This is a genomic window from Arsenicicoccus cauae, from assembly GCF_043162025.1.
In the GTDB taxonomy this organism is placed as follows: Bacteria; Actinomycetota; Actinomycetes; order Actinomycetales; family Dermatophilaceae; genus Arsenicicoccus; species Arsenicicoccus cauae.
The window spans coordinates 1,236,125-1,292,156 of record NZ_CP171001.1; the positions used below are offsets into that span (position 1 = coordinate 1,236,125).

52 protein-coding genes (2 of these 52 cut by a window edge) are annotated in these 56,032 nt (G+C 72.2%); 25 read left to right on the top strand and 27 right to left on the bottom strand.

Annotation, left to right across the window (positions count from 1 at the left end; translation table 11 throughout):
• Nucleotides 1-561: the 3' portion of a glycerophosphodiester phosphodiesterase family protein gene (locus ACF3NS_RS05730; protein ID WP_392468436.1), read on the top strand. 261 nt of this gene lie to the left of the window's left edge; 561 of the gene's 822 nt are visible here — the last part of the coding sequence; its start codon lies beyond the left edge, outside the window; it ends in the stop codon at nucleotides 559-561.
• Nucleotides 562-831: 270 nt separating this feature from the next.
• Here the strand turns inward: ACF3NS_RS05730 and acs are convergent, their stop codons facing one another.
• On the bottom strand, nucleotides 832-2,763 hold the full coding sequence (gene acs / locus ACF3NS_RS05735) for an acetate--CoA ligase (protein WP_311966631.1): 1,932 nt from the start codon (nucleotides 2,761-2,763) through the stop codon (nucleotides 832-834).
• A gap of 227 nt (nucleotides 2,764-2,990) precedes the next feature.
• Between acs and ACF3NS_RS05740 the strand changes: the two genes are divergently transcribed.
• Nucleotides 2,991-4,082, top strand: a complete 1,092-nt coding sequence (locus tag ACF3NS_RS05740; RefSeq protein WP_288797374.1) for a toxic anion resistance protein — start codon at nucleotides 2,991-2,993, stop codon at nucleotides 4,080-4,082.
• A gap of 13 nt (nucleotides 4,083-4,095) precedes the next feature.
• Nucleotides 4,096-4,758 carry a hypothetical protein gene (locus tag ACF3NS_RS05745; RefSeq protein WP_154593832.1) on the top strand — a complete coding sequence of 221 codons (663 nt, stop codon included), beginning with the start codon at nucleotides 4,096-4,098 and terminating at the stop codon, nucleotides 4,756-4,758.
• A 32-nt stretch (nucleotides 4,759-4,790) separates the two neighbouring features.
• On the opposite strand, the gene ACF3NS_RS05750 is transcribed toward ACF3NS_RS05745, so the two are convergent.
• The 3 genes from ACF3NS_RS05750 to ACF3NS_RS05760 are packed head-to-tail and all read right to left on the bottom strand — an operon-like array spanning nucleotide 4,791 to nucleotide 7,028.
• Entirely contained in the window at nucleotides 4,791-6,080 is a 1,290-nt protein-coding gene (locus ACF3NS_RS05750) for an MFS transporter (RefSeq protein WP_392468438.1), read from the bottom strand.
• A complete protein-coding gene (locus ACF3NS_RS05755; RefSeq protein ID WP_392468442.1) occupies nucleotides 6,022-6,333 on the bottom strand; it encodes an AzlD domain-containing protein in 312 nt (103 codons plus the stop codon). Before ACF3NS_RS05755 ends, ACF3NS_RS05750 begins: the two co-directional genes overlap by 59 nt.
• The gene (locus ACF3NS_RS05760; protein ID WP_392468444.1) at nucleotides 6,330-7,028 is read right to left on the bottom strand and encodes an AzlC family ABC transporter permease; all 699 of its coding nucleotides are present in this window, start codon (nucleotides 7,026-7,028) and stop codon (nucleotides 6,330-6,332) included. Before ACF3NS_RS05760 ends, ACF3NS_RS05755 begins: the two co-directional genes overlap by 4 nt.
• Nucleotides 7,029-7,169: 141 nt before the next feature.
• Between ACF3NS_RS05760 and ACF3NS_RS05765 the strand changes: the two genes are divergently transcribed.
• The 3 genes from ACF3NS_RS05765 to ACF3NS_RS05775 are packed head-to-tail and all read left to right on the top strand — an operon-like array spanning nucleotide 7,170 to nucleotide 9,579.
• Entirely contained in the window at nucleotides 7,170-8,411 is a 1,242-nt protein-coding gene (locus ACF3NS_RS05765; protein WP_195849218.1) for a helix-turn-helix domain-containing protein, read from the top strand.
• 17 nt (nucleotides 8,412-8,428) lie between these two features.
• Nucleotides 8,429-9,076: a histidine phosphatase family protein gene (locus ACF3NS_RS05770; RefSeq protein WP_288797379.1), complete on the top strand. Its 648-nt coding sequence runs from the start codon at nucleotides 8,429-8,431 to the stop codon at nucleotides 9,074-9,076.
• 56 nt (nucleotides 9,077-9,132) lie between these two features.
• Complete coding sequence (locus ACF3NS_RS05775) at nucleotides 9,133-9,579, top strand: hypothetical protein (RefSeq protein ID WP_288797380.1); 447 nt, start codon at nucleotides 9,133-9,135, stop codon at nucleotides 9,577-9,579.
• 31 nt (nucleotides 9,580-9,610) lie between these two features.
• Here the strand turns inward: ACF3NS_RS05775 and ACF3NS_RS05780 are convergent, their stop codons facing one another.
• Together ACF3NS_RS05780 and ACF3NS_RS05785 are read right to left on the bottom strand one after the other, a co-directional pair.
• Entirely contained in the window at nucleotides 9,611-10,078 is a 468-nt protein-coding gene (locus ACF3NS_RS05780; protein WP_288797381.1) for an SRPBCC family protein, read from the bottom strand.
• Between the two features lie 9 nt (nucleotides 10,079-10,087).
• Nucleotides 10,088-11,041, bottom strand: coding sequence for a biopolymer transporter Tol (locus ACF3NS_RS05785; RefSeq protein WP_392468449.1), 954 nt, complete (start codon nucleotides 11,039-11,041; stop codon nucleotides 10,088-10,090).
• Between the two features lie 187 nt (nucleotides 11,042-11,228).
• On the opposite strand from ACF3NS_RS05785, the gene ACF3NS_RS05790 reads away from it, so the two are divergent.
• Entirely contained in the window at nucleotides 11,229-12,080 is an 852-nt protein-coding gene (locus tag ACF3NS_RS05790) for a LytR C-terminal domain-containing protein (RefSeq protein WP_288797383.1), read from the top strand.
• Here ACF3NS_RS05790 and ACF3NS_RS05795 read toward each other — a convergent pair.
• A complete protein-coding gene (locus ACF3NS_RS05795) occupies nucleotides 12,046-12,894 on the bottom strand; it encodes a cytochrome c biogenesis CcdA family protein (RefSeq protein WP_392468452.1) in 849 nt (282 codons plus the stop codon). The genes ACF3NS_RS05790 and ACF3NS_RS05795 overlap by 35 nt on opposite strands.
• 9 nt (nucleotides 12,895-12,903) lie before the next feature.
• On the bottom strand, nucleotides 12,904-13,623 hold the full coding sequence (locus ACF3NS_RS05800) for a DsbA family protein (protein ID WP_392468454.1): 720 nt from the start codon (nucleotides 13,621-13,623) through the stop codon (nucleotides 12,904-12,906).
• Between the two features lie 163 nt (nucleotides 13,624-13,786).
• Here ACF3NS_RS05800 and ACF3NS_RS05805 point away from each other — a divergent pair, with 163 nt between their 5' ends.
• The 3 genes from ACF3NS_RS05805 to ACF3NS_RS05815 are packed head-to-tail and all read left to right on the top strand — an operon-like array spanning nucleotide 13,787 to nucleotide 16,575.
• Nucleotides 13,787-14,899 carry a CoA ester lyase gene (locus ACF3NS_RS05805; RefSeq protein WP_154593822.1) on the top strand — a complete coding sequence of 371 codons (1,113 nt, stop codon included), beginning with the start codon at nucleotides 13,787-13,789 and terminating at the stop codon, nucleotides 14,897-14,899.
• A complete protein-coding gene (locus tag ACF3NS_RS05810; protein ID WP_392469086.1) occupies nucleotides 14,900-15,787 on the top strand; it encodes an HpcH/HpaI aldolase/citrate lyase family protein in 888 nt (295 codons plus the stop codon).
• Between the two features lie 44 nt (nucleotides 15,788-15,831).
• A complete protein-coding gene (locus ACF3NS_RS05815; protein ID WP_392468457.1) occupies nucleotides 15,832-16,575 on the top strand; it encodes a dienelactone hydrolase family protein in 744 nt (247 codons plus the stop codon).
• A 44-nt stretch (nucleotides 16,576-16,619) separates the two neighbouring features.
• Here ACF3NS_RS05815 and ACF3NS_RS05820 read toward each other — a convergent pair whose 3' ends face one another.
• The 6 genes from ACF3NS_RS05820 to ACF3NS_RS05845 form a co-directional block, all read right to left on the bottom strand.
• A complete protein-coding gene (locus ACF3NS_RS05820; RefSeq protein WP_392468460.1) occupies nucleotides 16,620-17,996 on the bottom strand; it encodes an FAD-binding oxidoreductase in 1,377 nt (458 codons plus the stop codon).
• Nucleotides 17,997-18,184: 188 nt separating this feature from the next.
• A complete protein-coding gene (locus ACF3NS_RS05825; RefSeq protein WP_154593819.1) occupies nucleotides 18,185-18,550 on the bottom strand; it encodes a biotin/lipoyl-containing protein in 366 nt (121 codons plus the stop codon).
• 25 nt (nucleotides 18,551-18,575) lie between these two features.
• Nucleotides 18,576-18,836: a hypothetical protein gene (locus tag ACF3NS_RS05830; protein WP_154593818.1), complete on the bottom strand. Its 261-nt coding sequence runs from the start codon at nucleotides 18,834-18,836 to the stop codon at nucleotides 18,576-18,578.
• Between the two features lie 28 nt (nucleotides 18,837-18,864).
• Nucleotides 18,865-20,433: an acyl-CoA carboxylase subunit beta gene (locus ACF3NS_RS05835; protein WP_392468463.1), complete on the bottom strand. Its 1,569-nt coding sequence runs from the start codon at nucleotides 20,431-20,433 to the stop codon at nucleotides 18,865-18,867.
• Between the two features lie 22 nt (nucleotides 20,434-20,455).
• Nucleotides 20,456-21,964 carry a methylmalonyl-CoA carboxytransferase subunit 5S gene (locus tag ACF3NS_RS05840; protein WP_392468465.1) on the bottom strand — a complete coding sequence of 503 codons (1,509 nt, stop codon included), beginning with the start codon at nucleotides 21,962-21,964 and terminating at the stop codon, nucleotides 20,456-20,458.
• 62 nt (nucleotides 21,965-22,026) lie between these two features.
• Complete coding sequence (locus tag ACF3NS_RS05845; RefSeq protein WP_392468468.1) at nucleotides 22,027-23,649, bottom strand: diguanylate cyclase; 1,623 nt, start codon at nucleotides 23,647-23,649, stop codon at nucleotides 22,027-22,029.
• A 175-nt stretch (nucleotides 23,650-23,824) separates the two neighbouring features.
• On the opposite strand from ACF3NS_RS05845, the gene ACF3NS_RS05850 reads away from it, so the two are divergent.
• A complete protein-coding gene (locus tag ACF3NS_RS05850; RefSeq protein WP_392468471.1) occupies nucleotides 23,825-24,967 on the top strand; it encodes a glycerate kinase in 1,143 nt (380 codons plus the stop codon).
• Nucleotides 24,968-25,041: 74 nt separating this feature from the next.
• On the opposite strand, the gene ACF3NS_RS05855 is transcribed toward ACF3NS_RS05850, so the two are convergent.
• The 3 genes from ACF3NS_RS05855 to ACF3NS_RS05865 all read right to left on the bottom strand — a co-directional run bounded on the left by ACF3NS_RS05855 (nucleotide 25,042) and on the right by ACF3NS_RS05865 (nucleotide 27,832).
• Nucleotides 25,042-25,662, bottom strand: coding sequence for an NAD(P)-dependent oxidoreductase (locus ACF3NS_RS05855; RefSeq protein WP_392468474.1), 621 nt, complete (start codon nucleotides 25,660-25,662; stop codon nucleotides 25,042-25,044).
• Complete coding sequence (locus tag ACF3NS_RS05860) at nucleotides 25,659-26,864, bottom strand: pyridoxal phosphate-dependent aminotransferase (RefSeq protein WP_392468477.1); 1,206 nt, start codon at nucleotides 26,862-26,864, stop codon at nucleotides 25,659-25,661. The genes ACF3NS_RS05855 and ACF3NS_RS05860 overlap by 4 nt, the downstream gene beginning before the upstream one ends.
• A gap of 122 nt (nucleotides 26,865-26,986) precedes the next feature.
• Nucleotides 26,987-27,832, bottom strand: a complete 846-nt coding sequence (locus ACF3NS_RS05865) for a thioesterase family protein (protein ID WP_392468480.1) — start codon at nucleotides 27,830-27,832, stop codon at nucleotides 26,987-26,989.
• Nucleotides 27,833-27,877: 45 nt separating this feature from the next.
• Here ACF3NS_RS05865 and ACF3NS_RS05870 point away from each other — a divergent pair, with 45 nt between their 5' ends.
• Genes ACF3NS_RS05870 through ACF3NS_RS05890 form a run of 5 tightly spaced genes read left to right on the top strand, consistent with a single transcriptional unit; the run spans nucleotide 27,878 to nucleotide 36,263 of the window.
• The gene (locus tag ACF3NS_RS05870) at nucleotides 27,878-28,552 is read left to right on the top strand and encodes a GNAT family N-acetyltransferase (protein ID WP_392468483.1); all 675 of its coding nucleotides are present in this window, start codon (nucleotides 27,878-27,880) and stop codon (nucleotides 28,550-28,552) included.
• Between the two features lie 9 nt (nucleotides 28,553-28,561).
• Entirely contained in the window at nucleotides 28,562-31,186 is a 2,625-nt protein-coding gene (pepN, locus tag ACF3NS_RS05875; protein ID WP_392468485.1) for an aminopeptidase N, read from the top strand.
• 9 nt (nucleotides 31,187-31,195) lie between these two features.
• Nucleotides 31,196-33,541, top strand: coding sequence for a TIM-barrel domain-containing protein (locus tag ACF3NS_RS05880; RefSeq protein WP_392468488.1), 2,346 nt, complete (start codon nucleotides 31,196-31,198; stop codon nucleotides 33,539-33,541).
• 46 nt (nucleotides 33,542-33,587) lie between these two features.
• Nucleotides 33,588-35,474 carry a penicillin-binding transpeptidase domain-containing protein gene (locus ACF3NS_RS05885; RefSeq protein WP_392468491.1) on the top strand — a complete coding sequence of 629 codons (1,887 nt, stop codon included), beginning with the start codon at nucleotides 33,588-33,590 and terminating at the stop codon, nucleotides 35,472-35,474.
• A 6-nt stretch (nucleotides 35,475-35,480) separates the two neighbouring features.
• Nucleotides 35,481-36,263 carry a Rossmann-like domain-containing protein gene (locus ACF3NS_RS05890; protein ID WP_154593807.1) on the top strand — a complete coding sequence of 261 codons (783 nt, stop codon included), beginning with the start codon at nucleotides 35,481-35,483 and terminating at the stop codon, nucleotides 36,261-36,263.
• Nucleotides 36,264-36,286: 23 nt separating this feature from the next.
• Here the strand turns inward: ACF3NS_RS05890 and ACF3NS_RS05895 are convergent, their stop codons facing one another.
• Nucleotides 36,287-37,228, bottom strand: coding sequence for a beta-ketoacyl-ACP synthase III (locus tag ACF3NS_RS05895; RefSeq protein ID WP_288797476.1), 942 nt, complete (start codon nucleotides 37,226-37,228; stop codon nucleotides 36,287-36,289).
• Nucleotides 37,229-37,444: 216 nt separating this feature from the next.
• On the opposite strand from ACF3NS_RS05895, the gene ACF3NS_RS05900 reads away from it, so the two are divergent.
• Nucleotides 37,445-40,444 carry a S8 family peptidase gene (locus ACF3NS_RS05900; RefSeq protein ID WP_289032452.1) on the top strand — a complete coding sequence of 1,000 codons (3,000 nt, stop codon included), beginning with the start codon at nucleotides 37,445-37,447 and terminating at the stop codon, nucleotides 40,442-40,444.
• Between the two features lie 79 nt (nucleotides 40,445-40,523).
• Here the strand turns inward: ACF3NS_RS05900 and ACF3NS_RS05905 are convergent, their stop codons facing one another.
• Genes ACF3NS_RS05905 through ACF3NS_RS05920 form a run of 4 tightly spaced genes read right to left on the bottom strand, consistent with a single transcriptional unit; the run spans nucleotide 40,524 to nucleotide 42,958 of the window.
• Nucleotides 40,524-41,171, bottom strand: a complete 648-nt coding sequence (locus ACF3NS_RS05905; RefSeq protein ID WP_392468495.1) for an HAD family hydrolase — start codon at nucleotides 41,169-41,171, stop codon at nucleotides 40,524-40,526.
• On the bottom strand, nucleotides 41,159-41,617 hold the full coding sequence (locus ACF3NS_RS05910; RefSeq protein ID WP_392468498.1) for a PTS glucose transporter subunit IIA: 459 nt from the start codon (nucleotides 41,615-41,617) through the stop codon (nucleotides 41,159-41,161). Before ACF3NS_RS05910 ends, ACF3NS_RS05905 begins: the two co-directional genes overlap by 13 nt.
• Nucleotides 41,614-41,844: a glucose PTS transporter subunit EIIB gene (locus tag ACF3NS_RS05915; RefSeq protein WP_154593804.1), complete on the bottom strand. Its 231-nt coding sequence runs from the start codon at nucleotides 41,842-41,844 to the stop codon at nucleotides 41,614-41,616. The genes ACF3NS_RS05910 and ACF3NS_RS05915 overlap by 4 nt, the downstream gene beginning before the upstream one ends.
• A 34-nt stretch (nucleotides 41,845-41,878) precedes the next feature.
• Nucleotides 41,879-42,958, bottom strand: a complete 1,080-nt coding sequence (locus tag ACF3NS_RS05920) for an SIS domain-containing protein (RefSeq protein WP_392468500.1) — start codon at nucleotides 42,956-42,958, stop codon at nucleotides 41,879-41,881.
• 154 nt (nucleotides 42,959-43,112) lie between these two features.
• Here ACF3NS_RS05920 and ACF3NS_RS05925 point away from each other — a divergent pair, with 154 nt between their 5' ends.
• The 3 genes from ACF3NS_RS05925 to nagA are packed head-to-tail and all read left to right on the top strand — an operon-like array spanning nucleotide 43,113 to nucleotide 46,287.
• Nucleotides 43,113-43,844, top strand: coding sequence for a GntR family transcriptional regulator (locus tag ACF3NS_RS05925; RefSeq protein WP_392468503.1), 732 nt, complete (start codon nucleotides 43,113-43,115; stop codon nucleotides 43,842-43,844).
• Between the two features lie 44 nt (nucleotides 43,845-43,888).
• Nucleotides 43,889-45,148 carry a PTS transporter subunit EIIC gene (locus ACF3NS_RS05930; RefSeq protein ID WP_392468506.1) on the top strand — a complete coding sequence of 420 codons (1,260 nt, stop codon included), beginning with the start codon at nucleotides 43,889-43,891 and terminating at the stop codon, nucleotides 45,146-45,148.
• Nucleotides 45,145-46,287, top strand: coding sequence for an N-acetylglucosamine-6-phosphate deacetylase (gene nagA, locus ACF3NS_RS05935; protein WP_392468508.1), 1,143 nt, complete (start codon nucleotides 45,145-45,147; stop codon nucleotides 46,285-46,287). Before ACF3NS_RS05930 ends, nagA begins: the two co-directional genes overlap by 4 nt.
• 91 nt (nucleotides 46,288-46,378) lie before the next feature.
• Here nagA and ACF3NS_RS05940 read toward each other — a convergent pair whose 3' ends face one another.
• Together ACF3NS_RS05940 and ACF3NS_RS05945 are read right to left on the bottom strand one after the other, a co-directional pair.
• Nucleotides 46,379-46,687: a hypothetical protein gene (locus ACF3NS_RS05940; protein WP_154593799.1), complete on the bottom strand. Its 309-nt coding sequence runs from the start codon at nucleotides 46,685-46,687 to the stop codon at nucleotides 46,379-46,381.
• 10 nt (nucleotides 46,688-46,697) lie between these two features.
• Nucleotides 46,698-48,398, bottom strand: coding sequence for a sodium:solute symporter family protein (locus ACF3NS_RS05945; protein ID WP_392468511.1), 1,701 nt, complete (start codon nucleotides 48,396-48,398; stop codon nucleotides 46,698-46,700).
• 119 nt (nucleotides 48,399-48,517) lie between these two features.
• Between ACF3NS_RS05945 and ACF3NS_RS05950 the strand changes: the two genes are divergently transcribed.
• Nucleotides 48,518-49,720, top strand: coding sequence for an MFS transporter (locus ACF3NS_RS05950; RefSeq protein WP_392468513.1), 1,203 nt, complete (start codon nucleotides 48,518-48,520; stop codon nucleotides 49,718-49,720).
• An 89-nt stretch (nucleotides 49,721-49,809) separates the two neighbouring features.
• Here ACF3NS_RS05950 and ACF3NS_RS05955 read toward each other — a convergent pair.
• Together ACF3NS_RS05955 and ACF3NS_RS05960 are read right to left on the bottom strand one after the other, a co-directional pair.
• Nucleotides 49,810-51,014, bottom strand: a protein-coding gene (locus tag ACF3NS_RS05955) for an IS3 family transposase (protein ID WP_392467658.1) whose coding sequence is annotated in 2 segments (ribosomal slippage) — nucleotides 49,810-50,762 and nucleotides 50,762-51,014 — 1,206 coding nt in all. Because the reading frame shifts where the segments join, the coding sequence is not laid out codon by codon here.
• 211 nt (nucleotides 51,015-51,225) lie between these two features.
• Nucleotides 51,226-51,348 carry a hypothetical protein gene (locus ACF3NS_RS05960; protein WP_283809796.1) on the bottom strand — a complete coding sequence of 41 codons (123 nt, stop codon included), beginning with the start codon at nucleotides 51,346-51,348 and terminating at the stop codon, nucleotides 51,226-51,228.
• A gap of 53 nt (nucleotides 51,349-51,401) precedes the next feature.
• Here ACF3NS_RS05960 and gdhA point away from each other — a divergent pair, with 53 nt between their 5' ends.
• The 4 genes from gdhA (at nucleotide 51,402) to ACF3NS_RS05980 (ending at nucleotide 55,731) form a co-directional block, all read left to right on the top strand.
• Nucleotides 51,402-52,754: an NADP-specific glutamate dehydrogenase gene (gene gdhA / locus ACF3NS_RS05965; RefSeq protein ID WP_154593796.1), complete on the top strand. Its 1,353-nt coding sequence runs from the start codon at nucleotides 51,402-51,404 to the stop codon at nucleotides 52,752-52,754.
• A gap of 94 nt (nucleotides 52,755-52,848) precedes the next feature.
• Complete coding sequence (locus tag ACF3NS_RS05970; RefSeq protein WP_195849215.1) at nucleotides 52,849-53,004, top strand: hypothetical protein; 156 nt, start codon at nucleotides 52,849-52,851, stop codon at nucleotides 53,002-53,004.
• A 5-nt stretch (nucleotides 53,005-53,009) separates the two neighbouring features.
• Complete coding sequence (locus tag ACF3NS_RS05975; RefSeq protein WP_195849214.1) at nucleotides 53,010-54,881, top strand: long-chain fatty acid--CoA ligase; 1,872 nt, start codon at nucleotides 53,010-53,012, stop codon at nucleotides 54,879-54,881.
• A gap of 181 nt (nucleotides 54,882-55,062) precedes the next feature.
• Nucleotides 55,063-55,731: a serine O-acetyltransferase gene (locus ACF3NS_RS05980; protein ID WP_288797489.1), complete on the top strand. Its 669-nt coding sequence runs from the start codon at nucleotides 55,063-55,065 to the stop codon at nucleotides 55,729-55,731.
• A gap of 24 nt (nucleotides 55,732-55,755) precedes the next feature.
• Here ACF3NS_RS05980 and ACF3NS_RS05985 read toward each other — a convergent pair whose 3' ends face one another.
• Nucleotides 55,756-56,032, bottom strand: partial view of a MerR family transcriptional regulator gene (locus ACF3NS_RS05985; RefSeq protein ID WP_154593793.1) — the 3' portion only. It continues 137 nt past the right edge of the window; 277 of the gene's 414 nt are visible here — the last part of the coding sequence; its start codon lies beyond the right edge, outside the window; the stop codon is at nucleotides 55,756-55,758.

The following is a 56,032-nucleotide window of genomic DNA, read 5'->3' on the forward strand; positions in this document are numbered from 1 at the left end:
TCGGTGCCCACCCTGGTGGAGGCGCTCGAGGCCTTCCCCGACGCGTGCTTCTCGGTCGACCTCAAGGTCGAGTCCGCGCTCGAGCCGCTGGTGCAGGTCCTGCGGATCCGCCGCTACCGCGAGCGGGTGTGCGTCGCCGGAGCGTGGGACGGCTGGTTGCGCCGGGTCCGCGAGGGCGCCCCGGGCGTCGCGACCTCCCTCGGCTGGCGCTCCCTGACGACGCTGATCGCCTGCTCGCGCGCGGGGGTGCCGGTGCCGCGGTGGATCGGTTCTGCCCCGTTCGCGCACGTGCCGATCCAGCTGGGCCGGGTCCCGATCTTCGTCGAGGAGGTCGTGCACCTCGCCCACTCCGTAGGGGTGCGGGTCATCACGTGGACCTGCAACGACCCGGTCGCCATGGACCGGTTGCTGTCCCTCGGTGTCGACGGCGTCATCTCGGACCGGCCGGACCTGCTGCGCGAGGTGCTGGTCGCGCGGGGCGACTGGGTGCCCATGCCGGGCGCGACCGGCACGGTGCGCGCCTCGGACGAGCGCCGATCGGGGCTGTCGGGCAACCTGTGACAGGCTCGCTGCGTCCCCCGAGGAGCAGTCCTCCCGAGGAGCGCTCCTCGGGAGGCGGGACGCGTGCCGGCAAGCCAGGGGGTGCCCGCATGGTCGACGACCTCGACGCACGACCGCCCACGTCGTCGCCGCGCGACCGCCCCGGCGGTGGCCGGGGCGGTCGCGCGTCGTCGGTCATGCTGGGCTAAGACGTCGAGACGGAGGCCGTGGAGCGGGTGCCCGGTCCACCCACGGTCCTCGTCCCCGCACTCCGCGCCGGCTCAGGGCAGGTCAGCGCTGGGACATGCCCTGCTTGATGAAGTCCATCACCGAGGCGTCCGTCAGGGTCGTCGCGTCACCGATCTCTCGGCCCTCGGCGACGTCCTTGAGCAGGCGCCGCATGATCTTGCCGGAGCGGGTCTTGGGCAGCTCGGACACGATCATCACCGACTTGGGCTTGGCGATCGGGCTGATCTCCTTGGCAACGTGCGAGCGCAGCTCCTCGACCGTGGAGTCGCTCTGCTCCGCGCCCTCGCGCAGGATGACGAAGGCGCACACGGCCTGCCCCGTCGTGTCGTCCGCCGCGCCGACCACGGCGGCCTCGGCGACCGACGGGTGCGACACCAGGGCCGACTCGATCTCGGCGGTCGACAGCCGGTGCCCGGACACGTTCATGACGTCGTCGACCCGCCCGAGCAGCCAGATGTTGCCCTTGTCGTCGTACTTCGCGCCGTCCCCGGCGAAGTAGTACTTGTCGCCGAACCGGCTCCAGTAGGTGTCCTTGTAGCGCTCCGGGTCGCCCCAGAGGCCGCGCAGCATCGACGGCCAGGGCTTGGTGAGCACGAGGTAGCCGACCTTCTCGGCCTCGGTGAACGGCTCGCCGGCGTCATCGAGGATCTCGGCGCTGATGCCGGGGATCGGCCGCTGCGCGGAGCCCGGCTCGAGCGACGTGACGCCCGGCAGCGGGCTGATCATGATCGCGCCGGTCTCGGTCTGCCACCAGGTGTCGACGATCGGGCAGCGGTCGCCGCCGATGTTCTTGCGGTACCAGAGCCACGCCTCGGGGTTGATGGGCTCACCCACCGAGCCGAGGACCCGCAGCGAGGATAGGTCGTACTTCGCCGGGATCTCGGCGCCCCACTTCATGCAGGTGCGGATCGCCGTGGGGGCGGTGTAGAGGATCGTGACGCCGTACTTCTGGATGATCTCCCACCAGCGACCCTGGTGCGGGTGGTCGGGGGTGCCCTCGTAGACGACCTGGGTCGCGCCGTTGGCGAGCGGGCCGTAGACGAGGTAGGAGTGACCGGTGACCCAACCGATGTCGGCAGTGCACCAGTAGACGTCGGACTCCGGGTGGACGTCGTGGACGACGGCGTTGGTGTAGGCCGCCTGGGTCAGGTAGCCGCCCGAGGTGTGCAGGATGCCCTTGGGCTTCCCGGTCGTGCCGGAGGTGTAGAGGATGTAGAGCGGGTGCTCGGCAGGCATGGGCTGCGCCTCGTGCCGGTCGCTCTGCCGGTCGACGAGGTCGTGCCACCACACGTCCTTGTCGGACCAGTCGACGTCGCCTCCGGTGCGGCGCACGACGAGCACGTGCTCGACGGGGGAGTCCTCGCCCGAGACGGCCTGGTCGACGGCGGCCTTGAGCGGGGCCACCTTGCCCTTGCGGTGCTGGCCGTCGGCGGTGATGACCACGCGGGCCTCGGCGTCGGCGACGCGGGAGCGGATCGCGTCGGCCGAGAACCCCCCGAACACCACCGAGTGCGGCGCCCCGAGGCGGGCGCAGGCCAGCATCGACACGATCGCCTCGGGGATCATCGGCAGGTAGATCGCCACCCGGTCGCCGGTCGCGACGCCCAGCTCGGTGAGCGCGTTGGCCGCCTGGCACACGCGGCGCTGCAGCTCGGCATACGTGATCGTCTGGGTGTCACCCTCGGCACCCTCGAAGTGGATGGCGACCCGCTCGCCGTGGCCGGCCTCGACGTGCCGGTCCACGCAGTTGTGGGCGACGTTGAGCTCGCCGTCGGCGAACCACCGCGCGAACGGCGCGTTGCTCCAGTCGAGCACCTCGGTGAAGTCCTTGCTCCACGTGACGTACCGGCGCGCCTGGTCGGCCCAGAAGCCCTCGGGGTCGGCGTCCGCCTGGGCGAACAGCTCGGCCTGCCCGACCGCCTGCTCCGTGAAGGCGGGGTCCGGCGGGAACTCCTGCGTGGTGTGGTCGGACACGGTCGGCTCCTCCTCGAGTCGGGACGGTTGCTCCCAGCCAACCTCATATCGCCCGCCGGTGCCAGGTCACCGGCCGGCGATGCGACGGTCGTCGTCGGGTGGTCGGTGGCCGTCGCCGGGCGGTCGACCGGCCGTATGCCGCAGCAGCGCCGCACGAGGGGCCGCCGTCATACGGGCATGATGGGGCAGAGTGCCGGCAGAGCGCGCGTCGACGACAGGAGCAGCCCATGACCGAGCCGACCCCGCTGGCGGCGCCCGAGCCCGTCGCCGAGGTGACGCCGCAGCAGGCCGCCGCGGCCGTGGCCGTCGAACCCGCCGTGGCGGAGGCGCTGCGCCGCAACGCCGCGGGCTTCGTGCAGCAGCTGCTCACCCTGGACGTGCACTCGCCCGCGATCGACCAGCGGGTGCGGGACATCACGACGATGGGCGACGCCGAGGTCAAGGCGTCCTCGCAGCTGTCCTCGCGCATGCTCGACCGGCGCGCCCGCTCGGGCTCGGTGGGGGTGCGTCAGGGTGGTCCGGAGCAGGTGGCGGGGGAGCAGCTCGTGCGCCTCCGCCAGGAGGTCGAGGCGCTGGACCCCGCCGACCTGGACAAGCCGGCGCGCAAGCTCCTCGGGCTGGTGCCGATGGGGGACCGGGTCGCGGACTACGTCGAGCGCTACTACGCGAGCCAGGACCGCATCAACATGCTCATCCTGTCGCTGCGCACCCAGCAGGACGAGCTGCGCAAGGACAACGCGGCGGTGGCGGGCGAGCGGGCCAACCTGTGGCGGCTGATGGGTCAGCTCCAGGAGTACTCCGTGCTCGCCGGTGCCATCGACGAGGAGCTCGGGCGCGTGCTGCCGGGGCTCGAGGCGTCCGACCCCGCCCGCGCCCGGGTCCTGCGGGACCAGGTGCAGCATGCCGCGCGCCAGAAGCACCAGGACCTGCTGACCCACCTCGCGGTGTGCACGCAGGGCTACCTCGCGCTGGACCTGGTCCGGTCCAACAACGAGCTGCTCGTGCAGGGCATCGACCGGGCGGCGACCACGACCCTGGCGGCCCTGCGGACCGCCGTGGTCGTCTCGGGGGCGGTCTCGGGGCAGCGGCGCACCGTCGAGGGGGTGCAGGACATGGACCGTCGGTCTGCGGAGATGCTCGACGACTCGGCCCGGACCATGCGCTCGACGGCTGGTTCCGGCTCGCCGGACGCCATCGCCCGCCTCAAGAGCGCCTTCGGCGAGGTCTACGCCGCCCTCGACGAGGCCGACGCGGCCCGCACCCGGGGCGAGGCCGCGGAGGACGAGACGCGCAGCGCCCTGGACCAGCGGCGACCGTGACTAGGCTGGGGTCGTGGCTGGCAACGCTCTGACGCGCTACCTCGCGTCCACCAAGAACATCGTCGGATCCGTGCTCGGGCTCGGCGCAGCCGCCGTCACGGTGCCGACGCACCTGGCCGGTGACTGGTGGCCCGCCGCCGTCGTCGGGCTGTATGCCGTCGGCGCGGCCGTCGCCCCCGGCGCTCGGGGACGGGGAGGTCTCGCCACCGGCACCCAGGCCACGCAGGCGCTGATCGTCGACCTGCGCACCGACCTGCAGCGGCTCGTCGACCAGACCGACCGGTCCGCCAACCGGCTCCCCGAGGAGGGCTACCTCGCGTTCCACCGCGTCGTGGCCGTGCTGCGCGACATCCTGCAGCGTGCAGAGCAGCTCGCCACCTCGCCGGACGACCTGCACGTGGTGCAGCGGACGGTGCGCGACTACCTGCCGACCTCGTTGCAGGCCTATCTCAACCTGCCGGCCAGCTATGCCCGCGAGGCGGACGGCGGCGAGGGGCGCACGCCGGCGGAGGAGCTGACCCACCAGATGCAGGTGCTGGAGCAGCGGCTGGGCTCGGTGCAGAGCGCCATCTATGCGGGCGACGCGCAGACCCTGACCGACCAGGGCCGCTTCCTGGAGGAGAAGTTCCACCACGACGGACCTACCGGGGGTAGGGGCATCAGCCTGGGGGACTAAGGCCGGTCGATGTGACTACCGGGGGTAGGGGATCAGCCTGGCGATCCCCACAACGACAGCGCGCGGCGCTCGGCCCGCGACACCCGGCCACCGCCGACCAGGGCCAGCACGAACGCCACCAGCGCCGCCCCGCACGGCACCAGGAAGGCCCGTGAGGCGTCGAGCGTCTCGACCGCCGACCCTCCGGCGAAGGAGCCCGCGGACACCCCGAGGAGCAGGCCGGTCATCACGATGGTCATCCCCTCGTTGATCTGCGACGGCGGCACGAGCCGCTGGGCGAGCATCGTCGAGGTGATCAGCGTGGGGGCGATCGCGCCACCCGCGACGAGCGCGACCAGCGCGAAGGTCCACACGTGGTCGACCAGCAGCACCGGCAGCAGCAGCACGAACATCGCCGCCGTGCCCCAGCGCAGGCGCCTGGCGATGGCCCCGGTGATGGGCAGGGCGCCATACACGAGCGACCCGATCAGCGAGCCGCCGGCGAACATCCCGAGCGCGACCCCGCCGAAGGACTTGGCGTCGTGCGCCTCCGCGAACGCCAGCGTCACGATGTCCATCGACCCGAAGATCGCGCCGGTCAGCGCCAGCGTCACGGCGAGCAGCAGCAGGCCGGGCGCCCGCCAGGCGCGGCCCGCGTGGTGCTCGTGCACCTCGTGGATCGGTGGCTCGGTGGAGGTCTGGACGGTGAGGCCGACGACGCCGACGGCATACAGCACGAGCGCGACGAGCAGGCCCGCCTCGGGAAAGACCAGCGTGGCGAGCGCGCCGCCGAGGGCGGGCCCGAGCATGAAGCAGGACTCCTCGGCGACCTGCTCGAAGGAGTTGGCCGTGTGCAGCGAGCGGGGGTCGCCGCCGAGCAGGTGCGCCCACCGGGCCCGGACCAGGGTGCCGACCTGCGGCATCACGGCGTTGCCGAGGTTGGCGAGCACCAGCAGCCAGACGGGTGCGTCGAGGCGGGTGGCGACGAGCAGTATGCCGAGCGCCCCGACCGACACGAGGCCGAGGGGCAGGGCGACCCGCCGCTGGCCGTGGCGGTCGATGAGACGGCCGATGGAGGGGCCGGCGAGGGCCATGCCGACGAGGCCGACCGAGGAGATGGCCCCCGCGAGGCCGTAGGACCCGCGGCGGGTGGAGAGCATGGCGATGATGCTGACGCCCATCATCGCGGCGCCGAAGCGCGCGAGGTACGCGGTCAGCATGAAGCGGCGCGCCCCGGGGATCCGGAAGAGGACCCCGTAGGCGGAGGTGAACGACGACAGAGGGCTACCCGATCCCGAGGTGACGGAGGAGGGCGGCAGCGGCGGCGCCCAGGATGACGACAACGATGAAGGGTAGTCGAAGCGCGAGGGCCACGGCAGCCACGGCGAGGGCGCCCAGGCGGGCGTCGACGACGATCGCGCGGCCGGTCACGAAGGTGTTGGCGGCGACCAGGGCCGCCAGCAGGCCGACGGTCATGGTCGCAGCGATCCGGGCGACGAGGGGGTGCTCGAGGTGGTGGCTGGGCACGAGATAGCCGGACAGCTTGGTGAGGTAGCAGACGAGGGCTGCGAGCAGAACGGCGGCGGTGAGGCTCATGCGGGCTCTCCCTGCGCCCCCGCGCGGCGCCGGGTGGCCAGGGCGATGACCAGCGCGACGGCTGCGGCCAGGATGATCGGCAGCCCGGAGGGCAGCGCGGGGGTCGCGAGGACCGTGGCGAGGGCGCAGACCACCGCCACGGCGCGGCCCTCGCGGTGCCGCAGGCGGGGCCACAGCAGGCCGAGGAAGCCCGCCACCGCGGCCCCGTCCAGTCCGTAGGTCCCGGGGTCGCCGATGGCGTCGCCGAGCAGGGCCCCGACGAGGGTGAAGCAGTTCCACAGGACGTAGATGCCGAGCCCGGCGGCCCAGAAGCCTCGCCGGGTCTCGTCGGCGTCGCCCTCCTGGGCGACGGCCGTGGCGGTGGACTCGTCGATGGTGACGTGCGCCTGCAGGGGGCGCAGCGGCCACGGAGGCTTGAGCAGGGCATTCATCTGTATGCCGTACAGCGCGTTGCGGACACCCAGCAGCGCGGCGGTCGACAGCGCCGTCACGGTCGAGCCGCCCGCACCGACGACGCCGATGAACCCGAACTGCGACCCGCCGGTGAACATCAGCAGCGACAGCGCGCAGGTCTGCCAGACGCTGAGCCCTGCGCCCACCCCCAGCGCGCCGAAGGACAGGCCGTAGAGCCCGGTCGCCGCCGCGATGGACAGACCCATGCGCACGGCGGGCGTCATCGCGGGCATGGCGGGCATGGCGGCACCCTCGCACACAGGCGCCGGCCCGGGTGCACGCGACCGTGTCGTGGGATGACAGCGGCGGCTGTTGACCGTAGTGTCAAGGTGGTTGACAGGTGCGGCCCGGGTGTGCCCCGTCCGCGGACAGGAGGAGGTGCCGTGACGGACGCCGACGAGACCTCCTTCGCGAGCCGGTTGCGGCGTGCCCGGCTCGAGGCCGGCATGTCCCAGGGCGAGCTCGCCGGGCAGGACCTGTCGATCAGCTATGTGTCCCACCTCGAGGCGGGCCGTCGCGAGCCGACGCCCCGGCTCACGTCGTTGTTCGAGCGGCGGCTGGACCTGCCCCGCGGCTACCTGGCGGGTGGGTCCTGGGGGCAGGGACGGCACGACGAGGAGGTGCCCGAGGTGTCCACGGCAGACCTGGCAGCCCTCGCGTCCCGGGTCGGGCGGATGCGCTCGGGATCGCCGGCGGAGGACCTGGCGCCCGAGGCGCGCCGGGCCGCCGAGCTGGCTCTCGGCCACGACCGTCCCGAGATGTGGTGGGCCATGACGATCATCGAGGTCAGGGCACTGATGCGGACGGGCGACTACGCCGCGGCGGCGGAGGCGGCGACGTCGCTCACGGAGCATCCCTGGGTCCAGTCGCAGCCCTCCCTGGCGGCGGAGGCACACACGCTGGCCAGCAAGACGAGCCGCCGGGCGGCCGACCGCACCGCGGCCACGCACCACGCCCACCGGGCGCTCGAGGCGAGCGCCGACGTCGGGGACCCGGCCCTGCGGGCTGAGGCCGTGATCGCGGCGCTGGCCACGCACGTGCTGCCCGGTGACGGCCTGGTCGTCGAGCTCGAGACGCTGCACCACCGGCTCGCGGGCACCCACCTCGGGGGCCTGGTCGCGTGGACCATCGGCACGCACGCCTTCGAGGGCGGCGACGTGCGCGGCGGGTTGCGGTGGCATCAGCTCGCCGCGACCGAGATCAACCCGGACGTCGACCACCGTGACTGGGCTCGCTTCGTCGGGGCGACGTGCTGGATGAGGGTGAGCCGTCGGGTGGACGACGACGTGCCCGAGCTGATCACCCTGGCGCGCCAGCACCTGAGCTGGCTGGGTTGCACGGACGAGCTGGCGGACCTCGCGCGGACCGAGGCGCAGTGGCACGAGCAGCACGGCCGTCTGTCCGAAGCGCGCCGGGTGCTGGACGACGCGCTGCGCCTCCCCGGGCTGGCGGGGCTGGCCCGGGGGCGGCTGCGCCTGGACCGCGCTCGTGTCCTGCAGACCGCGGACGACCCCGAGGAGGTGGCGCTCGAGGCCCTGTCCGCAGCCAGGGACCTGACCTTGGCGGGGGACGCCGAGGGGGCGAGGGCGGCCTGGCAGCTGTATGACGAGGTCTCCACCCCCTGAGCTGTACCGTGCGACCTATGCGTCTCATCCTCGTCCGCCACGGCCAGACCACGTCCAACGTCGCGGGCCTGCTGGACACCGCGCGTCCCGGGGCGGACCTCACCGACCGGGGTCGCGAGCAGGCGCAGGCCGTGGTCCCGGCGCTCGCGCACGAGCCCGTGGACGCGATCTACGTCTCCAGCCTGATGCGCACCCATCAGACCGCTGCGCCGCTCGCGGCCGCTCGCGGCCTCACGCCGATCCAGCTGGACGACCTGCGCGAGATCGCCGCGGGTGACATCGAGATGCGGGGGGACCGCGAGGCGGTGCGCACCTACCTCGAGGTGCTCTATGCCTGGGCACGGGGCGACCTCGACGCCGCGATGCCGGGCGCGGAGTCGGGCCACGAGGTCCTCGGCAGGTTCGACGCGGCGGTGAAGGAGGTGGCGGACTCCGGCGCCGAGTGCCCCGTCGTGGTCAGCCACGGCGCCGTGCTGCGGCTCTGGACCGCGATGCGGTGCGCCAACCTGACAGGGGAGTTCCTCGCCGACCGGCTCATCAGCAACACCGGCATCATCGTGCTCGAGGGCGGGCCTGACCTCGGCTGGACCTGCCTGACCTGGGAGGGTGACCCGGCGGGGGGCGAGCAGCCCGGCGACGAGGCCAACGACGGTCCCACCGCGTGACCCCCGTCGGAGCGCCGTGCCGGAACGCCCGTCTGCGGCGGGGCGTCATACGAGGTATGACGACGCCCACCCGCCCTGCCGCTGCCGCCGTCGGCACGGCGATCCTCTTGCTCGTCCTCACCGCCTGCGGCTCCGGCACGGCCTCGCCCCCGGCGACAAGCACCCCCACCAGCACGACCAGCCCGTCCAGCACGACCAGCACCAGCACCCCCACCAGCCCGGGAGGCACCATGACCTCGCCGCTCGTCCCCACGACCGACGTCTCGGACCACGGCAAGCCCACCCCGACGCTCAGGGTCACCGGCGTGGTGACCGAGGGCGTCGAGCCCCGCTGTCTGGTCCTGACCGACCAGGGCACCGGCGAGACCTACCAGCCCATGGGCGGCGGGCTCGCGGTCGGCGACCGGGTGACCGTCGAGGGGCACGAGGCCAAGGGTGTCGCGACGACCTGCATGCAGGGCAAGCCCCTCCGGATCACCCGGGTGGTCAGCCGCGAGGGCTGACCACCCGGGTGGACGCGCTCGGCCCGCCGCCTCAGCTGCCGGCGACGGCGCCCGCGAGCTTCTCGAGGGACTCCTCGAGGTCGTGCTGCGGGACGAGCGGGAAGTGGATCTTTTGCAGGAGCTGCGTGTCCGTGACCTTGCTCCAGTCGTAGGTCAGGGTCACGAGGGTGCTGTCCTGGCCCTGCGGCTCGAGCTCCCACACCCACTCCCAGCCCTTGGGCTCGGTGCCGGCGGGGGCGGTCTGCCAGGCCACGAGCTTGTTGTCGACGTAGCCCGTGACGTGGTTGTCGGTCTGGTAGTCGCCGCCCATGTGGTCGCCGTGCATGTTCATCGTGAACACCTGGCCGTTGGCGGTGATGCGGTCGGCCTTGGAGTCGCTGCGCACGAAGCCGGAGCCGTCGATCTCGGCGTGGCGAGACGGCAGCGTCAGGACGTCGAAGAGGTCCTTGGCCGACGCGTCGATGGTCCGCTGGACGGTGATCTTCTTGTCATCGGTCATGGGGTCCCCTTACCCACGGGGGTGGTCGACATACGCCAGGTGCCGCGAGTCCGGCGCCCAGCCGTTGACGTTGGTGGCGCCCTGCCCGCCGAAGATGTCGGCGAGCACCCGGACCGGCAGGGCGGGTGTGCCCACGCGGTGGTCGGCCAGGTCGAGGAGCCGCATCTGCGCGGGCAGGTTGGGCGGGTGCTGCTCGACCCCGGGCTCGTAGGCGAGGTAGGCGAGCCACCTCCCGTCCGGCGAGGGGTGCGGGAACCAGCTGACCCGCTCGTCGTACGTGATCTGCTCGAGGTCGCTCCCGTCGGGGCGCATGCGGTACACCTGGGAGTGGCCGGGTCGGGTCGCTCGCAGCTCGCTGTTGAACCACACCCGGTCGTCGTGCCCCTCGCCGGGCCCGCCCGGCCCGAGCTCGACGCCGTCGCAGGCGGTGGTGTCGGTGAGCCGGGTCAGCTCGCCTCGGTCCAGGTCCAGCAGCCCGACATTGGTCCGTATGACGTCTCCGCTGCCCAGCCGGCCGCTCAGCACCGTCAGCGCGAGCACGCGGCCGTCCCGGCTCTGGCCGTGCAGGTAGTAGCGAAGCGGCTCCTCGCCAGACTCTGGCGTGAGGCGTCGCGGCTCGCCGCCCTGCCAGGGCACGCGATAGACGTGACCGTCCGCCGTGAGCAGGTGGTGGCGTCCGTCGGGAGAGACGAGGTGGTCGTTGTTGGCGTCGTGGATCGAGCCGGTGTCGACCTCGGTGAGCGGTCCCGCGGCGTGGAGCGAGCGGGTCAGCGGCAGCGTGCGCAGACGGCCGGCCGCGTTGAGGACCAGGTGCCGCCCGTCCGGGGCGAAGCTCGGTGCCTCGAGGACGAGCTCGTCGCTCTCGAGCAGGACGCTGCGGGTGTCCTCGACGACGTCGTGGAGCCAGACGACGCTGCGCTGGCCGGGCAGGAGTGATCTGCCGAAGGGCGGAGCCACAACCACCAAAGTTCCCCTTTGATTGACAGACGATGACGAGTTGGACACGGAATGGTCACGCCGTCAGCAAGGCCCTCCCGTGGCCGCCGGAGCGCAGGACAATCGTCTCGTCACACCCGCCACTGTGGCACCACCGACCGTTCCGCGCACGCGCCGCCGGGCCGGTCCCGAGAGACTCCGGGGGGTCAACGGCATGCACCAGCTGACCGATGCAGAGCGGATGCGTCGCCGTCGTCGCCGTCGCGTCACGGCCTTCGTGACCTTCCCCGCCGTGCTGATCGCCACCGCCGGCGTGGGCAGCGCCGCCGGCATGGGGTGGCTGGACGGCCCGCAGAAGGTCGCCTGCCAGCCCACCGTGGTCCCCGCGCCCGCGCGCGCGTCCTTCGTCATCAACGTCCTCAACGCCTCCGGCCGGTCGGGCGTCGCCGGCCCCGTCCACGTCGAGCTGGCCAAGCGTGGGTTCAGGGCCGGTCGGCTGGGCAACGACACCGAGCTGCGGGCGGTCACCCCGGCGGGGGAGATCCGTTACGGCCGCAGGGGGTACGACCAGGCCCTGCTCGTCCAGCAGCAGGTCCCCGGGGCTCGCATGGTCGAGCTGACGGAGCGCTTCGACACCTCCGTGGACGTCGTGGTCGGCACGGAGTTCACGGGTCTCGCGCCCCGCCCCCCGCGTCCGCCGGCCCGTCCCGGGCAGTTCACCCTCAACGTCTACAACACGACCTACTACGAGAATCTCGCCACCAACACCATGAGCGAGATGGTCGCGCGCGGCTTCAAGCAGGGCGGCGTCTCCGCCGACCCGCAGAAGTCGTGGGTCACCGAGGTCGCGGTCATCCGCTACGGCGAGAACGGCGACCTGAACGCCAAGCTCGTGCAGCAGCACGTGCCCGGCAGCACCCTGCTGCGGGACGACCGCGCGGACGCCACGGTCGACCTGCTGCTCGGCATGAAGTGGAAGGGCCTCACCCCGAAGGACCAGGTCCCGCCCGTCCCCCCGGAGCCGCCCAAGGTCATCCCGACCGTCTCGCGGCCCTGCGCGAGCTGAGCACGAGCCGCACCGCCAGCACGACCAGCGCGACGAGCGCGACGGCGAGCAGCACGTGCAGGTCCGTGACCCGCTCCTGCCAGGCCTGCACGCTCGACTGCCAGGCCAGCTGCGTGCCGCTGTCCGTGAGGGCCGGCAGCAGGGTCGTGCCGTCGCTGAGCACGAAGGTCACGCCGATCAGCACGAAGACGCCGCCGGCGAGCAGGCTCGTCGTGTGCGTGCGCACCGGCCCGAGCGCGACCGGGCGGCCCCGCAGCCAGCGCCGGTCACGCAGCCCCGCCCGGTCCCACAGCAGCGCGAGGACGGCCAGGGGGATCGTCATACCGGCGGCATAGGTGGCCATGAGCGCGGCGCCGTATGCCGGGGAACCGCCCGTCATCGACAGGGTGAGGATCGACCCGAGCAACGGCCCGGAGCAGAATCCCGACAGGCCGTAGAGCGCGCCGAGCGCCACGACCGACACGGCGGAGGAGGCCGGCCCGAGGTGGAGGCGGCCCTTGGCGCGCTGGGCCGCCCCGAGCTCGAAGCCGCCGCCCAGGGCCATGAGCAGCCCGAGGGCGATGACGACCAGGCCACCCACCCGGGTCGCGGTCGTGCGGTGGACGGTGAGCAGGCTGCCCACCGCGCCGACGCCCGCCCCGAGGGGCGCGAGGACGAGCACCAGCCCGAGGTAGAACGCGGCCACGCGGCGCAGCAGCACCAGCGGGCGCTCGAAGGCAAGGGCGAAGAACGACGGCAGCAGCAACGCTGAGCACGGGCTGACCAGTGAGAGGAGCCCTCCGAGCAGGGCGCCCAGCAGGCCGACGTCCGTCACGGGCGCGGCTCAGCCCTGCGTCGCGGCGGCCGCGGCCCGGTCGATGACCTGTGTGAACACCTCGGCCGGCTGTGCGCCCACCACCGGGGTGCCGTTGATCACGAAGACCGGCGTGCTCGTGGCGCCCAGCTGCCGGGCGACCTGGGTCTCGCGCCCGACGGCCTCCTCGACGGCGGAGGACGTCATGGCCTTGTGGAAGGCCGGGAGGTCGCGCACCCCCGCGGCCGTGGCGAAGCCGACGAGCCTGTCGTCGGTGAGGTCGGGGTGCCCGGAGCCGGGGGAGGCGGCGAACAGCGCGTGGTGGAACTCCCAGAACTTCCCCTGCGCGCCCGCCGCCCGGGCGGCCTGCGCTGCCCGCTGGGACTTCTCGCCAAAGATCACGAGGTCGTGCCACTCGATGCGCAGGACTCCGGCGTCGACGTACTTCTTGACCAGCGCGGGCTGGGTCTCGAGCGCGAACGTCGCGCAGAAGGGGCAGGCGTAGTCGGCGTACTCCACCATCACGACCGGCGCGTCGACCCGGCCGAGCGCCATCGGGTCGCCCGGCAGCCGGCGGGCGGTGTCCTTGACCGTGCCGCGGGTGCTGGGCGCGGCCGAGGGCGCACCGGACGACGGTGCGGGTGTCGTCGCGGACGGACGCATCAGGAGCATCCCGATGATGACGACGGCCACCGCGAGCAGCACGGCGAGCACCGTGACCTCGCGGCTGCGCGTGGACTCGCTGGACATGGGTGGAGCCTCCCCGGTCGATGGCAGTCCACAGGATAGGCGGTGGCACCGACAGGCCCGCGGCTGGGGCTCACGGGCGCACGGGCGGTCGGGCGGGCGGGCGGGACCGGGCAGTGGCGTCCGTCATACCGGTCTGTCCGCCCTCGCTGCTAGCGTCCGCGTCATGCGCAACGCCAAGGACTTCTTCACCCCCCTCGCCGTGGGTGCCCCGGCCCCCCTGCGGGAGATCCCGGCCCGACCGTCGCGGGCGATCCACTTCTTCGACCCGAGCAACGCCAAGATGGCGGCCAAGATCCCGGCGATGGCGGGCCAGGTCGACGTTCTGCTCGGCAACCTCGAGGACGCCGTCAAGGCGGACAACAAGGAGGCTGCGCGGCAGGGGCTGGTCGACATCGGCAGGGCGACCGACTTCGGGCCGACCCAGCTCTGGACACGGCTCAACGCGCTGGACTCGCCGTGGTTCCTCGACGACGTCACCACCCTCGTCGCCGAGATCGGTGACAAGCTCGACGTGGTCATGGTCCCCAAGGTGCAGGGCGCCGAGGACATCCACTACGTCGACCGCCTCCTGGCCCAGCTCGAGGCCAAGGCCGGGCTGCAGCGACCGATCCTCGTCCACGCGATCCTCGAGACCGCGCGCGGCATGGCCAACGTCGAGGAGATCTGCGGCGCCTCCCCGCGCATGCAGGGCATCTCGCTCGGCCCGGCCGACCTCGCCGCGGACCGCCGGATGAAGACGACGCGCGTCGGCGGCGGCCACCCGGGCTACCTCGTGCGCCAGGACCCGCCGCGCGGCGCCGACGGCACCTCCCAGATCGACGCCGACCGCAGCACCTACCAGCAGGACCTGTGGCACTACACGATCGCCCGCATGGTCGACGCCTGCGCGATGCACGGGATCTACGCCTACTACGGGCCGTTCGGGGACATCACCGACGTCGTGGCCTGCGAGGACCAGTTCCGCAACGCCTTCCTGCTCGGCTGCGTCGGCACCTGGACCCTGCACCCCAAGCAGATCGAGATCGCCAAGCGCGTCTTCAGCCCGTCCGTCGAGGACATCGCCCACGCCTACCAGGTCAAGGAGGCGATGGGCGACGGCACCGGCGCCGTCATGGTCGACGGCAAGATGGAGGACGACGCCTCGCTCAAGCAGTGCCTGGTCATGGTCGAGCTCGCCGAGCAGCTCGCCGCGATCGACCCCGACCTCAGGAGCGCGTATGCCGAGGCCCGCGCCGCCTCCACCGCCATCGACGCGCCCGATGCGCAGGAGAAGTGAATCATCGTGGCTGACAACGCCTTCCGCCCCCGCCGGTCGGTTCTCTACATGCCCTCCTCCAATGCCCGCGCGCTGGACAAGGCCAAGACCCTGCCGTGCGACGCGCTGATCCTGGACCTCGAGGATGCCGTAGCGCCCGACGCCAAGGAGGCCGCGCGCGAGGCCGCGTGCGACGCGGCGCGGTCGGGGGAGTACGGCCGTCGCGAGCTCACCATCCGCATCAACGGCATCGGCACGCCGTGGCACGACGAGGACCTGCGCGCCGTCGCCGCGGCCGGGCCCGACGCGATCGTCGTGCCCAAGGTCGGATCGGCGGACGAGGTGCGCTCGCTCGTGGGCGCCATGGAGGCCGCCGGGGCCCCCGCGCGGACCACGCTGTGGGCCATGGTCGAGACCCCGGGCGCGATGCTGCGCGTCGAGGAGATCGCCTCGGCGTCCGAGCGGCTCAGCGTGCTCGTCATGGGCACCAACGACCTGGTCAAGGAGCTGTATGCCGAGCACGTGCCCGGCCGTCAGCCGCTGCTGGCCGGGCTCGGGCTCGCGCTGCTCGGCGCCCGCGCCGCGGGCAAGGTGATCCTGGACGGCGTCTACAACGACGTGAAGGACACCGAGGGCTTCCTGGCGGAGTGCACCCAGGGTCGGCAGCTGGGCTTCGACGGCAAGACCCTGGTCCACCCCGGGCAGGTCGCGGGCGCCAACGAGGCCTTCGCCCCGTCAGAGCAGGCCGTCGAGGAAGCCCGCGGCATCCTGCAGGCGTGGGAGGACGGCAAGGGCTCGGGCGTCGTCACCTACAACGGCAAGATGATCGAGAACCTCCACGTCGAGTCAGCAAGGCGGGTGCTGACCATGCACGAGGCGGTCACCGCGCTCGAGGCGGACGCCAGCTAGCCCGCCGAGGTGCTGCCGGGGTGTGCTCGTGACAGGCTGTCACCATGGCCGTGTTCGAGGAGCTGGACCTGCCGATGCCCGACGGGGTGTGCGACGCGTACCTCGCCCGTCCGGCCGGGGAGGGACCGCACCCGCCGGTGCTGATGATCATGGACGCCATCGGGCTGCGGCCGCGCCTGCGCGAGATGGCCGAACGCCTGGCGGACGACGGCTATGTCGTGCTCGCCCCCAACGTCTACTACCGCACGGGGCGGCAGCCGTTGCTCGACCCCTCGCTGCTGGCCGCCGAGCGGGGTGAGGAGCGGCATACGGCCATCACCGGGTTGCTGGCGAGCCTGACCCCTGACCGGTGGCGGGCCGACGGCCCGGCCTACCTCGAGCACTGTCGGGCGCGCGACGACGTGGCCGACGACGACGTGCGCGTCGTGGGCTACTGCATGGGGGGAGGCCTGGCGCTGCGGCTGGCGGCGCAGTGCCCCGGCGACGTGGCGGCGATCTGCGGCTTCCACGCCGGACGCCTCGTGACCGACGGCCCCGACAGCCCGCACCACGTCCTGCCCGACGTGGAGGCGCGGATCTACTTCGGGTTCGCCGACGAGGACCCCGGCATGACGAGCGCGCAGATCGAGCGCCTGCGGCTGGCCGCCGAGGAGGCCGACTGCGACTACGAGGGCGAGATCTATGCCGGCGTCAGGCACGGGTTCACGATGAGTGACCTGCCTGCGTATGACGAGCGCGCCACCGCGCGGCACTGGGAGGCGCTGCTGCAGGTCTTCGACGAGGCCTGAACCGTCACCCTACGGCTCGTCCGAGCGCTGCCTCGGTCAGGCTTTCAGGGGCGAAAGACCTTGCCGGGATTCATGATTCCGTGCGGGTCGAGCGCCGCCTTGATCGCCCGGTGCAGGTCCACGACCGGCTCGCCGAGCTCGGCGTGCAGCCCGTCCCGCTTCAGGGTGCCCACGCCGTGCTCGCCGGAGATGGTGCCGCCGAGCTCGAGGCAGGCCGCGATGATCTCGCCGAACGCCCGGTGCGCCCGGCCGAGCTGCTCGGTGTTGCCGGGCTCGGTCACGAGCAGCGGGTGCAGGTTGCCGTCGCCGGCGTGGGCGGCGTTGGCGATCGTGGTGCCGTGGCGGCGGCCGATCTCCTGGATGCGCTCCAGCATCGGCACGACCTGGTCCTTGGGCACGCACACGTCCTCGGTGAGGATCGTGCCGAGCCGCTCGGCGGCGGGGTAGGCGAGCCGGCGCGCGGCGAAGAGCAGCTCCCCCTCCTCGGCGTCCTCGGCCACGGCGGCGTCGACCGCCCCGGCGACCCGGAACACCTCGGCCATCGTCTCCGCCTCCGCGTCGCCGCGCTCGCCGGGGGTGTCGATGCGGCCGAGCAGCATGGTGTCCGCCTCGGTCGTCAGCCCCATGTGCTTCCAGTCGTCGACGGCCTGCAGCAGGGTGCGGTCCATGAGCTCCAGCAACGACGGCGTCAGCCCGGCCTCCGCCGCGGCGGTGACCGCGCGTCCCGCCGACAGCAGGTCGGGGAAGAACCCCGCGACCGTCCGCTCCGGCTCCCGGGCCGGCCGCAGCCGCACGGTGACCTCGGTGATGATGCCGAGCGTGCCCTCCGACCCGGTCAGCAGCCCGACGAGGTCGTAGCCCACGACCCCCTTGGCGGTGCGCCGCCCCACGCGCACGACCTCACCGGTGCCCGTCACGACCTCCAGGGCCAGGACGTAGTCCCTGGTCACGCCGTACTTGACGCAGCACATGCCGCCGGCGTTGGTCGCGACGTTGCCGCCGATGGTGGACCAGGGGGCGCTGCCCGGGTCCGGCGGGTACCACAGGCCGTGCTCGGCCGCGGCGGCGCGCAGCTGGTCGTTGATGACGCCGGGCTGGACCACGGCGAGCCGGTCCAGCGTGTTGACCTCCAGGACCTGGTCCATCCGCTCCAGGCTGAGCACGACCCAGCCCGCCTCGGCGTTGGCGGCGCCCGAGAGCCCGGTGCCGGCGCCGCGCGCGACGATCGGGGTGCCGTGCTGCAGGCAGGCGCGCACGGTCGCCTGCACCTCGTCCGTCGACCGGGCGCGCACCACGGCGGACGGAGCACCCCACGCGCCCCACTCGGCCTGGTCGCGGGCGTAGGCGACCATCGCGTCAGGGTCGGTGATCACATCGTCCGCCGGGAGGCACGCGAGCAGGGTCGCCGCGATGTCGCTCATAGGTCAGACCATAGCCACTCCCGGGGCATGGGCGCGTATGCCGAGACACTGGCCACCGCCTCGTGCCCCGCCCCGTTCGGTGGGACTCAGGGGACGACGGCGGTGCAGGCGTCGAGCGCCGGCTGGCCCCCCAGGTGGGCGTCGAGGACCGTGCTGTCCGTGGCCGGTCGACCAGGCGACGCAGGAGGTCAGTCCTCCCACTCCACGAGCACCTGGCCGCCCTGGACGGCGTCGCCCACGGCCACGTCGACCGCGGCGATCCGGCCGTCCTTGGGGGCCGTGACCTCGGTCTCCATCTTCATGGCCTCCAGGACGAGCAGGGTCTCGCCCTCCTTGACCTCCTGCCCCGCCTCGACGAGCACCTTGACGACCGTGCCCGCGATGTTGGCGGTGAGGGCGTTGGACGCGCTGGCCGGGGCCTTCGCGCTGGTGGGGGCCACGCCGTGGGCGGACATGCTGCCCACGAGGACGGCCCCCAGGCTCGGGCGGGGCTCCTCCTCCACCTCGACGTCGACGTCGTAGACCGATCCGTTGACGGTCACCTTCAGCTTCATGTCAGTCCTTCGGTTGCGTCGGCGGTCAGCGCACGCCGTGCTGGATCGAGTGCGAGTGGTGGATGTCGGCGCGGCCCTGGGACGCCCACGCCGAGCCGCGACGCAGGTGGACCTGCTTGACGGTGGCGCGCTTGCCCAGGTAGGCCGCGACGGCCGCCGAGATCGCGAGGAGCACCTCGGGCGTGACCTCGTCGTCCCGGGCGGAGACCTTGGCCTCCAACGCCTCGAGACGAGCGGTGAGGTCGGCGACCAGAGCCTGCAGCTCGGCGACGGTGGGTTCGCTCATGATGTGTCCTTCCGTGACAGTCGGTCGATCAGAGCGGGATCAGGCCGTGCTTCTTGGCCGGACGCATGTCGCGCTTGCCGGCGAGCATCTCCAGCGACCGCGCGATGTGACGACGCGTGTCCGCCGGCTCGATGATGTCGTCGACGAGGCCGCGGGCGGCGGAGACGTACGGCGTCGAGAACGCGTCGCGGTAGAGCTGGACCAGCTCGGCCCGCTTGGCGTCGGGGTCCTCCGCGTCCGCGATCTCCTTGCGGAAGACCACGCCTGCGGCGCCCTCGGCACCCATGACCGCGATCTCGGCCGTGGGCCAGGCGAACACGCGGTCCGCGCCCAGGTCCTTGGAGCACATCGCGAGGTAGGCGCCGCCATACGCCTTGCGCAGCACCACGGTGATCTTGGGGACCGTCGCGGAGGAGTAGGCGAAGAGCATCTTGGCGCCGTGGCGGATGATGCCGCCGTACTCCTGCTGGACGCCGGGCAGGAAGCCCGGCACGTCGACCAGGGTGACCAGCGGGATGTTGAAGGCGTTGCAGAAGCGCACGAACCGCGCGCCCTTGTCGGAGGAGTCGATGTCCAGGACACCGCTCATCACGCTGGGCTGGTTGGCGATGACGCCGACCGTGCGCCCGGTGATCCGGGCGAAGCCCACGACGATGTTGGGCGCGAAGCCCGCGTGCACCTCGAGGAAGTCGGCGCCGTCCACGATCGAGCCGATGACGTCGCGGACGTCATACCCCTTCTTGGGGTCCTCGGGGATGACGGTGGTGAGCGCCTCGTCGGGCTCGACGTCCTCGAACCCGTCGACCAGCGGCGGCTCCTCGGTGTTGTTGCTCGGCAGGAAGCTCAGGAGCTTCTGCGCGATCAGCACCGCCTGCTCGTCGTCCTCGGCCATGAAGTGGGTGACGCCGGAGCGCGCCATGTGCGCCGCCGGACCGCCCAGCTCCTCGGCCGTGACCTGCTCGCCGGTGACCTGCCTGATCACGTCGGGGCCGGTGATGAACATCCGGGAGCTCTTGGTCTGGATGATGAAGTCCGTGAGGGCGGGAGAGTATGCCGCCCCGCCGGCGCACGGCCCGGCGATGATCGAGATCTGCGGGACGACACCGGACAGCGCGACGTTCTGGAAGAAGACCTTGCCGTAGCCGGACAGCGAGTCGATGCCCTCCTGGACGCGGGCGCCGCCCGAGTCGTTGATGAAGACGAACGGCGTGCCGTTCTCGAGGGCCGCGTGCAGGGTCTTGGCGACCTTGGTGGAGTGCATCTCGCCCGCGGAGCCGCCGGCGACGCTGAAGTCCTGGCTGGCGACGTGCACGGGGCGGCCGAAGACCGTGCCGGTGCCGGTCACCACGCCGTCCGCCGGCATGACGGCCTTGTCCATCCCGAAGAGCGTGGTGCGGTGCTCGGCGAACAGGCCCATCTCCTCGAAGGAGCCGGGGTCGACCAGGTCGGCGACGCGCTCGCGGGCGGTCTTCTTGCCGGCCTCGTGCTGCTTGGCGTGGCGCTTCTCGCCGCCGCCGGCCTCGACCGCCGCGCGGCGCTCGCGGAGCTCTGCGATGCGGTCGGCCATCGTCCTGGGTGTCTGGGGTGCCTTGCTCATGGTGAGGTTCCTTCTCCTGCCGTCAGGCCGGCTTCACGGCGACGGAGTGCTTCTTGCCGTCGATGGTGATCTCGTACGTGATCGGGCCGCGGACCGGGCCGGTCTTGCTGTCACCCATCGCGGCGGCGGCCTTCTCGGCCTCCAGCTCGGCCGGGTCCTTGCCGACGTTCTTGGGTCCCTCGGCGCGGGTGCCGAAGAAGCCGGGCGCCACCTTGGGGAACATCGCGTAGGTGAGGACGTCCTCGTCGGAGCCGTCGAAACCGTCGAGCTGGGCGGCCTCGTCGTGCAGCGAGTCCCACTCGTCCTCGATGAGGTCGGCTGGCCGCACGTCGATCGGCTCCTTGCCGGTCTGCTGCCTGGCCTTGTCCACGACCTCCTGGTCGAGCTCGCCCATGACCGAGCCGTAGTAGCCGAGCATCAGGTCCGCGAACTCCGCGGTGAGCACCTTGTAGCGGCCCATCAGCACGTTGAAGACGGCCTGCGTGCCGACGATCTGGCTGGACGGGGTGACCAGGGGCGGGTAGCCGGCGTCCTTGCGCACGCGCGGCACCTCCTCGAGCACCTCCTTGAGCTTGTCGCCCGCTCCCTGCTGCTTGAGCTGGGACTCCATGTTGGAGATCATGCCGCCCGGGATCTGGCTGTCGAAGATGTCGGTCTCGACGTTGAACGACGACATGAACTGCGTGTAGCGGGGCCGGATCTCGGCGAAGTGGTCCTTGATCCGGCCGAGCCGCACCTTGTCCAGGTCGGCGATGAAGCCGGTGCCCTCGAGCATCTCCTGCAGCGACTCGGTCGGGTTGTGGCCCGGGCCGAGCGACAGCGAGGAGATCGCGGTGTCGACGACGTCCGCGCCACCCTCGATGGCCTTCATCAGGGACACCAGCGTCACGCCGGTGGTCGCGTGGCAGTGGACGTTGACCTGCATGTCCGGCATCTCGGCCTTGATCGCCCGGACCAGGTCGAAGGCCGGCTGCGGCTTGAGCAGCGCCGCCATGTCCTTGATCGCGATGGAGTCGACGCCGACGTCGCGCAGCTCGCGCGCCTGCTGGAGGTAGACGTCGACGTCGTGCAGCGGGCTCGTGGTGTAGCAGATGGTGCCCTGGGCGTGCTTGCCGGCCTTCTTGACCGCGGCGATGGCGCGCTCGACGTTGCGGGTGTCGTTGAGGGCGTCGAACGTGCGGAAGACGTCCATGCCGTTCTCGGCGGCCTTCTCCACGAAGTGGTCCACGACGTCGTCGCCGTAGTGCCGGTAGCCGAGCAGGTTCTGCCCCCGCAGGAGCATCTGCAGGCGGGAGCTGGGCAGGAGCTTGCGGAAGGTCCGCAGCCGCTCCCACGGGTCCTCGTTGAGGAACCGGATGCACGCGTCGAAGGTCGCGCCGCCCCAGCACTCCACGGACCAGTAGCCCGCCTGGTCGATGTCCTCGCAGGCACCAACCATGTCCTCCAGGGCCATGCGGGTCGCCATCAGACTCTGGTGCGCGTCCCTCAGGGCCAGCTCCGTCACGCCGATCTGTCGCTGCTGTGTGTCCACGTCTGCAATCCTGCCGCACGGGCTGCGGCGCGGCATCAGCGGGGTGGGGCTTAGCGGGGCCCTCAGGTCGTCTCGGCGGCGGTCATGACCCGGTCCCGGCCGGCGGCCTTGGCGGCATACATCGCTCGATCCGCCCGACGCAGCAGGTCCCGCGGTGTCTCCCCGCCGGAGGTGCTGGCGACGCCGGCGCTCACCGTCAGGTGCAGGGGGATCCCCACGAGCTGCAGCCAGTCCACCGACGCGATCCGGGAGCGCAGGCGCTCCGCCAGGACCGTGGCCGCGTCGAGGTCCGTGCCCGGCTGCAGCACCGCCAGCTCCTCGCCGCCGTAGCGGGCCGCCACGTCGGAGACCCGCACCTCCGTCTGCAGCATCCGGCCGAGGGCGTGGAGCACCTGGTCGCCGACCACGTGGCCGTGGGTGTCGTTGATCCGCTTGAAGTGGTCGAGGTCGAGCAGGATCAGGCTGACCGGGTGCTCGGGGTCCGCGGCCCGCACGTCGACGCGCAACCGGTCGTTGAGCAGCCGGCGGTTGTGCAGGCCGGTGAGGTCGTCACGGATCGAGATCTCCTGCACCATCCGGTGCTCGGACTTGAGCTCGCTGAACTCCGCCTCGAGGCGCTGCTGCCGCTCCCGCGCACGCGCCGCGTCCCGCTCGACCATCTGCACCCGGTGCAGGACGACCAGGGCCGAGGCGCGGCGGCGGGCCATGTCGTCCTCGTGGGCATCCTTGAGCTCCAGGTGCGACCGGAGCGTCCAGTAGGCCGACTCGTGGTCACGGCGGGCGGCATAGGCCTCGGACAGGATGTCGGTGAGGGCCAGCGTCTGGCGGTTCGACAGAGCGGCACCCGTCAGGAGCGTCTCGAGCAGGTGCACCGCCTCGTCGGGCCGTCCCAGCGCCGTCCACGCCCGCGCGACCTCGATCGTCACGTCGATCCGCACGGGCTGACGGGCCGTCTCGATCCGGTGCAGGGCGTCGGCCAGGAGCGCCTCGGCGTGCAGGGGATGCCCGAGGTGGGCCGATCCGTAGGCCTCGAGGGCCACGGCGTGGGCCACGACGTCGTTGGTGTGGGCGCGGGCAGCGTGGTGCTGCGCCCGTCGCGCCTCGACGGTGGCCTCCAGCAGGCGCTGCTGGTCGACCAGGGCGTGCGCGATGTCGAGGTGGGCGTAGGCCTGCCCCTCCGCGTCGTCGATGCTCTCGAAGATCGCCAGGGCGCGCCGGAAGTCCCGCACCGGGTCGATCACGTCCACCCGGTCGAGGGCTGCGTTGAGCAGGCACTGGGCGACGAGCTGCACGTCCCCGGCCTGCCGCGCGATGCTGACCGCCTGGTTGAAGAAGCCGACCGCGTGGGCGGGCTCGCCGATCTCGGCGCTGACGTTGCCCAGCACCAGCTGGAGCCGGCCGAGCCAGACGTCCTCCAAGGAGGTGAGCGTCACGAGCCCCTCGTTGGCGAGGGTGAGGGCCTGCTCGTAGTCCTGGACCCCGAAGCAGCAGGCCGCCTGCACGACCCGCGCCCGGGCCTCGAGCAGGTGGTCGTCGACGGAGACCGCGTGGCGGGCGGCCTGGTCGGCGAGGGCCGACGCGGTCTCCTGGTCCCGGTGGCGCGCGTGCCAGGCACGCTCGACCATGGCGCCGTGATCGATGGCCGGCACGCCCCCCGGCAGGGGCAGGCAAGGCTCGGTGGGCACCGGCCTCACCTCCGTCTCCGACCCTCGGCCGCGTACTTCCACGGCGTACTTCCTCGGCGCACGCATCATGACAAAGCGCGACCGCCCCCGCCATGGTCCGACGCGCACCGAGCGTGAAATCCGGCCGGTGCTACCGTGAGGATCCCGACCAGGACCTCGCCGAGGAGCTCCCGCCATGACCGTGCCTGATCCCGTGGTCCTGGTCGCCTGCGACAAGTTCAAGGGGTCGTTGGTCGCCACGGAGGTCGCGCAGCGGGTGGCCGTGGGGGTCCGGCGGGCCCTGCCCGACGCCACTGTGCGCAGCCTCCTCGTGGCCGACGGCGGGGACGGCACCATCGAGGCGGCCCTCGGCGCCGGCTACGAGGCGCGCACCACCACCACGTCGGGGCCGACGGGTCGACCGCTCCAGGCCCGGTACGCCGTGCTGGGGGCCACCGCCGTCGTCGAGCTCGCCGAGACCTGCGGCATCGTGCACCTGCCCGAGCGTCGCCTCGAGCCGCTCACCTCGACGAGCCGCGGGGTCGGCGAGGCGGTGCGGGCGGCCCTGGACGAGGGCTGCGCCGAGATCGTCCTCGGGATCGGGGGATCGGCCAGCACCGACGGCGGCACGGGGATGCTCTCCGCCCTCGGCGCACGCTTCCTCGACGCCTCGGGCCACGAGATCCCCGACGGCGCAGGCGGACTCGCCACCCTCGACCGCGTCGACCTGTCCGGCCTGCACCCGGCCCTGGCCGGCGCCCGCGTCGTCGTGGCGTGCGACGTCAACAACCCGCTGCTGGGCGACCGGGGCACGGCCGCCGTCTTCGGTCCGCAGAAGGGGGTCACCGAGCAGCTCCGTCCCCAGGTCGACGCCGGCCTGGAGCGGCTGGCCGACCTGCTCGCGGAGGCGACCGGCCGGGACACCCGCGACGAGCCGGGGGCCGGCGCGGCCGGCGGCGTCGGGTATGCCGCCTTGCAGGTCCTCGACGCCGAGATGCGGCCTGGTGTCGAGCTGGTCCTCGACCTCGTGGGCTTCGCCGAGCAGGTCGACGGCGCGGACCTCGTCATCACCGGTGAGGGTTCGCTGGACGAGCAGTCGCTGATGGGCAAGACGCCGGTCGGGGTCGCCGAGGCGGCGGCCCGCGCGGGCGTGCCGGTCGTGGCGGTCTGCGGGCGCTCGCTGCTCGCCGGGGGCCAGGCGGAGGCGGCGGGCGTCCGCCGCGTCTATGCCCTCACCGACATCGAGCCGGACCTCGCGCGGTGCATGAGCGCGGCGGGACCCCTGCTGGAGGAGCTGGCCGCTGCGGTGGCCCGCGACCTGGCGGCCGGGCGTCTCTGACGCTGCCGCCCGGCCTGGCTGTGCGCTCTGTGCGCTGGGGGCCTCTGTGCGCTGGGGGCTTTGTGCGCCCGGGGTCAGACCTTGGTGACCGGGGTGACCGGAGGCTTGCCGGCCAGGACGTCGAGGACGTTCTGCGCCGCAAGCTCGGCCATCGCCGTGCGCGTCTCGACCGTCCCCGAGCCCAGGTGGGGGAGCAGCACCACGTCGTCGCGGTCGAGCAGGCCCTCGTGGACGGTCGGCTCCGCCTCGAAGACGTCCAGCTCGACCTTGCGCGCACCGAGCTCCTCGGCCACGTCCGCGTCCAGCTCGTAGGCGTCGGAGTAGACGATCTCCATCCCGAAGACCTTGGCGCGACGCGCCATCGCGATGCCGATCTGGCCCATGCCGACGATGCCGAGGGTCTTGCCCTGCAGGCCCATACCGAGGTTGTAGAACATGCCCCACTGCCACGGCGTGCGGGACCGGATGACCCGCTCGCCCTCACCGAAGCGGCGCGTGACCATCAGCATGAGGCCGAAGGCCGTGTCCGCCGTCGTCTCCGTCAGCACCTTGGGGGTGTTGGTGGCGACGACGCCGCGGCGCTCGCAGGCGTGGACGTCGATGTTGTTGTAGCCCACCGCGACGTTGGCGACGACCTTGAGCTGGTCGCCGCACGCGTCGAGGAACTCCTCGTCGACGATGACGACCTTGCTCACGCGCTCTCGATCCAATCCTTGAGCTTGCCGAGGCCCTCGCGGATGCGGTGCTCGTCGATGCCGGAGTAGGCGAAGCGGATGTAGTCGCGGTCCTCGCCCGGCTGGCGGCGACCGAAGTGGTTGCGCGTGCAGAAGGACACGCCCGTCGCGTGCAGGGCCTGCGTCGCGAAGTCGTCGACATCCGTCGCACCCACCCGGCGCACCGCCTCCGTCACGTCCGGGAAGAGGTAGAAGGTCGACTCCGGGGTCGTCACGTCCACGCCGGGGATCTGGTTGATCATCGCGCACGCCGCGTCGCGGCGACCGCGCAGCACGTCGAGCATGTCGGCGACGGGCTGCTGGTCGCCGGTGAGGGCGGCGATGCCGGCGTACTGCACGAAGTGCGTAGTGCAGGACTCGTTGTTGGTGTTGTTGGTGTTCATGGTGGAGAAGACCTTGGCCACCTCGACCGGCGCGATGCCGGCGCCCAGACGCCAGCCCGTCATCGCGAACTTCTTGGAGAAGGTGTAGAGGATGACCGTGCGGTCCTTCATGCCGTCGATCGAGGAGATCGAGTGCGACTCTCCGCAGTAGCGCGTCTCGAAGTACGCCTCGTCCGACAGCACCCACAGGTCGTGCTCCTGTGCGAGCTGCGCGATCGCCTCGCGCTCCTCCTGCGTGGACTCCGCGGAGATCGGGTTTTGCAGGTCGTTGTAGATGATCGCCCTGGTCCGGGGAGTGATCAGCGAGCGCACCTGCTGCAGGTCGATCGCGAAGCCCCGCTCGGTCGGCAGGTAGCGATAGGCCCTGGCCACGCCGCCGAGGTACTCGATCTGCGACTCGTAGATCGGGAACCCCGGGTTGGGGTAGAGGACCTCGTCGCCCTCGTCCATCACGGCCTGCAGGAACTTGGTGATCACCGGCTTGCCGCCTGGCTGGATGGCGACGTTGTCGGCCGTGTATGCCGTGCCGCGCAGCCGGTTGATGTCATCGGCCATGGCCTCCCGCAGCTGCGGGATCCCTGGGCCGGGGCAGTAGCCGGTCCTGCCGTCGGCGATCGCGGCGTTCATGGCCTCGGTGATGTGGGCCGGGGTGGCCAGGTCGATGTCGCCGAGGTGGAAGGGGTAGATCGTGTTGCCCTTGGCCCCCCAGGCGGCCGCCGCGGCGGAGACCGCGAAGGCCGTCTCCGTGCCCAGGCGGGAAAGTCGTCGTGCCAGCGCCATTGCTGAATCTCCCTACGAGTGGTGTGTCGTCAATGACGTGGGTCGGCCCGGGTGCGGGACCGTCCTGCTCGCACTGTAGCGACCCGACGGCCGGACCCCACATCCCGGCTGCCACGGACCCGTCAGGGGAGGCGGCGCACCGTCAGGATCTGCTCCGCCCGGCCCACCGGGCCGTGCTCGTCGTAGAGGTCGGAGGAGGTGAGCCCGAGACCGGTCTCGCCGAAGGTGACCTCGGTGTCGAAGCCCAGCCAGCCGAGCGTCGGCGTGCGGAACAGGTGGACCGTGAGGTCGACGTTGGGGAACATCCACTCGCCCGGGTGCTGCCGCACCGCGATGCCGTTGGCGGTGTCGACCAGGCCCAGCATCCGCGCCACGCCGGAGGTCTCCTCGCCGCTGACGAGGTCCAGGTCGGTGCTGATCCACACGCGGCCGCGGCCGGGCTCGCCCCCGTCCACGGACCGGAAGCTCAGCGACCCGATGAACCCGCCGCCCCAGACGCCCTCGTAGCTGCGGACCTCGACCTCGTCGTGGTGGGGCAGTCCCGCGTGGAAGCCCCCGGCGACCTCGGTGGTGTCCTGGGTGACGAGCCGCCACGCGGTGGCCCGCACGACGGCCTTGCTCCCGGCATGCAGGGTCGCCTCGACGAGCTCGATGGTCCGCCCCGGACGCACCGTCTCGCACCGCACCTCGACCTCGGAGGCGGGGATCACCCCGAGGATCTCGTAGGTGATCCGCGCCAGCTGCATGTCCTCGCGCGGCGCGTGCCGGTCGATGGCGTGCGCGAGCAGACCGGCCACGGGCCCCATGTGCTGCTCCCAGGGGTTCCAGGCGCCCTGGGCGTGCAGGGTGGGCCGGTAGCGGCCGTCGCCGAGGGCGAGGTAGTAGGCGGGGGTGGTGGAGTCCAGGAGCGCAGGGTCGGGTCGGGCGGGGTCGGCCCGGTCGGGTCGGGCAGGTGGCGCTGACGTCATGCGCCCACGCTAGACGGGTGACAGGGCCTCTGACAGCCTGTGGCCATGTCCGAGACCGAGGCCCGTCGCCGCGCCCCCGAGGGGTTGTCCATCCGTCCCGAGGACACGCGCGACCACGCGGCCGTGCGGGACCTCGTGGCGCGGGCGTTCGTCGAGGAGCCCACCGTCGCGGACCTGGTCAGCCTGCTGCGCCACGACTCCGCGGGCGAGGAGGGGCACTCCTACGTCGCCGAGATCGGTGGCGAGGTGGTGGGGCACGTCATGATGACACGGGCCTGGGTGGACGCCCTCCCCCGGCTGGTCCGCGTGCTGGTCCTGTCGCCGCTGTCGGTGGCGCCGGAGTGGCAGTCCCGCGGCATCGGAGGGTCGCTGGTCGAGTACGCCCTCGCGGAGGCCGGCGGTGGCGACCACCCCCTGGTCTTCCTCGAGGGATCCCCGCTCTACTACACGAGGTTCGGCTTCCAGCGCGCCTCGCGGCTGGGGTTCGTCGCACCGTCCCGGCGCATCCCGGACCCGGCCTTCCAGGTCGTGACGCTGCCCGCCTACGAGGTGTGGATGACCGGTGCCCTGGTCTATCCCGACGTGTTCTGGCGGCTCGACGCCGTGGGGCTGCGCGGCGAGCAGCTGGAGGAGGCCGGCACCGCCATGGGGGAGGGCGCGGAGGCCGCGCCGGGCCAGCGCAGCCCACGCGGCCGCGGCGCACGCGACCCGGTTGGGTAGGGTCGCGGCATGAGCACCCGCAACCTCCTGCGCCGCGAGGCGCAGCAACGGTCCGAGCACCTGCGGATCGCGACCTACGAGGTCGAGCTGGACCTGTCGGGCGCCGACGACCTCGCGCAGCCGACCTTTCCCACCCGCACCACCGTGACCTTCACGTCCACGACGCCGGAGACCTTCCTGGACTTCCTCGGGCCGGTCGTGCGCCGGGTCGAGGTCAACGGGACGGACGTCGAGGTGGAGCACGACGGCAACCGGGTGCAGCTGAGGGGCCTGCTCGTCGGCGGCGACAATGTCGTCACGGTGGAGGGCGAGGGCGCCTACTCGCGGTCCGGGGAGGGGCTGCACCGCTACCGGGACCCCGTGGACGACGAGGTCTACCTCTACACGCACTTCGAGCCGACGGACTCCCGCCGCGTCTTCGCCGGCTTCGACCAGCCCGACCTCAAGGGGCGGTTCACCGTCGTGCTGACGGGCCGCGCCGACTGGGAGCTGCTCGCCAACCGGCCTGTGGTGTCCCGGGACTCGGCCGGAACCCGGGCCGACGGGGTCGAGCTGGTGCGGCAGGTGCACGCGCCGACCCCGCCGTTGTCGACCTACGTCACCTGCGTGGCCGCCGGCCGCTACCACCGGGTCGACGACGTATGGCGCGGCGGCGGCCGCGACGGGTCGTCGCTGGAGGTGCCGCTGGCCGCCCTGTGCCGACGTTCCCTGGTGGGGTCCTTCGACGGCGAGCGGATCCTCGACACGACCCGGCGGGGGCTGGACTTCTTCCACGAGCACTACGACTTCCCCTATCCCTGGGGCAAGTACGACTCGGTCTTCGTCCCGGAGTACAACCTCGGCGCGATGGAGAACCCCGGGCTGGTGACCTTCCGGGACGCGGGCTACGTCTTTCAGTCCGCGGCGACCCGTTCGCAGCACGAGACCCGGTCCAACACGATCCTGCACGAGATGGCGCACATGTGGTTCGGCGACCTCGTGACCCCGCGCTGGTGGGACGACCTGTGGCTCAAGGAGTCCTTCGCGGACTACATGGGCACCGAGGCCAACGCGCGCGCAACGGAGTTCACCGACGCATGGACGCCCTTCTGCGCACGGCGCAAGGCCTGGGCCTACCTGCAGGACCAGCTCCCGACGACGCACCCGGTCGTCGCGGACATCCCCGACGTCGAGGCCGCCAAGCAGAACTTCGACGGGATCACCTACGCCAAGGGCGCGTCCGTGCTCAAGCAGCTCGTGGCCTACGTCGGCAAGGAGGCCTTCTTCGCCGGCGCACGGTCCTACTTCCGGGACCACGCCTACTCCTCGGCCGGGCTCGTGGACCTGCTCGCCGCCCTGGAGGCGGCCTCGGGCCGCGACCTCGGCGGGTGGAGCCGGCTGTGGCTGCGGACGGCGGGGATCGGCACGCTGACGCCGCAGGTCGTGGAGCGCGACGGGGTCGTCGAGCGGCTGGTGCTGCGGCAGGAGGCGGTGGACGCGATGACGGGGGAGCCGGTGACGCGCCCCCACCGCCTCGTCGTGGGTCTGTATGCCCTGCAGGGCGACTCGCTGCAGCGCACCTCGCGGATCGAGCTCGACCTGGTCACGGACGAGCACGAGGTGGCCGAGGCGGTCGGCCTGCCGGTGCCGGACCTGGTCGTGGTCAACGACGACGACCTCACCTATGCCAAGGTGCGGCTCGACGACCGGTCGCTCGCCACCGTGCGCGGGCACCTGAGCTCGATCTCGTCCTCGCTCACCCGCGCCGTGCTCTGGTCGGCGCTGTGGAACTCCTGCCGCGACGGCGAGCTGCCCGCCGAGGACTACGTGCGGCTGGTGCTCGACCACGGGCCCCGCGAGGAGGACGTGGCACTGCTCGCCACCGTGACCGCCAACGCCCAGACGGCGGTCGAGGCCTATGCCCCTCCCGCCTCCCGCCCCCCGACCCGTGAGGCCTTCCTCGACGGGGTGGTGCGCGAGCTCGAGGCGGCCGAGTCGGGGTCCGGCGCCCAGCTGGTGTGGGCGCGGGTGCTCGCCTCGGGGTCGGCCACCAGCCCCCGCCATGCCGACCACGTGCGGTCGCTGCTCGAGGGCCACGTCGAGATCGAGGGCCTGGCCCTGGACCCCGAGCTCCGCTGGGCCTTCCTGCAGTCGCTGGCCGCCCAGGACCGGGTCGCGCCGAGCGAGCTGGACGCCGAGATGCAGCAGGACCGCACGTCGCTGGCGCCGGTGCGGCACCGGGCGGCGCTCGCGTCATACCCCCGGGCCGAGATCAAGCGCGAGGCCTTCCGCACCGTCGTCGAGGACACCGGCCTGACCAACGACCTGGTCACGGCGTGGACCACGGGCTACGCCCAGCCGGGTCACGCCTCGCTGACGGCCGACCTCGTCCCCGCGTACTTCGCTGCGCTGGAAGGCATCTGGGACTCCCGCAGCCAGGAGCTCGCCTCGCGCGCGGTGCTCGGGCTGTTTCCTCGCGGCGCCGACCTCGACCCCGGCCAGGAGCCCGAGGCGCACCCCGTCCCGGTCGCGGCGCAGGCGTGGCTCGACGAGCACCCGTCGGCGCCGGGCGGGTTGCGGCGCCTCGTCATCGAGCAGCGCGACCACGTGCTGCGCGCGCTGCGCGCCCAGACCTGCCGGGGGCAGGCCCGGTAGGTTCGAGGCATGACGCCCATCACCGGGGAGACCTACCGGATCTCCGTCCTCACGCCGCACCTGGTCCGGCTCGAGCAGTCCCCCGGCGGGCGGTTCGAGGACCGGCCCACCCAGGTCGTGCTGCACCGCGACCTGGGTGACGTCGAGGCCGAGGTCACGCGCACGACCCGGGGCATCGAGGTGGTCACCGACGGCTTCCACCTCAGCTACGACGAGCGGCCGTTCAGCCCAGAGGGGCTGTCTCTGCAGGTGCGCGGGGGCGTGTCCAGCTACCACTCCGTATGGCGCTACGGCGAGCCCTTCGAGACGCTCGGGGGCACGGCGCGCACCCTGGACAAGGCCGACGGCGAGATCCCGTTGGAGCCAGGAGTGTTGTCCCGCAACGGTTTCGCCGTCCTGGACGACTCCCGTTCGCTCGTGCAGGTCCCGCGCGACGACCAGGTCGGGCTGGAGCCCCGACCAGCCGACACCCTCGACCTCTACGTCTTCGCCCACGGCCGCGACTACCGCGCGGCGCTGCGCGACTACTACGCCCTCACCGGCCCCACGCCGCTGGTCCCCCGGTACGCCCTCGGCAACTGGTGGAGCCGCTACCACCGCTACTCCGACGACGAGTACCGTCGTCTGGTCGAGAGGTTCGCTGCGGAGCGGCTGCCCTTCTCGGTCGCCGTGCTCGACATGGACTGGCACATCACGGATCCCGATCCTCGGTTCGGGAGTGGCTGGACGGGCTACACCTTCGACCCGGAGCTGTTCCCCGACCCGGCAGGCTTCCTCGCCTGGCTGCACGACCGGGGGATGCGGGTCACGCTCAACGACCACCCGGCGGACGGGGTGCGGGCCTTCGAGGAGGCCTACCCACGCATGGCCAGGGCCTTGGGCGTGGACCCGGCGACGGAGGCCCCGCTGACCTTCGACGTCACCGACGACCGTTATCTCGCGGCGTTCTTCGAGCACGTGGCACACCCGCTCGAGCGGCTCGGCGTCGACTTCTGGTGGATCGACTGGCAGTCCGGGCCCTACTCCCGCCTCCCCGGCCTGGACCCGCTGTGGGCGCTCAACGACCGCCACTTCCGCGAGCTCGCCTCGACGGGGACCCGGCCGATGATCTTCAGCCGCTACGCCGGGCCGGGGTCGCACCGCTACCCGGTGGGATTCTCCGGCGACACGGTGATCTCGTGGGCGTCGCTGGCCTTCCAGCCCGCCTTCACCGCGACGGCGTCCAACATCGGCTACGGCTGGTGGAGCCACGACGTCGGCGGCCACATGTGGGGCGTCAAGGACGACGAGCTGGCCGTCCGCTGGCTGCAGCTCGGCGTTATGTCGCCCATCACCCGCCTGCACAGCGCCGCCAACCCGTTCAACGGCAAGGAGCCGTGGCGCCACGGCCCGCTCGCCGAGCGAGTCATGGGGGAGTGGTTGCGGTTTCGTCACCGCCTCGTGCCCTACCTCTACACGATGGCCGAGCGCGCCACGGCGCAGGGCAGGCCCCTCGTGGAGCCGCTCTACCACGAGCACCCCTGGCGCGAGGAGGCCGACGAGGCGCGCACCACCTACCTGTTCGGCTCCGAGCTGCTCGTCGCACCGATCACCGAGCCCGGCGACGCGCGGTGCGGGCTGGGGCGCGTCGTGACCTGGCTGCCGCCCGGCGACTGGTGGGACGTCGCCACGGGCTGGCGGTATGCCGGCGACCGCCGCCTCCTCGCCTACCGCGACCTGTCGACGATCCCCGTGCTGGCGCGGGCGGGAGCCATCCTCCCGCTGGCCGCGGACGGCGGCGAGGATTTCTCCGTCGACGAGGCGCCCGACGTCGAGATCCGTTGCTACGCGGGCGCGGACGGTGAGCTCACCCTCTACGAGGACGACGGCGCCCCCGAGGCGACGCTGCGGGCCGCGCGCACACCGATCCACCTCGACTGGGCGGGCCGCACGGTCGTGATCGGACCCACCGAGGGCGCGACCGACGTCGTGCCCGCCTCGCGCACCTGGCGGCTCGCGGTCGTGGGGGTGCCCGCGGGCACCCGCCTCGCGATCACGGTGGACGGGGTCCCGGTGGAGGCCGAGACGGTGACCGACGAGGGACGGCATACGGTCGTCGCCGTCGTCACGGAGGTGACCCCCGACCAGCGCGTCGAGGCCCGGATCCTCGGTGCAGATCGGCTGGCCGACAACGACGTCCACGCCGCTACCTATGCCGTTCTCGACGCCGCGCAGGTGGAGTTCGAGACCAAGTCCGCTGCGCTGCAGGTGATCACGTCAGGCGCGGCGCCGGCGCACGTCGTCTCGCAGCTCATGGCCCTCCCGCTGGACGAGGCGCTCCTCGGGCGCCTGGTCGAGCTGGTGACGGCCTCGTGAGGGTCAGGTTGGGCGGCACGAGCGGAGGGAGGGTGCCGTGCGACGCGTGACGACGAGCCTCGCGGGGGCGGTGGCGACGGTCCTCACCCTGGGGACGGCGGCCGGGTGCACCACCGACACCCCGGGCCCGCAGGACGTGGCCCGGCGGTATGCCGAGGGTCTGGCCCGCCTCGACCTGGCCGGCGTGCCCCTCGACGGCGCGGACGCCGCCACCGCGACGACCCGCCTGACCGCCCTGACCAGACCCCTCGCCACCGCCAAGCCGCAGGTCAGCGTCCGGCAGGCCGGCCCCGACGAGGGGGACTCCACGACCGCCCGCCTCGCGGTGACCTGGCCCGGGACGGGGGCCAGGCCCTGGACCTACGAGACGACCCTGCCGCTGGTCAGGCGGGACGGCGCCTGGCGCGCCCGGTGGAGCCCGGCGACGGTCGTCCCTGGGGCGGTCGACGGCGACACCCTTCGCGTGCAGCGCCTCCCGGCCGAGCGGGGGCGCATCCTCGGGGCCGGCGGCACCGCCATCGTCCAGCCGCGGCCGGTGCGCCGGATCGGCGTGGACAGGGCGCGGGTCACCCCCGAGCAGGCGCTCGCGGCGGCGCCCAAGGTCGCGGCCTTCGCCGGGCTCGGCGACGTCGCCGCCTACACCGAGCGGGTCCGGGCGGCCGGTCCCCGGGCCTTCGTCGAGGCGATCGTGCTCCGCCAGGGTGACCCCACCCTGGCTCGGCTGGACGCCCTGACGGCCTCGACACCGGGGGTGGGCGTCGTGGACGCGGAGCTCCCGCTGGCCCCGACCCGCACGTTCGCCACGCCGATCCTCGGCACCGTGGGCGAGGCCACCGCCGAGATCGTCGAGCGGTCCCAGGGGGCGATCGTGGCCGGGGACGTGGTCGGTCTCTCCGGCCTGCAGCAGGCGCAGGACGCGACGCTGCGCGGCACCCCGGGGCTCGCGGTCTCGCTCGTGCATGCCGGCACCGCCACCCCCGTCCACAGCACGCAGCCCGTCGCGGGCCGGGACGTCACGACGACGCTGGACGTGGCCCGGCAGACCCGCGCCGAGCAGCTGCTGGCCCAGGTCGCACCCGCCAGCGCGATCGTGGCGATCAAGCCCTCCACCGGCGAGGTCGTGGCGGCGGCGAGCGGTCCCGGAGGACAGGGCTATTCGACCGCCACGCTCGGGAGGTACGCCCCGGGGTCGACGTTCAAGGTCGTCAGCGCGCTCGCGCTGCTGCGCGGCGGCCTGACCCCCGCCACCACCGTCCCGTGCACCCCAACCGTCACCGTCGACGGCAAGCCCTTCGAGAACTACGACGCCTACCCCGCCGACGGCCTCGGCCAGGTGCCCCTCTCGACCGCCTTCGCGAAGTCCTGCAACACCGCCTTCGTCGCCTCGCGCGACAAGGCCGCCGGGGACGCGCTGCCGCGGGCCGCCGTCTCGCTCGGGCTGACCGCGACCCCGTCCGCCGGCGTGCCCGCCTACCTCGGCGGGGTGCCGGCGCCGGGCAACCAGGTCGAGGCCGCCGCCGAGATGATCGGCCAGGGCGAGATCACGGCGAGCCCGCTCGGGATGGCCACCGTGGTCGCCGGCGTGGTCAAGGGCGGACCGGTGACCCCGCGGATCGTCATACCCACCAACGAGACCGGCTCCACGACGCCCCCCAGCCCGCCGGCCCAGCCCGTCACCCCCACCGAGGCGGCCACCCTGCGCGCCCTCATGCGCGGCGTCGTCACCGGCGGCAGCGGCGAGGCGCTCGCGGACCTGCCCGGCGAGGTCATCGCCAAGACGGGCACCGCGGAGTTCGGCACCACGAGCCCACCCAGGCTGCACGCCTGGATGGTCGCGGCCCGGGGCGACCTCGCGGTGGCGGTCTTCGTCGACGAGGGGGAGGGCGGGTCGCGCACGGCCGGGCCCATCCTCGAGGCCTACCTGAAGGGATGAGGAGTCATGAGCACGCACACCCGCACCACCTCGGCCCCCGCCTCCTCCCCGTGGGCGCTGTATGACGGCCTCACGGCGCTGGTGCCTCGCGGCATCACCGTCACGACCTGCGTGGTGTCGCGCTGGGCGCTGGTCGAGACCGACGCCGACGGGGCCGGCCTGTCGAGCGTGCCCGCCGACGGACGGGACGACCCGCACGGGCCGCAGGACGTGGTCGGCCAGGACCTCGCCGACGTGGCCGCGCTCGTGCGCTCGTGGGACCGCCGCCTCGCCGCGATCGGGCTCGCCGCGATCAACGCCTGGTGCAACACCCAGGAGCGGCTCGAGGCGCACGCCGGTGACGTGATCGACTGGGACGCCTCGGCGTTCGAGCGCGCCGACCAGCTCGTCGAGGGGCGGCGGGTCGCTGTGGTGGGACGCTTCCGCCACCTCGACCAGCTCGCCTCCCGCTGCGACCTCACGGTCCTCGAGCGCCAGCCGCAGGGCGACGACCTGCCCGACGCGGCAGCGGAGTTCGTGCTGCCCGAGGTCGACCACGCGTTCCTCACCAGCATGACCCTGGCCACCAAGACGCTGCCGCGCCTGCTCGAGCTGAGCCGCGACGCCCGCACCACCCTCGTCGGGCCGAGCACGCCGCTCGCGCCGGAGGTGTTCGCCGGCCGGGTCGACGAGATCAGCGGGTCGCTCGTCTACGACGCCCCGTGGTGCCGCCGTGCGCTGATGCAGGGCCAGGGCATGGCCTCGATGCGGGGTGCGCTGACGCTGTTCAACCTCCGCGTGCGCGCCTGACCCTGCCCCCACGGAGGGGCCGCTCAGGGGCAGCGGACGACCTGTCCGGCATACGCCAGCCCGCCACCGAAGCCGAAGAGCAGGATCGGCGCACCGCTCGGCACCCGGCCGCTGCGCACCAGCTTGGACAGGGCCAGGGGCACGCTCGCCGCCGAGGTGTTGCCCGACTCGACCACGTCGGTCGACACGACCGCGTCGACCGCGCCGATCCTGGCCGCGAGCGGCTCGATGATCCGCAGGTTGGCCTGGTGCAGGACGATCGCGCCGAGCTCGCTCGGTGCGATGCCGGCGCGGTCGCAGATCTGACGGGCGATGGCGGGCAGCTGCGTCGTCGTCCAGCGAAAGACGGCCTGGCCCTGCTGGCTGAACCCGTCGGGAAGCTCCTTGATCACCACGGCGTCGCCCATGTCGGGCACCGACCCCCACACGACCGGGCTCACGCGGGGCTCCGGGGACGCCTCGACCACCACGGCGCCGGCGCCGTCACCCACGAGGATGCAGGTCGTGCGGTCGCTCCAGTCGATGAAGTCGGTGAACTTGTCGACGCCGACGACGACGGCGCGGGTCGCGCTGCCGGTGGCGATGGCCTGGTCCGCGAGCGCCAGGGCGTGGCAGAAGCCCGAGCAGACGGCGTTGACGTCCATGACGGCGGGGGTGGTCCCGAGCCCCAGCCGGCGCGCCACCTGCGCGGCGGTGCTCGGGGAGCGGTCGTGGTTGGTGCAGGTCGCGACGATGACGAGGTCGATGCCGGCCGGGTCGATCCCCTTGTCCTGCAAGGCATCTCGCGCCGCATTGGTGGCCATGTCGGCGACCGTCTCGTCCGGGGCGGCCACGCGGCGCTGGGCGATGCCGACCCGGCGGGTGATCCACTCGTCGCTGGTGTCGACCAGGCGGGACAGCTCCTCGTTGTCCAGGATGCGCTCGGGCTGGTAGTGGCCCACAGACACGATGCTCGAACCGGACACGGGTGGGCTCCTCGGGCAACGGTGGACGGGTGCGTCGGTCCGCCCCAGCATGCGCGTTACCCGGGGGTACGCAGAATCGGCGTCGTCCTGCGGGAGGTCGACGGATCGTGGCGAGGCGCCGGCCCTGAGGTCTTACCCCCTGTGGCGTAACGGGCGGGGGCGTCATACGCTCGCGAGGCGACCAACGTCGGTCGCACGCCATCTCTGGGAGGAACCGTGCACAAGCACACACGAACCGGTCGGGGCAGACCGGTCATCGTCTCGGCGGCTGCCGCAGCCGTCGCCTTCGGCCCCCTGACCATCGCCGGCGCACCGGCGGTCGCCGCGGGCCAGGGCTCCGCCGAGCTCTACATCGTCCAGGTGCAGGGCGCACCGCTCGCCACCTACACCGGCGGGGTCGAGGGGATCCCCGCCACCAAGCCCGGCAAGGGCAAGAAGGTCAAGGTCAGGTCCAGCGCCGGACAGCGCTACGCCCAGCACCTCAAGGCCGACCACACCGACACGCTCGAGGCCGCGGGGGTTCCGGCCTCGGCGAAGACACGCGACTACACCACCTCCTTCAACGGCATGGCCGTGCGTCTCACGCCCGCTCAGGCGGCCAAGCTCGAGAAGTCCGGCGACGTCGTGCGCGTGTGGAAGAACGAGATCCGCACCGCGGACACCAACACCACGCCGCAGTTCCTGGGCCTGGACGGTCCGAACGGCGTGTGGCAGAAGCAGTTCGGCGGCAACGCCAACTCCGGCTCCGGGATGATCATCGGCGTCATCGACTCCGGCATCTGGCCCGAGAACCCGTCCTTCGCGCCGCTCGCCGACCCGACCGACCAGTGGCGCATCGACCAGAACTGGAACGGCGTCTGCGACGGCGGCACCGGCCCCGACAAGGTCACCTGCAACAACAAGCTGATCGGCGCGCGTGCCTACTACAGCGCCTCCACGGTCGAGCCCTTCGAGTTCAAGACGCCGCGCGGCTACAACGACCACGGCACCCACACGGCCGGCACCGCCGCCGGCAACTACGGGGTCCCCGCCTCGATCAACGGCATCTCCGTCGGCACGATCTCCGGTATGGCGCCCGCCGCCCGCATCGCGGCGTACAAGGCGCTGTGGGCGACCCCCGACGGCCGCGCGAGCGGCGCGACCGTCGACCTCGTCGCGGCGATCGACCAGGCCGTCGCGGACGGCGTCGACGTCATCAACTACTCGGTGTCGGGCTCGAGCGTCTACTCCGTGACCCCGGACGAGGTGGCCTTCTTCAACGCCGCCGACGCGGGCGTCTTCGTCTCCGCCTCGGCCGGCAACTCCGGCGACACCGTGGGCGAGTCGTCGGTCGCGCACAACTCACCGTGGGAGATGACGGTGGCCGCCAGCACGGCCCCCAAGGCCGTCAGCAAGAAGCTCACGCTGGGCAACGGCCAGACCTACACCGGTGTGGGCACCGGCGGCAAGGTCGGCCCGGCGACGGTCATCGACTCCGAGAAGGCGGGCCTGCCGGGCGCGGACCCGGCCAAGGTCAGGTACTGCTACTCGGACGCCGACGACAACCACGGCAACGGCATCACGCCGGTCCTGGACCCCGCCAAGACCAAGGGCAAGATCGTCCTGTGCACCCGCGGCGGCAACGCCCGCGTCGACAAGGGCGAGGCGGTCAAGGCGGCCGGCGGCATCGGCATGATCCAGGTCAACACCTCGGACGCGCAGTCGCTCAACGCCGACTTCACGCCGGTCCCCATGGTCCACCTGAACGCCACGGACGGCGCCAAGGTCAAGGCCTACGTCAACGGTGACGCCAACCCCACCGCGACGATCGGCGACCCCTACCTCGACCCGGCCGCGCGCAACCCGCAGATGGCGGGCTTCTCGTCATACGGCCCGTCCCTCGCCGGCGGTGGTGACCTGCTCAAGCCCGACATCACCGCCCCGGGCGTCGACATCATCGCTGCCGTCTCCCCCAAGGCGGACGGTCACAACAACTTCAACTCGATGTCCGGCACCTCGATGTCGGCCCCGCACATCGCCGGCATCGCCGCGCTCATCAAGCAGGCCCACCCGGAGTGGACCTGGTCCCCGATGGCCGTGAAGTCCGCGATGATGACGACGGCGACCACCCAGGACGACAAGGGGCTGCCGATCCAGCGCAGCGGCGAGAACGCCACCCCGCTGGACTACGGCGCCGGCCACGTCCGTCCGGCCCAGGCCCTCAACCCGGGTCTGGTCTACGACTCCTACTCGCCCGACTGGCTGATGTACCTCTGCGGCATCAAGCAGCTCGAGCTCGTCCAGGCGCCGGGCACCTGCGACCGGGTCGGCACCATCGACCCGAGCAACCTCAACTACCCGAGCATCGCGATCGGCGACCTGGCCGGCTCGCAGACGGTCACCCGCTACGTGCGCAACGTCGAGAGCAAGACCGCGACCTACAAGGCGCGCGTCCAGCAGCCGACCGGCGTGAGCGTCAAGGTCGAGCCGGCGGTGCTCACCGTCAAGCCGGGTGAGACCAAGAAGTTCACGGTCACCTTCACCCGCACCGCGGCGCAGATGGACCAGTACGGCTTCGGCGCGCTCACCTGGCAGGGCAACCGCGGCCAGGTCGTCCGCAGCCCGCTCGCGATCCGTCCGGTGGCCCTGGCCGCCGGCACCAGCGAGATCAAGAGCACGGCGACGTCCGGCTCCGAGGTCGTCGCGATCACGCCCGGCTACTCGGGCACGCTGACCGCCAAGCCCGCCGGCGCGATCCCGTCGCAGGTCAGCACCGGCACCGTCGCCAAGGGGGCCGTGCTCACGACGACCGTGCAGGTGCCGGCCGGCACCAAGGCCGCGCGCTTCGCCACGTTCGACGCCGACTACCCCCAGGGTGTCGACATCGACCTGGTCGTCAAGAAGGACGGCAAGGAGATCGGCACCAGCGGCGAGGCCACGGCGCAGGAGCAGGTCACGCTCATGGACCCCGCTGCCGGCACCTACACGGTCGAGGCCAAGCTCTTTGCCGGGGCGGACTCGCTCGCGGTCAAGCAGCACTCGTTCGTGCTGGGCGACAAGGCCGAGGGCAACCTGACGGCCACGCCGGCGACACAGTCCGTGACGATGGCTCGGCCGACCAGCGTGATCGCCGCGTGGCAGGGCCTGACCGCGGGGCAGCACTACTTCGGTGCGATCTCGCTCGGCAACGGCACCGCCACGATCAAGGACGTCCTGGTCAGCCTGGACCCCCAGTGATCTCGGCCCGCTGAGTCGACGACGAGGGCCCGTCACCTCCCGCGAGGAGGGGGCGGGCCCTTCGTCGTCCCCGCGTCGATCAGCGCGTCGTGACCAGGCCGTGCAGGTCGGGGAGCACGAGGTCGGCACCCGCCGCGCGGAGCTCGTCCGCGGAGAAGCTCGTGGTCACGCCGACGACGGTCCCGGCGCCGGCGGACCGACCCGCGCGGACGCCCGCGGGGGTGTCCTCGGCGACCAGGCAGTCCTCGGGCCGGACCCCGAGGGTGCGTATGACGAGCAGGTAGCCGTCGGGAGCCGGCTTGCCCTCGGTGACGTCCTCGCGGGTCACCATCGCCGCGAACCGCCCCGCGCCGCCGAGGATCTCGAGCGCGGTGCGGGCCCAGCGGCGGTCGGCCGAGGTGACGAGCACGCACGGGATCCCCCGCGAGCAGGCGTCGTCGACCAGCTCGCGGGCGCCCTCGACCGGCTCGGGGAGCAGGTCGTGGGGGTGGTGCGAGGCGACCTCGTGAAGGAGCGCGGTCGGGTCCTCGCCGGACCACGGCCCCGGGGTGCCGGCGAAGACGTCGTCCGGACGACGCCCGGTGAACTGCGCCAGCAGGGCGTCGTCGTGCTCCCACCCGCGGGCGCCGAAGAACCGCCGGTAGGTCTCGCGGTGCACGGGCTCGGAGTCGACGAGGGTGCCGTCGAGGTCGAGCAGCAGCGCGGCGGGAGGCCTCAGGCCGGCCACGTCAGCAGCCTCTGCCCGACGGCGACCTGCTCGCCGGCCCGGTCTGCGGGCACGGCACCGGCCGGCTGGTCCAGGACGCACACCATGACGATGGGGGAGCGGTCGCCGGCCTCGACGGTGGCGGGGTCCCAGCGGACCACGACGTCACCCGCCTCGACGTGGGTGCCCTCGGTCGCGACGACCTCGAAGCCCTCGCCGCCGAGCTGGACGGTGTCGATGCCCAGGTGGACGAGCACGGCAATGTCGCCGTCGCCGTCGCCGGCGATGGCGAAGGCGTGCGGGTGGAGCTTGGCGATCGTGCCGGTGATCGGTGCGACGGCCGTCTGCGGCTCGCGGGTGGGGTCGACGGCCAGGCCGGGGCCCACCATCTCGGCGGCGAAGACGGGGTCGGGGACCTCGGACAGCGGTCGGATCGTCCCGGCCGCCGGGCTGAGGACGTCCGTCACAGCAGGTCCTCGATGTCCTCGGCGAGGTTGTCGGCCTCGGGGCCGACGACGACCTGCACGACCGTGCCGGCGACGACCACGCCGTGCGCGCCGGCGGCCTTGAGGGCGGCCTGGTCGACGACGGAGGCGTCCTTGACCTCCGTGCGCAGGCGCGTGATGCACGGCTCGATCTCGACGATGTTGGCGGCGCCGCCGAGGGCGGCGAGGATGTGCTCGGCCTTGCTCATGTCAGGGTCGGTCCTTTCGGGCTGGGCTGGGCTCTCAGCGGGTCTCGGAGGCAGGCGAGCCGGCGTCGGTCTGGGTGACCTTGGCGAGCCCGCGCGGGTTGTCCGGGTCCAGGTCCAGCCGTGCGGCGAGGCGTTCGACGACGAGCTGGGCCGGGACGATGGTGCCGATGGGGGACAGCGTCTCAGGTGCGGCGGGTGCCGGCACGTGCAACCCGCAGGCGCGCACGAAGTCCTCGTCACCACCGACACCGACGACGGTGGCGCCGCGCTCGGCGAGCGACCCGGCCAGCTCGGTCATCGCCGCCGTGAGCGGGCCGTCCTTCGCGGCCACGAGCACGGCCACCGCGCCGGGACGGACGACCGCGATGGGCCCGTGCCGCAGGTCGGCGTAGGAGTAGCCGCGCACCGGGCGCAGGCAGGTCTCCTCGATCTTGAGCGCCGTCTCGAGCGCGGTGCCCAGCAGCAGGCCGCGCCCCGTGACGATGGTCGGGCCCATGGCCTCGGCCAGCGCGCAGGCGGCCTCGTCGACGCCGGTGCCGGCCTCGATGACCTGCGCGATGCGGCCGGGCAGCTCGGCGAGCTCGCCGTCCAGCGCGACCCGCGCACCCTCGTCGGGCGCCAGGGTCGTGGCCAGGACGGCCATGGCGATGGTCTGGCCGAGGTAGGTCTTGGTCGCGGGCACGGCGAGCTCGGGACCGGCCTGGGTGACGAGGGCGAGGTCGGCCTCGGCCGCCAGCGGGGAGTCGCCCACGTTGGTGACGGCGACCGTCGCCGCGCCCTGCTCGCGGACCAGCGCCTGCGTCTCGACCAGCTCCTGGGTGCCCCCGGACTGGCTGATGGTGACCACGAGCGTGTCGGACAGGTCGACGGCGGCGTGGTAGTGCGTGAACACGCTCGGTGCCAGCATCGCGGCGGGGCGTCCGGCATACGTCTCGAGCAGGTACCGGCCGTAGAGGCCGGCGTTGTCGCTGGAGCCGCGCGCCGCGAACAGGACGTGCCGTCGCCCCTCGGCGAGCGCGGCGATCTGCGGACGGAGAGGCGTGAGCGCCTCGATGGTGCGAGTGGCGGCGGCGGGCTGCTCGTGGATCTCGCGCAGCATCTGGCTCTCGGTCATGACGTCTCCTTCGAGTCACGAGTCGGCATCGACGTGGGCGGGTGCGTTGACAGTGATGGCTACCAGGTGGATCCTACAGGTCCGTACTGGTACGGACCAGTTTTACCCCAGCAGCGACGACGCTCCCCACGGACGTCCGGACGAGAGGACCCTGATGCCACCGCGCACCCCGCTCGCCGACGGCCCCGTCCCCAAGCACGTCCAGCTGCGCGAGGCCCTCGCCCGGCAGGTCCGCACCCTCGGCCCCGACGAGGCGATCCACTCCGAGCGCGAGCTCATGGCGGCCTACGACGTCAGCCGGGCCACAGTGCGCCGGGCCATCGAGGGACTCATCGCCGACGGCGTCCTGCACCGCATCCAGGGCAAGGGCACCTTCGTGGCCCGGCCGCGCGTGCAGTCCCACCTGCACCTCGCGTCGTTCACGCAGGACATGCGGCGCCGGGGCCTCACCCCGTCCACGCGCCTGGTCGGCATCAGCCTCGAGCAGCTGCCCGGCCAGGGGGCCGCGGACCTGCGTCTCGAGGTGGGAGCGCCGGCCTGGCTGGTCCGACGGGTCCGGCTCGCCGACGACGAGCCGATGGCCTACGAGCGAGCCTGGTACCCCGCCGACCTGCTCCCCGGGCTCGACCAGCGCGACCTCACCGGCTCGCTCTACGACGTGCTGGCCCGCGACTACGCGCTCACCGTCGACGAGGCCGAGCAGACCGCGTGGGCCGACCAGGCCCAGTCCGTCGCCCGCCACCTGGGGGTCTGCGCCGGCTCCCCCGTCATGATCTTCGACCGGACCTCCCGCTCCCGGGGCCGGCCGATCGAGCGCGTGCGCAGCTGGTACCGCGGAGACCGCTACCAGCTGCACATGTCGCTCGACCGCACGATGGCGCCCTGATGCCGTCGCGCAGCACCACCCCGCACCCCCGAGAGGAACGCCCGATGAGCACCACCAGCACGACGACGGCGTCGGCGCCCCGCGAGCGCAAGGGCCTGGCCGCCGCCCAGAAGCTCGGCCGCAGCCTCATGCTGCCGATCGCCGCGCTTCCCGCGGCAGCCATCCTGCTGCGCCTCGGTCAGCCGGACATGCTCGGTGCCGACGGCGCCGGCTGGACCCAGGTCGCCCCGGTCATCGCGGCCGCCGGCGGCGCGCTCTTCGACAACCTGCCCCTGATCTTCGCCGTCGGCGTGGCCATCGGCTGGGCCAAGAAGGCCGACGGCTCCACCGCCCTGGCCGCCGTCATCGGCTACCTCGTCTTCAAGGGCGTCGGCGACGCCATGTCCCTGATGGTCCTCCAGCAGCCGACCGCGGCCGGCGCCAAGCCCGCCCTGATCAACTACGGCGTGCTCGGCGGGATCATCATCGGCCTGCTCGCCGGGTGGCTGTGGCAGCGCTACTACCGCATCTCGCTGCCGCCCTACCTGGCCTTCTTCGGCGGTCGCCGGTTCGTGCCGATCGTGACGGCCTTCGCCGCGCTGCTGCTCGCCGTGGCCACCGCCTTCCTCTACCCGGCCTTCAACGCCGGCCTCACCTCCGTCGGCGAGTGGGTCGCCCAGAACACCATCCTCGGCGGCTTCGTCTACGGCACGCTCAACCGGCTGCTGATCCCCCTCGGCCTGCACCACATCCTCAACTCCGTGCCGTGGTTCATCCTCGGCGACTACACCGCCGCGTCCGGCAAGGTCGTCCACGGCGACATCGCCCGCTTCCTGGCCGGCGACAGGACAGCCGGCGCCTTCATGACCGGCTTCTTCCCGATCATGATGTTCGCCCTGCCTGCCGCGGCGATCGCCATCTGGCAGGAGGCCAAGCCGGCCGCCAAGAAGGTCACCGGCGGCATCATGCTGTCCGCGGCGCTGACCGCCTTCCTCACCGGCGTCACCGAGCCGCTGGAGTTCGCGTTCATGTTCGTCGCCTGGCCGCTCTACGTCATCCACGCCGTCCTGACCGGCACCTCGCTGGCGCTGGTCAACGCCCTGGGCATCAAGGACGGGTTCGGCTTCTCGGCCGGCGCCATCGACTTCGCGCTCAACCTGGGCATCGCCACCAACCCATGGCTGCTCGTCCCCATCGGCCTGGCCTACGCCGCGCTCTACTACGTCCTCTTCCGGTTCGTCATCCGCAGGTGGAACCTCAAGACGCCCGGCCGCGAGGACGAGGGCGAGGAGAGCGCCGTGCTCGACGCCGACGCCCGCCGATGATCCTCACCGCGCAGCGGCTGCTCACCACCCGGGGCATCACCGGCCCCGGGTGGGTCCGCGTCCAGGGCGACACGATCGTCGAGGTGTCGTATGCCGAACCGCCCGCACCCGGGGCCGGGCCGGACGCCGAGGAGCGGCTGGACCTCGGGGACGTGCTCCTCGCGCCCGGCTTCGTCGACGCGCACAGCCACGGAGGTGGGGGAGCGGCCTACACCGACGGCACGGTCGAGGCCGCCCGCCGGGTGATCGCCACCCACCGCGCCCGCGGCACCACCACGATGATGGCGAGCCTGGTCACCGACACCGTCGACGAGCTCGCCCGGCTGGTGGGGGTGCTCGCGCCGCTGGTGACGGACGGCGAGCTGGCGGGAGTGCACCTCGAGGGGCCTTGGCTGAGCCGCTGCCACAAGGGCGCGCACGACCCGGACAAGCTGGTGCCGCCGACCCGCGCCGACCTCGGTCGGCTGCTCGGCACGCATCCCGGGACCGTGCGGATGGTCACCCTGGCGCCCGAGCTCGAGGGCGGGATCGAGGCGGTCCGCACCGCCGTCGAGCACGGCGTGGTGGCGGCGATCGGCCACTCGGACGCGACCTACGACCTCGCCCTCGAGGCGGTGGACGCGGGGGCGACGGTGGCGACGCACCTGTTCAACGCGATGCGGCCGCTGCACCACCGCGAGCCCGGCATCATCGGCGCGTCGCTGACGGACCCGCGCGTCGCCGTCGAGGTGCTCTGCGACGGCATCCACGTCCACCCGGCGATGGTGCGCCACGCCGCCGACACCTGCCCCGAGCGGCTCATGCTCGTCACCGACGCGATGGCGGCGGCGGGGGCGCCGGACGGTCACTACCTGCTCGGCCCGCTCGGCGTCGAGGTGACCGACGGCGTGGCGCGGCTCGTCACCAACGGCGCCATCGCGGGGAGCACGCTCACGCTGGACCGCGCCGTCCGCTTCGCCGTTCAGGTCGCCGACGTCCCGCTGGAGGTCGCGCTGGCCGCCGCCACCACCAACCCCGCCCGGGTGCTCGGGCTGGACGACCGCGGCACGCTCGAGCCCGGCCGGCGCGCCGACCTGGTCGCCCTCGACGGTGACCTGCAGGTCGCCGCGGTGGTCCGCGCCGGGATCCGCCTGAGCTAGGTCGCGGCCCGCGCGAAGGGGCCGGTCACCGCGATGCGGCGACCGGCCCCTCGGCATACGGGCGGGACCTCGGTCCGGACGGATCCCGAGCTCAGTGACCCACCGGGCGATCCATCCCCTCGGTGTCGCTGTGGTCCGGGACCACGATCGGCCGCAGGCGCGCCCACGCCATGAAGCCGCAGGCGACGACCAGCAGGGCGACGCCGGTCCACAGGTTGGCGTTGACGCCACCGGTCTTGTCGAGCTCCTTGTCCCCGAACAGTCCCATCAGGGTGAGGACCAGGCCGTAGAGGCCGAGCAGGTAGCCGATGAAGTTGCGGATGTCGAACGCGCCCGCCTTGTGCCGACCCGTTCCCGGGCTGTCGTCGGCGGGCTGCGCGGCGGAGGAGCTGGTGCTCATCGGTGCCTCCTCAGGCGAAGATCGTGTTGAGGATGATGACGAGGACGAGAGCCAGGCCGGCCAGCGGCACCGGCCGGGCGAGCAGCGGCAGGGCGGCCGCGTCCGCGTCGGTCAGGTGCTCCTTCGGCGTCTCGGAGTAGACCAGGCCGAGCAGCGACTCGCGCGGCTTGGGCTTGGTCATGAGGGAGACCACGACGCTGACGACGATGTCGACGACGAAGGCCGTGGAGGCGGCGAGGAAGGCCAGGCCCTGCCCCGCCATGTCGAACGCACCACCGAACTTCGAGGCGTACCACAGGCCGATGGCCGAGACGGTGCCGGCCACCAGGCCCGCCCAGCCGGCGGTCGCCGTCATCCGCCGCCAGAACATGCCGAGGATGAAGGTCGCGAACAGCGGGGCGTTGAAGAAGCCGAACAACGTCTGGAGGTACTCCATGACGTTGCCGAACTGCCCGGCGATGCTGGCCGTGAACACCGCGACGATGGTGGCGGCAACGGTGGCCAGGCGGCCGACGCGCAGGTAGTACTCGTCAGGCTTGTCCTTGACGACGTACTCCTGCCACAGGTCGTAGCTGAACACCGTGTTGAAGGCCGAGATGTTGGCGGCCATGCCGGCCATGAACGCCGCCAGCAGACCCGCGATCGCGAGGCCTAGCAGACCGTTGGGCAGCACGTCGCGCATCAGCAGGAGCAGAGCGTCGTTGTAGGTCGCGGTCGTGTCGCCGCCGCCCTTGAGCGTCTTGATCTCGCCGACCAGGACCGCCGCCACCATGCCGGGCAGGATCACGATGAACGGGATGAACATCTTGGGGAAGGCGCCGATGATCGGCGTCTTGCGGGCCGCGGTGATGGAGTTGGACGCCATCGCCCGCTGCACCTCGACGAAGTTGGTCGTCCAGTAGCCGAAGGACAGCACGAACCCGAGGCCGAAGATGATGCCGACGACCGACAGGATCGGGCTGTCGAAGCCCGACAGCGCCTGGCCCGGCCAGGACGACAGCTGCTCGGCGCCACCGGGCGAGGCCGTGACCCGCTCGGTGAACCCGCCCCAGCCGCCGACGCGGTGCAGACCGATCAGTGTCAGCGGCAGCAGCGCCGCCACGATGACGAAGAACTGCAGCACCTCGTTGTAGATCGCGGCCGAGAGGCCACCGAAGGTGATGTAGGACAGCACGATCACGGCGGCGACGATCAGCGACACCCACTGCGGCCAGCCGAGCAGCGCCTCGACGATGCGGGCGAGCAGCAGCAGGTTGACGCCGGCGATCAGCAGCTGCGCCAGCGCGAACGAGATCGCGTTGACCAGGTGAGCGCCCGGGCCGAAGCGACGGAGCATGAACTCCGGCACCGACCGCACCTTGGAGCCGTAGTAGAACGGCATCATCACGACGCCGAGGAAGAGCATCGCCGGGATGGCGCCGATCCAGAAGTAGTGGAAGGTCGGCATGCCCATCTCGGCACCGGTGGCGCTCATGCCCATGATCTCGACGGCACCGAGGTTGGCCGAGATGAACGCGAGCCCGGTGACCCACGCGGGGAGGGACCGGCCGGACAGGAAGAAGTCGATGGAGCTGGAGACCTGGCGGCGGGCGGCGAACCCGATGCCCAGGACGAACAGGAAGTACAGCGCGATCAGGAGGTAGTCGACCCAGGTCGCGTCGATCAAGGTGTCCTTGGCGGCGATGGCCGCCGCTGGAACGAGTGCAGTCATGGGACCACCCTTGCGTCGGTGGAAAGGTATGGCGGGACCCTACGCCCGCCACGGGACGACCACCTACCGGGCCCCTCGTGGTCCTCGCACTGTGGCCGAACCGTCATACTGGGCGGGCCATGTCATCGCTCGCGCCGTCGCCCGCAGAGGAGCGCATCCCTCGTGAGATCTGGGTCCTGGTCGCGGCGGCCCTCGTCATCGCGCTCGGCTTCGGCCTCATCGCCCCTGTGCTGCCCGCCTACGCGCGGTCCTTCGACGTCGGGGTGACGGCGTCGTCGGTCGTCGTCAGCTCGTTCGCGCTGATGCGGCTGGTCTTCGCGCCGGTCGGCGGGCGCCTCATCGGTCGGCTCGGTGAACGCCCCGTCTACCTGCTCGGTCTGCTCGTCGTGGCGGTCTCGACGGGGGCCTGCGCCTTCGCCGGTTCCTACTGGCAGCTGCTGGTCTTTCGTGCGCTCGGGGGCATCGGGTCCACCATGTTCACCGTCTCGGCGGCCGCGCTGATCGTGCGGCTCGCGCCACCGAGCCTGCGCGGGCGGGTCTCGTCGGCCTACGCCTCGGCCTTCCTCACGGGCAACATCCTCGGCCCGGTCGTCGGCGGCACCCTGGCCGGTCTCGGCTATCGCGTGCCCTTCGTCGTGTATGCCGTCACCCTCGTCATCGCGTCGGCCGTCGTCGCGGTGTTCCTGTCCGGCGCGTCGTTGCGGCCGGCCCCCGGCTCGGTCCCGCTGCCGCCGACGACCGTGCGCGAGGCCTGGGCCCACCCGACCTACCGCGCCGTCCTGGGGGCCGGTTTCGCCAACGGCTGGTCGAACTTCGGCATGCGCGTGGCGATCCTGCCCCTCTTTGCCGTCGCCGCGCTCGGCACCTCCCCTGCGGTCGCGGGGCTCGCGCTCGCGGTGTTCGCCGCCGGCAACGCCTGCGCCCTCACCGTCTCCGGCCGGATGGCGGACCTGCGGGGTCGCCGCCCTCTGGTGATCGCCGGGCTCGTGGTCAACGGCGTCTTCACGATGGTCGTCGGGGTCACCGGGTCCCTGTGGCTGCTGTTCGTCGTGTCGCTGCTGGCGGGGGCCGGGGCGGGGCTGTTCAACCCCGCGCAGCAGGCCGCCGTGGCCGACGTCGTGGGCAACGAACGCTCGGCGGGCGAGGCGCTCGCGACCTTCCAGATGGTGCAGGACGCGGGCATGATCGTGGGGCCCGTGCTGGCCGGCGTGATCGTCGACCACGTCGGCTACGGCTCGGCGTTCGCGCTGTCGGGGCTGATCACGCTGTTCGCGGTGGTGCCGTGGCTGCGCGCCCCCGAGACCGCCCCTACCACCACCTGACCCACCCGCACCTCGCCCCCACCCGCACCTCACCCCCACCCGCACCCTCACCCCCGATCTGGGGTTGACCCCGTTCGACGGACACCGGCTTAAGCGGCTTCTGCCGCCGCGTTGAACCCGCGCTCGAAGGCTACCGGGCTGATGTTGCCGAGCGCGCTGTGGCGTCGACGGCGGTTGTACACGGTCTCGATCCATTCGGTGACGCTGCGGATCGCCGCGGCCCGGGTGGCGAATTCGTAGCGGTTGTAGTGCTCGGTCTTGAGCGTTGACCAAAAGCTCTCCTGCTGGGCGTTGTCCCAACAGACTCCCGTGCGCCCCACGGACAGACGCACCTTCAGGTCGCGGGCGGCACGGTCCAGCTGGTCCGAGGTGTACTGGCAGCCGCGGTCGGCGTGGAAGATGACCCCGGTCGTGTCGCCCTCACGGAAGGTGGCCGCGCGACGCAAGGCGTCCTCGACGACGTCGGTGTGCAGGCTGTCGCTGAACGCGTACCCAATCACCCGGCGCGAGCAGCCGTCACGCACCGCGCACAAGTACAGCCAGCCCTCACCAGTGGCCAGGTAGGTGATGTCCGAGGTCCACACCGTGTTCAGCTCTCCTTGGTCGAAGCGGCGCTCAACCAGATCCGGAATCGAGTGCGCGGACGGGTCCACGATCGTGGTCACCGGATGCCACGAGCGGGGACTGATGCCCTCAATCCCCTTGGCGCGCATCACTTTCGCGACCGTCTTACGGGACACGACCTGACCGGCCTGACGCAACTCAGCGGTGATCCGGGGCGAGCCGTACACCCCATCAGAGTCCTCATGAGCGGTCAGGACCTTGTCGGCCAGGTCGAGCAACCGCTGCTCGCGCGGGCCCGGCCCGGCCCCCTGCCGCGCGACCCAGTCGTAATACCCCGACCGGGACACCTCGAGCAGGTGACACATGTCCTCGATCGTGGATCGAGGACCTTCGGTGCAGGCCTTCTCCGCGTGGATCACTGCGAACGCGACGTCTGGTTCGACGCGTTCTCCGCCACGAAGAAGGCCGCTGCTTTTTTCAGGAACTCCCGATCCATCCGCAGCTGAGCGTTCTCCGCGCGCAAGCGTTCCAGCTCGGCCCGCTCATTGATATCGCCCGCCGGCGGCGGCTCATCCATCCGTGCACGCTCCCTGGCGACCCACCGACCCAGCAGCTGCTCACCGATCCCGATCTCTGAGGCGACCGCCGCGATCGTGCGGCCGGAGTCGATCACCAGATGAGCGGCATCACGGCGGTACTGCGGGGTGAAACTCTTCCTCTTGGCACCCATGAAGGCATCCTCTCCCGCCCAGCTACTCAGAGCCGGGCCAGTCAGGGTGTCCGTCGAACGGGGGCAACCTCAGATCATCGGTCCGAGATGTCGACGACCCGTGGCTCGTGGCACTGCTGCGCGGAGCTCGGCGCGCGTCACGATGCCCGCGCGCCGTCTGGCGAGAGCGGTGAGGTAGCCCCGATCTACGGCAACCAGACGGTGGGCAGAGTCAGGGGAGGATGGGGGCATGAGCGAGGGAGCAGATCGCGTGCAGGTGCCCGACGCCGTGCTCGCCCCGGCGCGGGGCGTCGCGCGGGTCTGCGTCCTGACGTGACGTCGCCTGGTTCGTCATACGGTCGAGCACATAGGATTGCACGGACACCTGACCACAGGGAGGGACCCACGATGACCTCGCCCCAGCTGCCCCCGCGCCTCGAGACCGTCCGCGAGACGATTCTGCGCCGCAACCCGGGGGAGGTGGAGTTCCACCAGGCAGTGGACGAGGTGCTCGTCAGCCTGGGGCCCGTGCTGGAGCGCCGCCCCGACTACGTCGACGCCAGCATCCTGGAGCGTCTGGCCGAGCCCGAGCGGCAGATCATCTTTCGCGTGCCGTGGGTCGACGACCAGGGCCGCGTGCAGGTCAACCGGGGCTTCCGCGTCGAGTTCAACTCCGCGCTCGGGCCTTACAAGGGCGGGCTGCGCTTCCACCCCAGCGTCTACCTCGGCATCGTCAAGTTCCTCGGCTTCGAGCAGGTCTTCAAGAACTCCCTGACCGGGCTGCCCATCGGTGGCGGCAAGGGCGGCTCCGACTTCGACCCCAAGGGCAAGTCGGACGGCGAGGTCATGCGCTTCTGCCAGGCCTTCATGACCGAGCTCTACCGCCACATCGGGGAGTACACCGACGTGCCGGCGGGCGACATCGGCGTCGGCGGCCGCGAGATCGGCTACCTCTTCGGGCAGTACAAGCGCATCACCAACCGCTACGAGGCCGGCGTGCTGACCGGCAAGGGCCTGACCTGGGGTGGGGCGCAGACCCGCACGGAGGCCACCGGCTACGGCACCGTGTTCTTCGCCGAGGAGATGCTGGCGATGCGCAAGAGCGGGTTCGACGGCATGCGGGTCGTGGTCTCGGGCTCCGGCAACGTCGCGATCTACGCGGCGCAGAAGGTCGAGCAGCTCGGGGGCACGGTCGTGGCGATGAGCGACTCGGGCGGCTACGTCGTCGACGAGGACGGCATCGACATCGACGTCATGAAGGACCTGAAGGAGGTCCGCCGCGAGCGGATCAGCGCGTATGCCGAGAACCGGTCGTCGGCTCGCCACGTCGCCGACGGTTCCATCTGGGACGTCCCGTGCGACGTGGCCCTGCCCTGCGCGACGCAGAACGAGCTGCCGGTCGCCGGCGCCCGGGCCCTGATCAGGAACGGCTGCCGGGTCGTGGCGGAGGGCGCCAACATGCCCACCACCCCCGACGCGACCGACGCCCTGCAGCAGGCCGGGGTGCTCTTCGCACCCGGCAAGGCGTCCAACTGCGGCGGCGTCGCCGTGTCCGCGCTCGAGATGCAGCAGAACGCCTCACGCGACTCGTGGACCTTCGAGCACACCGAGGAGCGGCTGCGGGAGATCATGTCGGGCGTCTTCGGCACCTGCGCGATGACGGCCGAGGAGTATGGCGTGCCCGGCGACTTCGTCAAGGGCGCAAACATCGCGGGCTTCGTCAAGGTGGCCGACGCCATGCTCTCGCTCGGCGTCATCTGACGAAGGGGGCGTCCCTTCCTGGGCTTTCCTACGGGCCCACCGACCTGCCCGTCGTCGCCACCCGGCCGGTCGCCCCCTCCTGCCGGTCGCGGGGGTGGACAACGTGCTGGCGGCTCTGGTCCAGCTGCTCGTCGACGTCGAGTGGGCCCTCGGCGCCGTGGCCGGCCGCCGCGAGGTGTGGTGCCTCCAGGCCCGGTCCATCACCACCCTCCCGCAGCCCTGCCAGGTCGGGGACCAGCCGGTACGGTAGGCGCCGTGACCTCCCGCAGCACCGCCCGCCCCGCCGGCTCTCCCTCCTCCACGTCATCGTCCCGCCGCTGGTGGCAGGCCTCCCCGCCCGCCAACCTCGCCGCCGTCGCGCCCGAGGTGGCCCGCCGCACCCCCACCAAGGTCGTGGCGCGCCGGCGTCGGGGCAAGGACTGGCACCCCGTCACCGCCACTCAGCTCGCCTCCGAGATCGCGCAGCTGGCCAAGGGTTTCGTCGCGGCCGGGGTGCAGCCGGGAGACCGCGTCGCGCTGATGAGCCGCACCCGCTACGAGTGGATGCTCGTCGACCTGGCGCTGTGGACCGCGGGCGCGATCCCGGTCGCGGTCTACGACTCCTCGTCGGCCTCGCAGCTGGAGTGGATCCTCGAGGACTCCGGCGCGGTCGGCGTCGTCGTCGAGGGGCGCGACGGGGTCGCGATGGTCGAGCAGATCGCGTCCCGGCTGCCGGTCCTCGTCCACCGCTGGAGCATCGACGACATCCGCGACCGCGACGACGCCGATGACATCGACGGCGCGACCAGCCTGGACGTCCTCGTCACCCGGGCCGGCGAGGTCGACGACGCCGAGCTCGACCGGCGCCGCGAGGCACTGACCCGCGACGACCTGGCCACCCTGATCTACACCTCCGGCACCACGGGGCGACCCAAGGGCTGCGAGCTGACGCACGACAACCTCCTGCGGGAGGCCGAGCTGGCCGTGGGGCAGCTGCCCGAGCTGTTCGACCCGGAGGACGCCTGCTGCCTGTTCTTCCTGCCCATGGCGCACGTCCTGGGACGACTCATGGAGGTCGCCTTCCTGCTCGACGGCACCACCGTCGGCCACAGCGACCCCGGCCGCGTGACGCTCGACCTGGCGACGCTCCGCCCGACCTTCACGGTGGCGGTGCCGCGCATCTTCGAACGCATCTACGACGGCGCGCAGCGCAAGGCCGCCAAGGACGGCAAGGGCCGCATCTTCGACGCCGCGACCACCACCGCCATCCGGTGGAGCAAGGCCCGCCAGGGCGGCCGGGTGGGGCCGCTCCTGGCGGCGCAGCACGCGGTCTTCGACCGGCTCGTCTATGCCAGGATCCGCGAGCTCTTCGGCGGCCAGGTGCGCTATGTCGTGAGCGGGGGGGCGCCCCTGGGGGAGCGGCTCGGCCACTACTTCCACGGCATCGGCATCACGGTCCTCGAGGGCTACGGCCTCACCGAGACGACGGGGGCGGCCACCGTCAACACCGCGGCGCAGATGCGCATCGGGTCGGTAGGGCGGCCGCTGCCGACGTATGACGCCCGGGTCGACGCCAAGGGTGAGCTGCTGGTCCGGGGCCGCCACGTCTTCCGCGGCTACTGGGGCAACCCCGAGGCCACCGCGGAGGTCCTCGACGAGGACGGGTGGTTCCGCACCGGCGACCTGGCGCGCATCGACGCCGACGGCTACGTCCACATCACCGGCCGGGCCAAGGAGATCATCGTCACCGACTCGGGCAAGAACGTCTCGCCCGCCCCGCTCGAGGACGTGATCCGCGCGCACCGCCTCGTGTCCCAGGCCGTCGTCGTCGGCGACGCACGTCCGGCGATCGGGGCGCTGATCACCCTGGACGAGGAGGCGGTGGGCGAGTGGCTCGCCGAGCAGGGCCGCCCGGCGACCCCCGTGACCGAGCTGGTGGACGACGCCGCCCTGCGGGCCGAGCTGCAGCGCGCGGTGGACGACGCGAACGCGACGGTGTCGCACGCCGAGCGGATCGCCCGGTTCACGATCCTCCCGGCCGAGCTGACCGAGGAGGGAGGGCACCTCACCCCCACCATGAAGCTCCGTCGCGGCGCGGTGACCTCGCAGTTCGCCGACGAGATCGACGGGCTCTACCGCCGCGGCTGACCGTCCACAGGCCGACACGCACGGCCATGTCGTATGCCGCAGGGTGATCGCCGCCCACCGTCTGGCGCTGCCAACCTGAGAGATGTCTGCACATTTCGCGCCGACGCCTACCCTACCCTCACGTAAGGGTAGGGTTGACGTCATCGCCGAGCTCGCCGACCTTCGCCAAGGAGCCACAGCCGTGACCCGGTCCAACGCCTTCCGGCCCCCGTGGGACGCGCCTCAGCCCGAGCCCGCCCAGCCCACCTCTTGCGATGCCCGCGTCCCTGCCGAGCGCCGCTGGGTCGAGTGGCTCGCCCGGCGCCACCCGATCGTCGACATCCTGCGCGAGGACCGCCAGCGCAACGACGGCATCTCGTCGCCGGGATTCCAGGCCGTCGCGTCGCAGCGTCTGGCCCGCTGGGCAGCCTCCGGTGAGGCCCCGCGATGGGCGCGGGGACCTGTGGGTCGCGCCGCTCGTGCGGGGCAGTGGGTTGCCCGGTCCGTCTACGGCATCGAGATCCCGGCCGAGGTGAGCCTGGGCCGTCGCATCCGGGTCGCTCACCAGGGCGGCATCGTCGTGCACCGCGACGCGGTGATCGGTGACGACGTCACGCTGCGGCAGAACGTCACGATCGGCCTGCACCGCGACGACGTCGACGACCAGGCGCACAACGTGCCGACCATCGGCGAGGGCGTCTCTCTGGGCGCTGGTGCCGTGGTCGTCGGGCCCGTCGCGGTGGGTGCCGGTGCCCGGGTGGGCGCCAACGCCGTGGTCACCGAGGACGTGCCCGCCGGGGGCAAGGCCGTGCTCCCCAAGGGTGTCGTGAGCGGGCCCGACCGGCTCGCGGCGACGCCGCGCGCCTCCTGATCCCGGGCCCTCGCGCGGGACCGATCAGACCCTCGCGCGGGCGGTGGCCTGTCCCAGCCGTTGCCCCAGGTGCTTGGCCGCCGACAACCGCTGCTCGATCTCGGCCATCGCTGTCGTGACGTCCGAGCGGCACTCGTCGACGGTCGCCACGTCGTGGACCGTGCCTTCGCCGTTCTCCAGCGCCAGGCAGGCGTCGACGATCGGACGGATCCGCTCGAGAGGCAGCCCGATGATCTTGAGGTCCATCACGAGCCGCAGCCGCTCGACGGCCTCGGCGCCATAGATGCGGAAGCCGCCGTTG

Bases quoted from the DNA above. Each gene is read 5' to 3' on its own strand.
- pepN (WP_392468485.1), top strand. From the start codon at position 28,562: ATGAGCACCCGCAACCTCCTGCGCCGCGAGGCGCAGCAACGGTCCGAG.
- ACF3NS_RS05820 (WP_392468460.1), bottom strand. From the start codon at position 17,996: ATGAGCGACATCGCGGCGACCCTGCTCGCGTGCCTCCCGGCGGACGAT.
- ACF3NS_RS05770 (WP_288797379.1), top strand. From the start codon at position 8,429: ATGCGTCTCATCCTCGTCCGCCACGGCCAGACCACGTCCAACGTCGCG.
- ACF3NS_RS05790 (WP_288797383.1), top strand. From the start codon at position 11,229: ATGCACCAGCTGACCGATGCAGAGCGGATGCGTCGCCGTCGTCGCCGT.
- ACF3NS_RS05740 (WP_288797374.1), top strand. From the start codon at position 2,991: ATGACCGAGCCGACCCCGCTGGCGGCGCCCGAGCCCGTCGCCGAGGTG.
- ACF3NS_RS05960 (WP_283809796.1), bottom strand. From the start codon at position 51,348: ATGACGAACCAGGCGACGTCACGTCAGGACGCAGACCCGCGCGACGCC.
- ACF3NS_RS05800 (WP_392468454.1), bottom strand. From the start codon at position 13,623: ATGTCCAGCGAGTCCACGCGCAGCCGCGAGGTCACGGTGCTCGCCGTG.
- gdhA (WP_154593796.1), top strand. From the start codon at position 51,402: ATGACCTCGCCCCAGCTGCCCCCGCGCCTCGAGACCGTCCGCGAGACG.
- ACF3NS_RS05780 (WP_288797381.1), bottom strand. From the start codon at position 10,078: ATGACCGATGACAAGAAGATCACCGTCCAGCGGACCATCGACGCGTCG.
- ACF3NS_RS05915 (WP_154593804.1), bottom strand. From the start codon at position 41,844: ATGAGCAAGGCCGAGCACATCCTCGCCGCCCTCGGCGGCGCCGCCAAC.
- ACF3NS_RS05850 (WP_392468471.1), top strand. From the start codon at position 23,825: ATGACCGTGCCTGATCCCGTGGTCCTGGTCGCCTGCGACAAGTTCAAG.
- nagA (WP_392468508.1), top strand. From the start codon at position 45,145: ATGATCCTCACCGCGCAGCGGCTGCTCACCACCCGGGGCATCACCGGC.
- ACF3NS_RS05950 (WP_392468513.1), top strand. From the start codon at position 48,518: ATGTCATCGCTCGCGCCGTCGCCCGCAGAGGAGCGCATCCCTCGTGAG.
- ACF3NS_RS05890 (WP_154593807.1), top strand. From the start codon at position 35,481: ATGAGCACGCACACCCGCACCACCTCGGCCCCCGCCTCCTCCCCGTGG.
- ACF3NS_RS05755 (WP_392468442.1), bottom strand. From the start codon at position 6,333: ATGAGCCTCACCGCCGCCGTTCTGCTCGCAGCCCTCGTCTGCTACCTC.
- ACF3NS_RS05775 (WP_288797380.1), top strand. From the start codon at position 9,133: ATGACGACGCCCACCCGCCCTGCCGCTGCCGCCGTCGGCACGGCGATC.
- ACF3NS_RS05760 (WP_392468444.1), bottom strand. From the start codon at position 7,028: ATGCCCGCCATGCCCGCGATGACGCCCGCCGTGCGCATGGGTCTGTCC.
- ACF3NS_RS05945 (WP_392468511.1), bottom strand. From the start codon at position 48,398: ATGACTGCACTCGTTCCAGCGGCGGCCATCGCCGCCAAGGACACCTTG.
- ACF3NS_RS05870 (WP_392468483.1), top strand. From the start codon at position 27,878: ATGTCCGAGACCGAGGCCCGTCGCCGCGCCCCCGAGGGGTTGTCCATC.
- ACF3NS_RS05860 (WP_392468477.1), bottom strand. From the start codon at position 26,864: ATGGCGCTGGCACGACGACTTTCCCGCCTGGGCACGGAGACGGCCTTC.
- ACF3NS_RS05930 (WP_392468506.1), top strand. From the start codon at position 43,889: ATGAGCACCACCAGCACGACGACGGCGTCGGCGCCCCGCGAGCGCAAG.
- ACF3NS_RS05815 (WP_392468457.1), top strand. From the start codon at position 15,832: ATGGCCGTGTTCGAGGAGCTGGACCTGCCGATGCCCGACGGGGTGTGC.
- ACF3NS_RS05940 (WP_154593799.1), bottom strand. From the start codon at position 46,687: ATGAGCACCAGCTCCTCCGCCGCGCAGCCCGCCGACGACAGCCCGGGA.
- ACF3NS_RS05825 (WP_154593819.1), bottom strand. From the start codon at position 18,550: ATGAAGCTGAAGGTGACCGTCAACGGATCGGTCTACGACGTCGACGTC.
- ACF3NS_RS05830 (WP_154593818.1), bottom strand. From the start codon at position 18,836: ATGAGCGAACCCACCGTCGCCGAGCTGCAGGCTCTGGTCGCCGACCTC.
- ACF3NS_RS05865 (WP_392468480.1), bottom strand. From the start codon at position 27,832: ATGACGTCAGCGCCACCTGCCCGACCCGACCGGGCCGACCCCGCCCGA.
- ACF3NS_RS05920 (WP_392468500.1), bottom strand. From the start codon at position 42,958: ATGACCGAGAGCCAGATGCTGCGCGAGATCCACGAGCAGCCCGCCGCC.
- ACF3NS_RS05925 (WP_392468503.1), top strand. From the start codon at position 43,113: ATGCCACCGCGCACCCCGCTCGCCGACGGCCCCGTCCCCAAGCACGTC.
- ACF3NS_RS05835 (WP_392468463.1), bottom strand. From the start codon at position 20,433: ATGAGCAAGGCACCCCAGACACCCAGGACGATGGCCGACCGCATCGCA.
- ACF3NS_RS05805 (WP_154593822.1), top strand. From the start codon at position 13,787: ATGCGCAACGCCAAGGACTTCTTCACCCCCCTCGCCGTGGGTGCCCCG.
- ACF3NS_RS05880 (WP_392468488.1), top strand. From the start codon at position 31,196: ATGACGCCCATCACCGGGGAGACCTACCGGATCTCCGTCCTCACGCCG.